The organism is Rhodococcus sp. 05-2255-3B1, assembly GCF_002258545.1.
GTDB lineage: Bacteria > Actinomycetota > Actinomycetes > Mycobacteriales > Mycobacteriaceae > Rhodococcoides.
In genome coordinates, this window is sequence record NZ_NOZC01000042.1 from 1 (window position 1) to 53006 (window position 53006).

Annotated in this window: 80 protein-coding genes and 1 pseudogene (1 of these 81 running past the window's edge); 8 read left to right on the forward strand and 73 right to left on the reverse strand. The window is 62.5% G+C overall.

The window, feature by feature from the left end:
• The 26 genes from CH249_RS25615 to CH249_RS25735 form a co-directional block, all read right to left on the reverse strand.
• A partial coding sequence (locus tag CH249_RS25615; RefSeq protein WP_218830224.1) for a hypothetical protein occupies positions 1–511 on the reverse strand: 511 nt, incomplete at its 3' end.
• A gap of 53 nt (positions 512–564) precedes the next feature.
• Positions 565–867 (reverse strand): hypothetical protein, encoded by a 303-nt coding sequence (locus CH249_RS25620; RefSeq protein ID WP_143544581.1) that lies wholly within the window; start codon positions 865–867, stop codon positions 565–567.
• An 86-nt stretch (positions 868–953) separates the two neighbouring features.
• Positions 954–1334: a hypothetical protein gene (locus tag CH249_RS25625; RefSeq protein ID WP_256988478.1), complete on the reverse strand. Its 381-nt coding sequence runs from the start codon at positions 1332–1334 to the stop codon at positions 954–956.
• A 14-nt stretch (positions 1335–1348) separates the two neighbouring features.
• Positions 1349–1624 carry a hypothetical protein gene (locus CH249_RS25630; protein ID WP_094699042.1) on the reverse strand — a complete coding sequence of 92 codons (276 nt, stop codon included), beginning with the start codon at positions 1622–1624 and terminating at the stop codon, positions 1349–1351.
• A complete protein-coding gene (locus CH249_RS25635; RefSeq protein ID WP_094699044.1) occupies positions 1624–2412 on the reverse strand; it encodes a hypothetical protein in 789 nt (262 codons plus the stop codon). Before CH249_RS25635 ends, CH249_RS25630 begins: the two co-directional genes overlap by 1 nt.
• Complete coding sequence (locus CH249_RS25640) at positions 2412–2954, reverse strand: M15 family metallopeptidase (protein WP_094699046.1); 543 nt, start codon at positions 2952–2954, stop codon at positions 2412–2414. Before CH249_RS25640 ends, CH249_RS25635 begins: the two co-directional genes overlap by 1 nt.
• Positions 2951–3346, reverse strand: coding sequence for a hypothetical protein (locus CH249_RS25645; protein WP_094699048.1), 396 nt, complete (start codon positions 3344–3346; stop codon positions 2951–2953). The genes CH249_RS25640 and CH249_RS25645 overlap by 4 nt, the downstream gene beginning before the upstream one ends.
• Entirely contained in the window at positions 3343–5061 is a 1719-nt protein-coding gene (locus tag CH249_RS25650) for a hypothetical protein (protein ID WP_143544582.1), read from the reverse strand. The genes CH249_RS25645 and CH249_RS25650 overlap by 4 nt, the downstream gene beginning before the upstream one ends.
• Positions 5058–5684: a DUF2744 domain-containing protein gene (locus CH249_RS25655; protein ID WP_094699052.1), complete on the reverse strand. Its 627-nt coding sequence runs from the start codon at positions 5682–5684 to the stop codon at positions 5058–5060. The genes CH249_RS25650 and CH249_RS25655 overlap by 4 nt, the downstream gene beginning before the upstream one ends.
• Positions 5684–7366, reverse strand: a complete 1683-nt coding sequence (locus tag CH249_RS25660; RefSeq protein ID WP_218830225.1) for a hypothetical protein — start codon at positions 7364–7366, stop codon at positions 5684–5686. Before CH249_RS25660 ends, CH249_RS25655 begins: the two co-directional genes overlap by 1 nt.
• Entirely contained in the window at positions 7363–8361 is a 999-nt protein-coding gene (locus tag CH249_RS25665; protein ID WP_143544583.1) for a hypothetical protein, read from the reverse strand. The genes CH249_RS25660 and CH249_RS25665 overlap by 4 nt, the downstream gene beginning before the upstream one ends.
• Entirely contained in the window at positions 8358–12851 is a 4494-nt protein-coding gene (locus CH249_RS28575) for a transglycosylase SLT domain-containing protein (protein ID WP_094699056.1), read from the reverse strand. Before CH249_RS28575 ends, CH249_RS25665 begins: the two co-directional genes overlap by 4 nt.
• A gap of 20 nt (positions 12852–12871) precedes the next feature.
• Positions 12872–13243 (reverse strand): hypothetical protein, encoded by a 372-nt coding sequence (locus tag CH249_RS25675; protein ID WP_094699058.1) that lies wholly within the window; start codon positions 13241–13243, stop codon positions 12872–12874.
• A 65-nt stretch (positions 13244–13308) separates the two neighbouring features.
• Positions 13309–13668: a hypothetical protein gene (locus tag CH249_RS25680; protein ID WP_094699060.1), complete on the reverse strand. Its 360-nt coding sequence runs from the start codon at positions 13666–13668 to the stop codon at positions 13309–13311.
• A gap of 23 nt (positions 13669–13691) precedes the next feature.
• Positions 13692–13859, reverse strand: a complete 168-nt coding sequence (locus tag CH249_RS28110; protein ID WP_179274313.1) for a hypothetical protein — start codon at positions 13857–13859, stop codon at positions 13692–13694.
• Positions 13860–13944: 85 nt separating this feature from the next.
• Entirely contained in the window at positions 13945–14595 is a 651-nt protein-coding gene (locus CH249_RS25685) for a hypothetical protein (RefSeq protein WP_094699062.1), read from the reverse strand.
• 72 nt (positions 14596–14667) lie between these two features.
• Complete coding sequence (locus CH249_RS25690; RefSeq protein WP_094699064.1) at positions 14668–15048, reverse strand: hypothetical protein; 381 nt, start codon at positions 15046–15048, stop codon at positions 14668–14670.
• Positions 15038–15346 carry a hypothetical protein gene (locus CH249_RS25695; RefSeq protein WP_143544584.1) on the reverse strand — a complete coding sequence of 103 codons (309 nt, stop codon included), beginning with the start codon at positions 15344–15346 and terminating at the stop codon, positions 15038–15040. The genes CH249_RS25690 and CH249_RS25695 overlap by 11 nt, the downstream gene beginning before the upstream one ends.
• An 11-nt stretch (positions 15347–15357) precedes the next feature.
• A complete protein-coding gene (locus tag CH249_RS25700; protein WP_094699068.1) occupies positions 15358–15705 on the reverse strand; it encodes a hypothetical protein in 348 nt (115 codons plus the stop codon).
• The gene (locus CH249_RS25705) at positions 15702–16088 is read right to left on the reverse strand and encodes a Gp19/Gp15/Gp42 family protein (protein WP_094699070.1); all 387 of its coding nucleotides are present in this window, start codon (positions 16086–16088) and stop codon (positions 15702–15704) included. The genes CH249_RS25700 and CH249_RS25705 overlap by 4 nt, the downstream gene beginning before the upstream one ends.
• 2 nt (positions 16089–16090) lie before the next feature.
• Positions 16091–16297, reverse strand: coding sequence for a hypothetical protein (locus tag CH249_RS25710; RefSeq protein WP_094699072.1), 207 nt, complete (start codon positions 16295–16297; stop codon positions 16091–16093).
• Positions 16297–17208 carry a major capsid protein gene (locus tag CH249_RS25715; protein WP_143544585.1) on the reverse strand — a complete coding sequence of 304 codons (912 nt, stop codon included), beginning with the start codon at positions 17206–17208 and terminating at the stop codon, positions 16297–16299. The genes CH249_RS25710 and CH249_RS25715 overlap by 1 nt, the downstream gene beginning before the upstream one ends.
• Before the next feature lie 10 nt (positions 17209–17218).
• Complete coding sequence (locus CH249_RS25720; protein WP_094699076.1) at positions 17219–17596, reverse strand: capsid cement protein; 378 nt, start codon at positions 17594–17596, stop codon at positions 17219–17221.
• A gap of 12 nt (positions 17597–17608) precedes the next feature.
• Positions 17609–18181: an OmpH family outer membrane protein gene (locus CH249_RS25725; protein ID WP_094699078.1), complete on the reverse strand. Its 573-nt coding sequence runs from the start codon at positions 18179–18181 to the stop codon at positions 17609–17611.
• Between the two features lie 122 nt (positions 18182–18303).
• Entirely contained in the window at positions 18304–18543 is a 240-nt protein-coding gene (locus CH249_RS25730) for a hypothetical protein (protein WP_094699080.1), read from the reverse strand.
• A complete protein-coding gene (locus CH249_RS25735) occupies positions 18540–20516 on the reverse strand; it encodes a Hint domain-containing protein (RefSeq protein WP_218830226.1) in 1977 nt (658 codons plus the stop codon). The genes CH249_RS25730 and CH249_RS25735 overlap by 4 nt, the downstream gene beginning before the upstream one ends.
• Before the next feature lie 222 nt (positions 20517–20738).
• On the opposite strand from CH249_RS25735, the gene CH249_RS27675 reads away from it, so the two are divergent.
• The gene (locus CH249_RS27675) at positions 20739–21062 is read left to right on the forward strand and encodes a hypothetical protein (protein ID WP_143544587.1); all 324 of its coding nucleotides are present in this window, start codon (positions 20739–20741) and stop codon (positions 21060–21062) included.
• Positions 21063–21194: 132 nt separating this feature from the next.
• Here CH249_RS27675 and CH249_RS25740 read toward each other — a convergent pair whose 3' ends face one another.
• From CH249_RS25740 to CH249_RS25925, 45 genes and pseudogenes are all read right to left on the reverse strand, one after another.
• On the reverse strand, positions 21195–22646 hold the full coding sequence (locus CH249_RS25740; protein ID WP_094699084.1) for a phage portal protein: 1452 nt from the start codon (positions 22644–22646) through the stop codon (positions 21195–21197).
• Positions 22647–22670: 24 nt separating this feature from the next.
• Positions 22671–24497 carry a terminase gene (locus tag CH249_RS25745; RefSeq protein WP_094699086.1) on the reverse strand — a complete coding sequence of 609 codons (1827 nt, stop codon included), beginning with the start codon at positions 24495–24497 and terminating at the stop codon, positions 22671–22673.
• 3 nt (positions 24498–24500) lie between these two features.
• The gene (locus CH249_RS25750) at positions 24501–24878 is read right to left on the reverse strand and encodes a hypothetical protein (protein WP_094699088.1); all 378 of its coding nucleotides are present in this window, start codon (positions 24876–24878) and stop codon (positions 24501–24503) included.
• Between the two features lie 194 nt (positions 24879–25072).
• Positions 25073–25981 carry an HNH endonuclease gene (locus CH249_RS28790; protein WP_094699090.1) on the reverse strand — a complete coding sequence of 303 codons (909 nt, stop codon included), beginning with the start codon at positions 25979–25981 and terminating at the stop codon, positions 25073–25075.
• A gap of 244 nt (positions 25982–26225) precedes the next feature.
• Positions 26226–26534, reverse strand: a complete 309-nt coding sequence (locus tag CH249_RS28795; protein WP_094699092.1) for an HNH endonuclease — start codon at positions 26532–26534, stop codon at positions 26226–26228.
• Position 26535: 1 nt separating this feature from the next.
• Positions 26536–26811 (reverse strand): hypothetical protein, encoded by a 276-nt coding sequence (locus tag CH249_RS25765; protein WP_094699094.1) that lies wholly within the window; start codon positions 26809–26811, stop codon positions 26536–26538.
• A complete protein-coding gene (locus CH249_RS28120) occupies positions 26811–26975 on the reverse strand; it encodes a hypothetical protein (RefSeq protein ID WP_179274315.1) in 165 nt (54 codons plus the stop codon). The genes CH249_RS25765 and CH249_RS28120 overlap by 1 nt, the downstream gene beginning before the upstream one ends.
• Before the next feature lie 443 nt (positions 26976–27418).
• On the reverse strand, positions 27419–28177 hold the full coding sequence (locus CH249_RS25770; RefSeq protein ID WP_094699096.1) for a hypothetical protein: 759 nt from the start codon (positions 28175–28177) through the stop codon (positions 27419–27421).
• Between the two features lie 47 nt (positions 28178–28224).
• Positions 28225–28659: a hypothetical protein gene (locus CH249_RS25775; RefSeq protein ID WP_094699098.1), complete on the reverse strand. Its 435-nt coding sequence runs from the start codon at positions 28657–28659 to the stop codon at positions 28225–28227.
• Positions 28656–29174, reverse strand: a complete 519-nt coding sequence (locus CH249_RS25780; protein WP_256988480.1) for an HAD family acid phosphatase — start codon at positions 29172–29174, stop codon at positions 28656–28658. The genes CH249_RS25775 and CH249_RS25780 overlap by 4 nt, the downstream gene beginning before the upstream one ends.
• A complete protein-coding gene (locus CH249_RS25785) occupies positions 29171–29920 on the reverse strand; it encodes a DNA polymerase beta superfamily protein (RefSeq protein WP_094699100.1) in 750 nt (249 codons plus the stop codon). The genes CH249_RS25780 and CH249_RS25785 overlap by 4 nt, the downstream gene beginning before the upstream one ends.
• A complete protein-coding gene (locus tag CH249_RS25790) occupies positions 29917–30681 on the reverse strand; it encodes a hypothetical protein (RefSeq protein ID WP_094699101.1) in 765 nt (254 codons plus the stop codon). Before CH249_RS25790 ends, CH249_RS25785 begins: the two co-directional genes overlap by 4 nt.
• A complete protein-coding gene (locus tag CH249_RS25795) occupies positions 30678–31070 on the reverse strand; it encodes a hypothetical protein (protein WP_094699103.1) in 393 nt (130 codons plus the stop codon). The genes CH249_RS25790 and CH249_RS25795 overlap by 4 nt, the downstream gene beginning before the upstream one ends.
• Complete coding sequence (locus CH249_RS27680) at positions 31067–31669, reverse strand: hypothetical protein (RefSeq protein ID WP_143544589.1); 603 nt, start codon at positions 31667–31669, stop codon at positions 31067–31069. Before CH249_RS27680 ends, CH249_RS25795 begins: the two co-directional genes overlap by 4 nt.
• Positions 31629–32048 (reverse strand): hypothetical protein, encoded by a 420-nt coding sequence (locus CH249_RS25800; RefSeq protein WP_256988481.1) that lies wholly within the window; start codon positions 32046–32048, stop codon positions 31629–31631. Before CH249_RS25800 ends, CH249_RS27680 begins: the two co-directional genes overlap by 41 nt.
• Before the next feature lie 33 nt (positions 32049–32081).
• Positions 32082–32258 (reverse strand): annotated as a pseudogene (locus tag CH249_RS28800) (HNH endonuclease); the annotation flags it as partial.
• On the reverse strand, positions 32258–32401 hold the full coding sequence (locus CH249_RS28125; protein ID WP_179274317.1) for a hypothetical protein: 144 nt from the start codon (positions 32399–32401) through the stop codon (positions 32258–32260). The pseudogene CH249_RS28800 and the gene CH249_RS28125, both read right to left, overlap by 1 nt.
• Positions 32398–32562, reverse strand: a complete 165-nt coding sequence (locus CH249_RS28130) for a hypothetical protein (RefSeq protein WP_179274318.1) — start codon at positions 32560–32562, stop codon at positions 32398–32400. The genes CH249_RS28125 and CH249_RS28130 overlap by 4 nt, the downstream gene beginning before the upstream one ends.
• Complete coding sequence (locus CH249_RS25805; protein ID WP_094699105.1) at positions 32559–32753, reverse strand: hypothetical protein; 195 nt, start codon at positions 32751–32753, stop codon at positions 32559–32561. The genes CH249_RS28130 and CH249_RS25805 overlap by 4 nt, the downstream gene beginning before the upstream one ends.
• On the reverse strand, positions 32750–33250 hold the full coding sequence (locus tag CH249_RS25810; protein ID WP_094699107.1) for a hypothetical protein: 501 nt from the start codon (positions 33248–33250) through the stop codon (positions 32750–32752). The genes CH249_RS25805 and CH249_RS25810 overlap by 4 nt, the downstream gene beginning before the upstream one ends.
• Before the next feature lie 330 nt (positions 33251–33580).
• On the reverse strand, positions 33581–34087 hold the full coding sequence (locus CH249_RS25815; RefSeq protein ID WP_094699109.1) for a hypothetical protein: 507 nt from the start codon (positions 34085–34087) through the stop codon (positions 33581–33583).
• Between the two features lie 123 nt (positions 34088–34210).
• Entirely contained in the window at positions 34211–34405 is a 195-nt protein-coding gene (locus CH249_RS25820; protein ID WP_094699111.1) for a hypothetical protein, read from the reverse strand.
• Between the two features lie 430 nt (positions 34406–34835).
• A complete protein-coding gene (locus tag CH249_RS25830) occupies positions 34836–35582 on the reverse strand; it encodes a hypothetical protein (RefSeq protein ID WP_143544590.1) in 747 nt (248 codons plus the stop codon).
• The gene (locus CH249_RS25835) at positions 35579–35869 is read right to left on the reverse strand and encodes a hypothetical protein (RefSeq protein WP_179274319.1); all 291 of its coding nucleotides are present in this window, start codon (positions 35867–35869) and stop codon (positions 35579–35581) included. The genes CH249_RS25830 and CH249_RS25835 overlap by 4 nt, the downstream gene beginning before the upstream one ends.
• Complete coding sequence (locus tag CH249_RS25840; RefSeq protein WP_094699119.1) at positions 35866–36090, reverse strand: hypothetical protein; 225 nt, start codon at positions 36088–36090, stop codon at positions 35866–35868. The genes CH249_RS25835 and CH249_RS25840 overlap by 4 nt, the downstream gene beginning before the upstream one ends.
• Positions 36087–36704 carry a hypothetical protein gene (locus CH249_RS25845; protein WP_094699121.1) on the reverse strand — a complete coding sequence of 206 codons (618 nt, stop codon included), beginning with the start codon at positions 36702–36704 and terminating at the stop codon, positions 36087–36089. Before CH249_RS25845 ends, CH249_RS25840 begins: the two co-directional genes overlap by 4 nt.
• On the reverse strand, positions 36691–37155 hold the full coding sequence (locus CH249_RS25850; protein ID WP_094699123.1) for an HNH endonuclease signature motif containing protein: 465 nt from the start codon (positions 37153–37155) through the stop codon (positions 36691–36693). The genes CH249_RS25845 and CH249_RS25850 overlap by 14 nt, the downstream gene beginning before the upstream one ends.
• A 1-nt stretch (position 37156) precedes the next feature.
• The gene (locus tag CH249_RS25855; protein WP_094699125.1) at positions 37157–37996 is read right to left on the reverse strand and encodes a YqaJ viral recombinase family protein; all 840 of its coding nucleotides are present in this window, start codon (positions 37994–37996) and stop codon (positions 37157–37159) included.
• The gene (locus CH249_RS28135; RefSeq protein WP_179274320.1) at positions 37993–38157 is read right to left on the reverse strand and encodes a hypothetical protein; all 165 of its coding nucleotides are present in this window, start codon (positions 38155–38157) and stop codon (positions 37993–37995) included. Before CH249_RS28135 ends, CH249_RS25855 begins: the two co-directional genes overlap by 4 nt.
• The gene (locus CH249_RS25860) at positions 38154–39494 is read right to left on the reverse strand and encodes a site-specific DNA-methyltransferase (RefSeq protein WP_094699127.1); all 1341 of its coding nucleotides are present in this window, start codon (positions 39492–39494) and stop codon (positions 38154–38156) included. The genes CH249_RS28135 and CH249_RS25860 overlap by 4 nt, the downstream gene beginning before the upstream one ends.
• A complete protein-coding gene (locus CH249_RS28140; protein WP_179274321.1) occupies positions 39491–39661 on the reverse strand; it encodes a hypothetical protein in 171 nt (56 codons plus the stop codon). Before CH249_RS28140 ends, CH249_RS25860 begins: the two co-directional genes overlap by 4 nt.
• Positions 39658–40068 carry a hypothetical protein gene (locus tag CH249_RS25865; RefSeq protein WP_094699129.1) on the reverse strand — a complete coding sequence of 137 codons (411 nt, stop codon included), beginning with the start codon at positions 40066–40068 and terminating at the stop codon, positions 39658–39660. Before CH249_RS25865 ends, CH249_RS28140 begins: the two co-directional genes overlap by 4 nt.
• A gap of 72 nt (positions 40069–40140) precedes the next feature.
• Entirely contained in the window at positions 40141–40476 is a 336-nt protein-coding gene (locus tag CH249_RS25870; protein WP_094699191.1) for a DUF3310 domain-containing protein, read from the reverse strand.
• Positions 40476–40670 (reverse strand): hypothetical protein, encoded by a 195-nt coding sequence (locus CH249_RS25875; RefSeq protein ID WP_094699131.1) that lies wholly within the window; start codon positions 40668–40670, stop codon positions 40476–40478. Before CH249_RS25875 ends, CH249_RS25870 begins: the two co-directional genes overlap by 1 nt.
• 163 nt (positions 40671–40833) lie before the next feature.
• Entirely contained in the window at positions 40834–41046 is a 213-nt protein-coding gene (locus CH249_RS25880) for a hypothetical protein (RefSeq protein ID WP_094699133.1), read from the reverse strand.
• Positions 41043–41255 carry a hypothetical protein gene (locus CH249_RS25885; protein ID WP_094699135.1) on the reverse strand — a complete coding sequence of 71 codons (213 nt, stop codon included), beginning with the start codon at positions 41253–41255 and terminating at the stop codon, positions 41043–41045. Before CH249_RS25885 ends, CH249_RS25880 begins: the two co-directional genes overlap by 4 nt.
• A complete protein-coding gene (locus tag CH249_RS25890) occupies positions 41252–41530 on the reverse strand; it encodes a hypothetical protein (RefSeq protein WP_094699137.1) in 279 nt (92 codons plus the stop codon). The genes CH249_RS25885 and CH249_RS25890 overlap by 4 nt, the downstream gene beginning before the upstream one ends.
• Positions 41527–42018, reverse strand: a complete 492-nt coding sequence (locus CH249_RS25895) for a DNA N-6-adenine-methyltransferase (RefSeq protein WP_094699139.1) — start codon at positions 42016–42018, stop codon at positions 41527–41529. Before CH249_RS25895 ends, CH249_RS25890 begins: the two co-directional genes overlap by 4 nt.
• A gap of 288 nt (positions 42019–42306) precedes the next feature.
• Positions 42307–42861 carry a hypothetical protein gene (locus CH249_RS25900; RefSeq protein ID WP_094699141.1) on the reverse strand — a complete coding sequence of 185 codons (555 nt, stop codon included), beginning with the start codon at positions 42859–42861 and terminating at the stop codon, positions 42307–42309.
• Complete coding sequence (locus CH249_RS28145; RefSeq protein ID WP_179274322.1) at positions 42858–43025, reverse strand: hypothetical protein; 168 nt, start codon at positions 43023–43025, stop codon at positions 42858–42860. Before CH249_RS28145 ends, CH249_RS25900 begins: the two co-directional genes overlap by 4 nt.
• Positions 43022–43297 carry a hypothetical protein gene (locus CH249_RS25905; RefSeq protein WP_143544591.1) on the reverse strand — a complete coding sequence of 92 codons (276 nt, stop codon included), beginning with the start codon at positions 43295–43297 and terminating at the stop codon, positions 43022–43024. The genes CH249_RS28145 and CH249_RS25905 overlap by 4 nt, the downstream gene beginning before the upstream one ends.
• 217 nt (positions 43298–43514) lie before the next feature.
• Positions 43515–43673, reverse strand: a complete 159-nt coding sequence (locus CH249_RS28150) for a hypothetical protein (protein WP_179274323.1) — start codon at positions 43671–43673, stop codon at positions 43515–43517.
• The gene (locus CH249_RS25915) at positions 43670–44116 is read right to left on the reverse strand and encodes a hypothetical protein (RefSeq protein WP_143544592.1); all 447 of its coding nucleotides are present in this window, start codon (positions 44114–44116) and stop codon (positions 43670–43672) included. Before CH249_RS25915 ends, CH249_RS28150 begins: the two co-directional genes overlap by 4 nt.
• Positions 44089–44787, reverse strand: a complete 699-nt coding sequence (locus CH249_RS25920; protein ID WP_094699177.1) for a phage antirepressor N-terminal domain-containing protein — start codon at positions 44785–44787, stop codon at positions 44089–44091. The genes CH249_RS25915 and CH249_RS25920 overlap by 28 nt, the downstream gene beginning before the upstream one ends.
• 70 nt (positions 44788–44857) lie before the next feature.
• Positions 44858–45130 carry a helix-turn-helix transcriptional regulator gene (locus CH249_RS25925; protein ID WP_094699179.1) on the reverse strand — a complete coding sequence of 91 codons (273 nt, stop codon included), beginning with the start codon at positions 45128–45130 and terminating at the stop codon, positions 44858–44860.
• A gap of 178 nt (positions 45131–45308) precedes the next feature.
• On the opposite strand from CH249_RS25925, the gene CH249_RS25930 reads away from it, so the two are divergent.
• The 3 genes from CH249_RS25930 (at position 45309) to CH249_RS25940 (ending at position 46790) form a co-directional block, all read left to right on the forward strand.
• Positions 45309–46073, forward strand: coding sequence for a hypothetical protein (locus CH249_RS25930; RefSeq protein ID WP_143544593.1), 765 nt, complete (start codon positions 45309–45311; stop codon positions 46071–46073).
• 232 nt (positions 46074–46305) lie between these two features.
• A complete protein-coding gene (locus CH249_RS28580; protein ID WP_256988483.1) occupies positions 46306–46566 on the forward strand; it encodes a hypothetical protein in 261 nt (86 codons plus the stop codon).
• Complete coding sequence (locus CH249_RS25940; RefSeq protein WP_306436901.1) at positions 46563–46790, forward strand: DUF3263 domain-containing protein; 228 nt, start codon at positions 46563–46565, stop codon at positions 46788–46790. The genes CH249_RS28580 and CH249_RS25940 overlap by 4 nt, the downstream gene beginning before the upstream one ends.
• Here the strand turns inward: CH249_RS25940 and CH249_RS25945 are convergent.
• Complete coding sequence (locus CH249_RS25945; protein WP_094699185.1) at positions 46753–48153, reverse strand: recombinase family protein; 1401 nt, start codon at positions 48151–48153, stop codon at positions 46753–46755. The genes CH249_RS25940 and CH249_RS25945 overlap by 38 nt on opposite strands.
• 136 nt (positions 48154–48289) lie before the next feature.
• On the opposite strand from CH249_RS25945, the gene CH249_RS25950 reads away from it, so the two are divergent.
• Genes CH249_RS25950 through CH249_RS25955 form a run of 3 tightly spaced genes read left to right on the forward strand, consistent with a single transcriptional unit; the run spans position 48290 to position 50223 of the window.
• Positions 48290–48628 (forward strand): hypothetical protein, encoded by a 339-nt coding sequence (locus tag CH249_RS25950; RefSeq protein ID WP_032397453.1) that lies wholly within the window; start codon positions 48290–48292, stop codon positions 48626–48628.
• On the forward strand, positions 48625–48939 hold the full coding sequence (locus CH249_RS28155) for a YbaB/EbfC family nucleoid-associated protein (protein ID WP_045195821.1): 315 nt from the start codon (positions 48625–48627) through the stop codon (positions 48937–48939). Before CH249_RS25950 ends, CH249_RS28155 begins: the two co-directional genes overlap by 4 nt.
• Before the next feature lie 15 nt (positions 48940–48954).
• Positions 48955–50223, forward strand: a complete 1269-nt coding sequence (locus CH249_RS25955; protein WP_179273185.1) for a primosomal protein — start codon at positions 48955–48957, stop codon at positions 50221–50223.
• 21 nt (positions 50224–50244) lie between these two features.
• Here the strand turns inward: CH249_RS25955 and CH249_RS25960 are convergent, their stop codons facing one another.
• Positions 50245–51369 carry an adenosine deaminase gene (locus CH249_RS25960; protein ID WP_045200020.1) on the reverse strand — a complete coding sequence of 375 codons (1125 nt, stop codon included), beginning with the start codon at positions 51367–51369 and terminating at the stop codon, positions 50245–50247.
• Positions 51370–51615: 246 nt separating this feature from the next.
• Between CH249_RS25960 and CH249_RS25965 the strand changes: the two genes are divergently transcribed.
• Positions 51616–53006, forward strand: the 5' portion of a protein-coding gene (locus tag CH249_RS25965; protein ID WP_094628530.1) for an APC family permease. Its footprint extends 112 nt past the window's final position; 1391 of the gene's 1503 nt are visible here — the first part of the coding sequence; it begins with the start codon at positions 51616–51618; the stop codon falls past the right edge of the window.

Genomic DNA, 53006 nt, shown 5'->3' on the forward strand with positions numbered 1-53006 from the left:
GTGAGGTTCCGTTATCGATGCGGGAGATCGAGACACCGTTCGCGGTGACGACCTGCCCTGCGAGGTACGCAGTCGAGGGTGCCCAGAGGGGAACATAACTTGCGTCGAGTGCTGCTTTCAGCGGCGTCGATGTGGTCGCTGCCGTAGCGACCTGATCGACCGTCAGTCCGCCACCCTCGATCGGGTTTTCCTCGAGCCACGCCGTGATGGCTGCATCGACCTGAGTCGGTGTGGTCGTCGGCGGAAGATACTGCGCGATGAGAGTCCCCATGCGGGCGGTGCCGGACGCGGGGACCACGAACGGGGATCGACCCGAACCTATCTGTGCGTACACGAGACCGGGATCCAGCGTCACCGAGAATGCTCCGTTGACCGGAGTGATCGGCACTCGCTTCATCGTGACCGTCGCGGTCCCTGCCGCGTCGGGTCGCATCTCCGGAACGAAGAACACGACCTCCGAATTGTCGGGGTCGCCGGCGACCGTCCTCATGGTGTCGGTAATCGTCGTCATCTAGATCCACGCCTCTCTGAACTGGATTGATGGCAGAACTCGGTGTGCGGAATTCATGCGTCCAACTCCGCGGGCCGGGGCGGTGGCTCTTCGTCACGGTCGGCGAACACTCGCAGAAGGCGTGAGATGTAGGTGCGCAACGCCAGGACGACGCGGTCGAGGCGGTTGATCGCCTTATCCCGCTCCTCGATCTGCGCCGTCAGCATCGCTACTCGGCGTTCGAGGGATGCGATCTCGCCGTCGTGACGAGTCTGCATATCGGCACGATCTTCGGCGCGTGCCTTTCGTTCGGTGTCCAGCTTCTCGTTGGCTGTGTCGAGTTTCGTTTGCAGCGAAGCGATATCGTCGAGCTTCACCTTCGAGCGAGTCGACAAAAATCCAGTCGCCACGACACCGGAAGCAGTGATCACGCCACCGATCGCAGCTAGCAGATTTGGGTCCATCAACGCATCCCCCGTTCGGCACAGCCTCGAGCGACCGCCAGATGAACGAGCGCAGTGAATGACGCGATGGCACCAGCTACGACAGGCACCGGTGGTTGAGTGAGGAAGGCGGAGAAAAGGATCGCGGCCCCGTAGAACGCCCACACGAATACGGCACCGAGATGAGCAGGGATGAATCCGCGCCGGCGCATGGCAGCCATGATCAGTACGACGCCCGTGATGATGAACATGACCGACCACAGTGGGCCAATGTTCTCGATGTACACCACCGCCGACACCTGCCCCGGCTGTAGCGGTCGACGCACCAATTCCTCAGGCATCGACGGGAGGTACAGGGCACCGACCGTGACGTTCATGATTCCGGCGGTCGCGGCAGTCAACCGCGCACCGAGCATCAATCCGCCTGACGGTGGCGTCCGACGTATTCATCCAACTCCTGCGCCTGCTGCGCGGTGATGGCGTTCGGGACCAGCCAGGCAGCGACCGTGAACAGTCCCTGAATGGCGATGGCCACGCCGACTTGCCATGCCCCCGACAGTGGCAATCCCACTAGGAGGAGGAGTCCGTTGGTGACCAGGCCGACGAGGTTGGCGATGGTCTTCCGGTTCTGCTTCACGAACGGAATGTTCTGGACGTAGCCCTTGGCCAGGCCGTCGAATGGAGAGGTCATCACTTAGCCTCCGTTCCGTTGAGCTTGGCCTCGATACGGGCCAAGGATTTCTCGATGCGATCGTTCTGCTCGACCGCGAAGTTCCCGATCTGGATCAGGCGCGCAATACCATCGACAAGGCTCCGACCCTTGTTGCCGTTGAACTCGTCCCCGAGCTGCGGCCAACCCTTGCCGCCGGGACCGAGTAGCTGCTCCTGAACATCTGCTGCATTGGCCATGTCATCCTCCTGAGGAAGTAGCGCGTCGCCGAGTGCGAGCGCGCGGTAGTAGAACTTGCGCCGGTCGTCGATGCCGTTCTGCCCGCCGTTGACGGCTTGCGTTGCGCCGACTAAGTTCTCGGCGTCGGCGAACGCGTTCATATTTCGGGCGGCAGTCCAGTACCAGACCGCACCCAGGAATCCGTAGTCCGGCCGAGACAGTAGGGTCGGCTCGTCGACGAACTTCGAGGGGCTGTCGACGTAGCCCTTGCTGTGCGCCCACTGCGACAGCCGCGCGTAGTTGAAGCGGCCGGTGACCTGAATCGGGCCGCGGCCTTTGAACCGTCGACCGTCCCCTGGCTGAGTGTTCCCGAGATCCTTGCGCCATTCGTACGCCGAGCCGTCCGCTATCTCTTCCATCCACTTCAGACCGCCGGACTCGTGCCCGATCTGGCTGCACCACATCGTGACCCGCAGCACCGTCGTGCATCCGGCCTGAATGAGCGCTCGATTGAAGGCCGGTGCGAGCTCCTCGTAGCGAGCCATCGAGACGCGGTTGTCCATCGCCCGTGCGAGTGTTGCCGCGTCCATCAGCGCGGGCCCGTGAACTGCTCGAGTACCGCATCCCACTCGGCCGAATCGTCGGCCGCAGCGTAAATGCCAAGGTGCCCGGCGAGGAGCTTCGCCGCGAAGGCTTCGTTGCGCTGATCGCCTTCGCGCCAGGACATCTGGTAGTGCATCTCGTCGGCACGAGACCAGTCGGCACCCCAGAACACCGAGCCCTCGAATAGCGCCAGGCCCTGACGGATCTTCGCGATCCGATCTGCCGGCATTACGCGGCGGCCCCACGGGTACTTCGGCGCGTTCACGTCGACGCCGGTGCCGGACAGGTGGTTCGAGGTGGACACGTCATTGTCACGGGACCATCCCCACACTGCCGAACTGATCTCCTCGACGTTGAGGTCGTACCACTTCAGCCATGCGCCGAGGATGGTCAGCGGCGCACCCTTGCGGAGTGGTGCCGTATCGACGAGGTAGAGATCCTTGATCCGTGGGATGTCGCATTCGTCGCGGTTGCACATGCGCCAACCGTTCTCCGAGTGCGTGTTCCCGTATGCGGTGCGAAAGCTCACGTCGTCGCCTCCTGTTTCATGCCTGCTCGAATCGCCTTGTACCTCGTGACGACCGCCGACCGCAGCGCGCTCGCCGGCGATGAGGGTGCGACCGTCAGGCTGATCGCCCAATTGAGGTGATCGAGTGCCGCGTACAGGCCGTCGACTGCCGCACTCGGGTTGCTGGGGTTCGCGGCTTTCGCGGTGTCGTAGCCGACGTGGTCGTTGACTGCCGCGGCACGGCAGATGTACCGCGGCCATGTCTGCGGCGACTGCAACTCCGCAAGCGGCTGGTCGGGCACGATCTCCGTTGTTCCATCCTCATGGAGGATCCAGATGTCGGAGTCGTGCCGGTTGTCGGCGTTGTGGGCGAGCACTTCCATGAACTGCTCGAGAGTGACGTGCTCGGTCATGCTGCCTCCACGTCTGAGATGTCGGACTCGAACCAGTCCTGGATTCGGGGTGAGTTCTGGAACGGTGTGCGCTCCTGGCCGAGGCCGCCGTAGCGCCGCTGCGGGCCGTACGGGACGGTCGAGCTGGTGACGTCTGTGCGGATGATTTCGATGCCGTTGTGGAACACGAGGACACGGTCAGGAAAGAATGTGGTGCCGACCCACTCGCCCTGCTGTGCCTGAATCGAATCGCCCACGGCGAGAGTGCGCGACGTCGACACAAGGTTCGTGAAATTCGTCCGGTTGGCGATTGACTGCAGAATGATCGCGCCGCGTCGGAACGCGACACGTAGTCCTGTCGAACGGTTCTGAGTGCAGCGAAACAGCAGGGCCGCAAACGCCACCTGGCTCTGCGCGGAGTCCGGCAGGAGACCGACCCTGCACCCGTGCAGCTGATAGTCAGTCGTCAACGGCTTCGTGTACAGCGCGTACCCGAGACCGTCGCTGGTGCTGATGAACGCCAAGTCATTCGACCGGATGCCCACGCTGGTGGTCGTCGACCAACTGCCACCGATGCCGAACAGTCCGCCCGCATCCTCGCGGTCGAAGTTGTCCTCGAAGAATCGTTTCGGTTGCGCGACAACGATGTTGTTGCCGACCGCGACGTACGCCACAAACCCCGACGGGTACGCCGGCCATGACACTGCCGACTCGGCGATCGAGTCAGGTGAGGTCGTCGCGGACGAGATAGCGGTCGTCGCGCTGATCTGCCGAGGATAGAAGCCTGCTGGGCGCTCCGGAGTGAACTTCTCTTTCCCTGCGATGTAAACCGTTCCGACCGCGCGGAACCGGACTGCCACCCAGGTACCCGCCTCGACGATGGCGTCGTCGAAGTTCGTCGGCGTCGATGTGTGTGAGGTGTTGACAAGAAGGCTGGCGAGATTGGGAGATTCGGCAGTCAGCGCGGTCATATCGCCCGTCGGTGACACCGAGTAGACCCGTGTGTAGAGATCGGTCGGCGTCCCTCGGGCGTAGAAGTTCAGCCCCGAGAGTGCGGTATCGACGGGGACTCGGATGAACGCGAACCACTGCTGATTCGCCGGCATCAACTTCTCGGGAAGCCTGGTCAAGGGAATGTTGTGACTATGGTTGCCCAGGGTGTGACTGTGACTGCCGAGGTCCTCGGAGTTGGTGCGAGTACCCGTGGTGCCACGGACATGACTGTGGCTACCCAGATCCGTCGAACCAGTGCTGCCCGTTGAGTTCGCCGTGCTGTCGGCCGCGAGCATCTCCAGGTCCGAGTGCGGGATCGACGGCCATTCAGTGCCGTTGATCGCCACGTAACCCGGAGTTGGAGAACGGATATCGAAGACGGCGATCTTCTGAATGATCTCCTTCTTCACGTTCACCACGGTCTGCGCGGCACCGGTAGCGGTGTTGATCGCAGTGTCGGCCTTGGTATCCGTGGCCTTCAGTGCGCCAGTCAGGTCGATCAGGCCACCGGTGATGCCCTTGAGTCCGAACACGAGTGCTGAGATCAGGCCGAGAACGCCGTTGAAGAATCCGCCGAAGAGGTTGGAGATCCAGGAATCGAAGAAGTTGTTCTCGTACTTGTTCGCGAACGCATTCGTCTGCTCGTTCTTCCATTGATCACCAGTCTTGGCGGCCCATGACGCAAGACCCAAGCCGTTCTGTGAAGCTGACCCCGATGGGATCCGACCGTCGGGTGAAGTCATCCACGCACCCGCGCAATCACGCGATCAGCCAGCTCGGAGCTGATCATTGACCTCACCTGCAGGTCGGGCGCGCCACAGGCATCGGCGACCTCGATCACCTGATCTGCCGTGATACCCAGCTTCTTGGCCAGTGCCGAAACACGCACCCGCTTGACTGGCTTCTGTAGACCGAACGTCTCGAGCACCACGTCGGCCACCTGAGCCTGGTCGTGCTGCGGCAACTGAGCGAACAACGTCCGTGCGTCAGGGACTTCGGGATCCGGATCAGAAGCATCCACCCACAGGCCGGCCGCCTGGGCGCGGTTCAACATGCTGCCGCCCACCACGTACTTGCGGGTCGGCTCGTCCGGAAGGGGATCACCGGGCATGCGCACCCCATCGACTGTGACCATCAGCCGCTTCACGCCGTCGATGATCTCCATGTCCAGCCCGAGGCATTCGCACAGGTGCTCGGACTGCGCCTCGAAGAACTCGGTGGGCAACGGCAAGGGAGCGCCCCTGACCGCGAATCCCGTAAACATCCACAAGAAGCGCTGCCGAGCCGAAGTCAGGTCGCAGTTCCCGCGAGTCGGCAGACCGATCCCATCCCACGTCTTCTCGAAACTGTTCTTCACGGGAGGCATCAGAACGCTCCTAGGTCTTTCACCGCGGCGAGTAGTTGTTCGATCCGTTCCCACGCCCGCTGAGCGGGGTCCTGTAGCGCACGGTCGTCGCCGATCGTGATGCCCCACTCCGGACCCGCCTCGCGTGACCAGGACAGGACGAGCTTCGATACGCGGTCCATGTAGATTCGGCCGGACACATCGTGCTGACGGGTGGCACCGACACGATCGCCGAGGAAGAAGTCACCGGATCCGTTGTCGCCGATCAGGAATGGCGCACCGTCTCGGACGTTGATCTCGTGAGATGTCCACGTTCTGGTTGTCCAGAACCCGGTACGCAGCACCATCAATGACGACAGCGTGTATGCCTTGCCCGAGCCCTCTTGGAAGTACTCGAAATACCTCGACCATCCAGAGTTCTGCGCTCGTGCAAAGCTTTTCACTGACATCCACGCGGCCAGCGTGTCCTCGTAAAATGGGCGCAGCAGGGTGTCGATAGATCCGCCGATCGAACCGATCTGTGCCAGGTTGCCGAGAATGTCTGCGAGGGCTTGGATTCCGGCTGAGATCGCCTCGTTTATGCCGGGTGCGGAATGGCCTCCAGTGTTGACCTGAATCGCCGTCGAAGGCGTTTCCATCCACCGCGCGGACTGGATCCCCGACCGTTCGCCCGCGAGGTACACCGCATATGGAAGCCGCTTGTCGGTGCCCTTCCTGCCGGGCATGTAGTAGTCGCTCGGGATGGTTGTGTCGGTGACGAGCGACGATGTTGTATCGATAAAGTCGGATGCGAAGGTCTCGACGGTGCGGACCAGACCGTCGAAAATGGATCCGCCGTTCGAAGTACCCGAGTAGACGCCGGACTTGTCGACGAAGTCCACGACCAGCGCGCCATGACGGAGGTTTGCTCCTGCCCACGGTGCGGGATCCCCGGTCAGCCAGCGGCGCAACACCGGAGTGATCTGCGCGTCCTGGTAGATCGGCTTTGCCATGTCGTGGAAGTTCTTCCACCGCGACGTCGCAACGGTCCAGATGGTCCCGGCCGCCATGTCCTGCACGAACGACGTCGGTTTGACGACGATGTTCCAGTTCGACTGATTCAGCGAACTGCCCCAGGATGCGAAGTTCATCGGATCGTCGGGGAATGTGATGAGCGGGTTGTGCTCACGGAAGATCTGCATGAACAGGGTCGTCTTGAGAACCCAGATGGCAGGACCGGGAAGGATGAACACGCGGGGGAACTGCACGATTGCGGGCAGGAAGGGGTTCGACCAGACGTCGTAGAACTTCAGTTCTTCGTAGTCCGAAGCGAACGCCAGCGTCGTCACCGACGATCCGTCGTTCATGTCTTCCTGGACGACGTTCTTGAGTCGGCCACTCCATCGCGCGCCGACGTAATCGACGGTGACATGGATGTTTCGCTTCTCGCCGCGCGCGATCCTGGCCTGAGAGTTCAGCGCCCACTGTGCAACTCGTGAGTCGGTGGGGATCGGCAATTCGCCGGCTCCGGTATCGCCGTCGACGAGTTCGAAGTTGCCCGAGTACTCGCTCGTGACGAGATGGATGAGATTCCATTCGCCATCCCACAGGCGCACAACCGGAGTGACCTCGCGAAGGTTGCGTTCCGCCCGGCGCTGACGTTCGGTCTCGGCGAGGATCGCATTGCACTGATCGAGCAGCGATGCGCCGAGGTCGACACTCACTCCAGACCCCAGGGCCACTGTGAGTAGCGGCGCTGGACCAGCTGCACCATCGCCCCGCCTGATGGGGCAGACGTGACCGACACCGGCAACGGCGTCGGCGGGGTGTACGGCGGCATCCAGTGTGTGAAGTACTTACCGGGCACAGGCATCCTTCCCAGCAGGTTGGTCCCGTTGGCGGAGCGGATCATGATCTCCGTCGAGGTATCCGTCGTGACGACAGCGCCGACGTCGGTGGACGTGATCAACGGGCACAGGATCGTTCGGGTTGTGTGATCGAGACCGGACTGCACATCCACGCCGGGGACGCGCGCATAGGCCGGTCCTCGCCAGGAGAAGTCCGGAAGGGTCCACTGGCCGCGAGTCAACACCCACCGCATCGGCATCGGCTGATCCGTCGGGTTCGACGGGAGCGGACCTTCTGCGCCGGTCGTAGTCCCGCCGACGAACCCCGATCCCGAAGTAGCCGTCGTCGACCACGCCGATATGACGTCGTCCCAGTACCACATCGGCTGGCCGGATCTCAGTGGGAAGATCGGATTGCCGCGACCGAGGAGCAGAACGTCCATGCCAGGGTCGAAGTCCGCGGCCTCGTAGAGTTGGACGTCGATGGACCGCGTTCCTGACATCTCCGTCGTGTAGGCAATACGCGCCAGCTTGGCGTCCGGATCCCAGACGTCCTTGCGTGAGGTGAACGCCTTCCTGAACTTCGAGATGACGACGTCGACCTGGACGTCGTCGACCACCTGGAAGCCCAGGGAGATGTCTCGGACGTCGACCCACTCGCCATTCAGAGTGCCGCCCTGTTGCCTGGCACCCGATTTCCATGCCTGCCGGAGCGGGGCGTCCATTAAGCCCTTGACCTGGTCTTGGCCGAGATAGACGCCCTGCTCCCCCATGCCTGGGCCCGACACGCACCAGTACGACCCATCGGCTCCGAATACTTCGATCCGGGATGTCGTCGTCAGGTAGGAGTTCGGGGTGAGGGGGTTGATCACGAGCGGCCTCCGTATCGCATCATCTGCCGCTGCTGCATTCCGTTGATCTGACGAATCACGTCATCCGGGTTCATTCCGGTGATCTGCCCGATCGTGATCGAGAAGTCCGGACCCACAGGCGATCCCGTAGCTGAAGGCATTGGGGCGGCTGGTGCGCCGTAGTTCGCCTGTGCCGCCATCTGTGAGGACGCCACCGACTGGCCGATATCCATCGCCGCCTTGTAGTAGCGGTGATTCGGATCGAGGATCGAACCCTCAAGCCCCAGGTACTCGGGCGCTGCACTTCGTGCAATTCCGCCCAGTTCCCCACCCAGTTGCGCAAGACGCTGCAGCGCATACGCATTCGGGTCGACGATGCCACCGGCTGCAAAGTTCCCGAGGTTCTGATTGAACCCCTTGAACAACTCCCACTGCGTATTCGTCAGCACCGCTTCCGGCTTCCCGGACGTGTTCCATCCGATCGACCCGTTCGGGAAGATCCCGCCCGAGTCGTAGCCCGCACCCGTCAATGCACCCACGCCGCGGCCGCCGAACTTCGGATCCCTCAGCAGGTAGTTGAGCGATGCACGGATGTTGTCTTCCGGATTCCAGATGTCGTCGTGCCCGGGGTCCTTGTACGACTGGAACGTCGGGTCGATGACCTGAGCGATACCTTTCGACGGTGTCCCGTTCTGCGCGTTGACATCCCAGGTGTTGATCGCGTTCGGATTGAACGTCGACTCGCGCTGCAGCTGGTACAGGTACTTGTCGACGTACCCGCGGTCGATGCCCTTCTCGTCGAACAAGCGCTCCACGAGGGGGCGGTACTGGTCGGCCGTTCCGATCAGTGCGCCCCCGGGTGCGGTGGATCCCGAGTCGGATGTGCCGGCGATCTTCGAGCGCACGAAGTCGACGGCCTTGGTCTTGAGCTCGTCGTACGCGGCCTTGGGAAGCTGGCCCATCTTCGAGTTGCCGAAGTCCGGGATCTGGTCGCCCAGAGCGGACAGGGGCTTCTCGAACAGGCTCGACACTTGATCGGCAACCTTCGACCGCAGCGTGTTGAACAGACCGCCGGTGGTCGAGCCCGCATCCGAGACGACCCCACCACCGGTGCCGTCGACAGCTTGATCGGCCGCGATGTGCACATGGTCGTAGTGGCCGGGAATGTCGCCCGCATACACCGAGTTCCGCAGCTGCGCCTGGTCGGTGATCGAGTTGCCGCCGACGTTGTACAGTAGCGGTCCCGGTCCCCAGATCACCTGGGCGAGCTTGTTACCCAGCGTATTGACGGCCCAGTCCGCGACCTGCTGCATCGGGCCGCCGACGTCGATGGCTTGACCCTTGCCGTGGTACCCGGATGCACCCGGACGGTATGCCGAGTTGAGGGTCGCGTTCGGGAATGCACCCGACACCGCGGTCCACAGTGACTCGTCGACCACGCCGCCGAATGCGAAGTTCGCATCCCGCTGCATCTTCCGGACGCCCTCGACGCCCTGAGTGCGGGCGACCTTGTTGGCGGCGTTGATGTAGTTCGGGCCCATCGCACGCTGCCACTCGGGCCGCATGATCGCCTCACCACCGGACACACCGATGGTGTACGGATCACGACCAGGCGTGTAGCCCGGGATGATGCCGCCGGTCGCGTAACCCGACTTGACCGCGTTGCCTGCATCCTTGTTGGCCTGCGGGTTCTCGATACGAGCCACGCCATCCCACGGAGACAGTCCGGGGATGACATCGGCGACGGCATTCCAGGCGTTCTTCAGGGTGCCGTTGATGACGGTGTCGATGATCCAGTTGATCGGTGCTGCAGCGAGATCCTTCAGTTCGCCCCACTTGCGACCTATGCCGTCTACCACGTTGCCGAAGAACGTCTGCACACTCGACAGGCCGTTCGTCAATCCGGGGAACGCAGTCTCGACGATCGTCGTGATGGTCGACCCGATCTTGTCACCGAGACCGCCCCATAGTTCCCCGATGTTGGCGAGCCATTCGACTGCATTGTCCTTGAGCTCGATGACTTTGGTCTTCGCCGAGTCGATCTTCTCGGACACCCATGTGACTACCCCACTGACTTTGTCGCTCAGAGTGTTCCATGCTTCGACAGCTGTGCCACCCAGGTCTCTGAGGAACCCGAGAGCCATCTCGGTAACTCGCTCTTTGAGTCCGGCGACAGCGTCACCGGCCTGTCGTAGTGCCGCAGCGAACGGTGATTCGCCGTCCTTGGGGTTGAGCCAGTTCCATGCATCGCCGCCGAAGAAGTCGGACAGGCCGCCGAGCCAGTTCCATGCCTTGCCGCCCGGGCTGGCATCGAATCCGCCCGGCTGCATCGGGATTTCCAGGCCAGGAATGTCGGTCGGGATACTGTAGCCGTCTTTGTTGGGATCGTTCGCATCGTTTGGGTTGTCCGGCGGGATCGGGGTGCCGTAACCGGTCTTGCCGCCGTCGTTTCCGCGAGGGTCGAGGGTGGGAGGCTCGGGCGGGTTCAGTCCGAGTAGCGCTGCAACTTTGTCGACGAAGATGATGCTGTCCTTGACGAGAGACAGCAGCGAGACCGCAGTATCCTTTGCGCTGGCCCAGAAGTCGCTCATCTGGAGCTTGCCCTCGTCGGTGTTCAGCCAGTCCGCGAACTTCTTCAGCTCGGACGTCATCCCGGAGATCATCGATTCACCGGTCTTGTCCGAAGTCGAGAACAGTCCACCGATCACACGGCCGATCTCCCAGAACAAATCCTTGATGTCACCGAGGGCCTCGATCGAGTCCTGCATGAAGGTGCGGATCTTGTTCTGGCCCTCTTCGGATTCCGTGAACTCCCGGAACTCCTTCATCACGTTCGAGAAGGAATCACCGAAGCCGGGAAGGAACTCGGAGCCGATGGCTGCGATGTTGGTCAGCGAGCCGGAGAGGTCCGAGAGGCCGTCCATGAGTGGGCCGATGGCCTGGCGTGTGTTCTCGAAGATCTTGGTCCAGTCGAGCTGTGACGACTCGGAACCCAGATCATCGAGCGCCCGCCGCAATCCGCCGTTGATCTCGGTAGCGATGTCACCGAGGCCGGTGCGCAACACCGGGAAGTAGCGTTCGGCAAGTTCGGTTATGGATGTGCCGAGACCGTCGAACAGGTTGTCCTGCACTTCGAGTCGGAGGTCTTTCCATGCACCGCCGAGGTTGCGGACGTCCTCGATGAACGTGCGCGCGTTCGGGGACAGGTTCGCCAGCGCCTCGGCATACTTGTCGGCCGACGTCGCAGCCGAAGTAGCGGCGGCGTTCTGGACCTCGGCAAGGTTGCTCTGAGCGTCCGCGACAGCGGTCTGTGCATCGACGAGCGCCTGCTTGGAATCGGCCACCCGGAGATCGGCGTCGGCGACAGACTCCTGCGCGTCCACGACCTGCTTCGAGCCTTCGACGCCGGCCTTGTTCGCCGCGTCCGTCTCGGTACGGAGATCGGCGTTGCGCTCACGAACCTCATCGATCCGCTGCTTCGCCTGATCAACGCCGAGGATCGCTTCCTCGAAGTCCAGCGCGGTGACCGGTTGGCCATCCTTGCCGAGCTCCTGAAGCCGCTGTTGTGCGCGACGGAGAGACAACTCCGCATCGCGCTCGTCGAGCGAGGAGCCCTTCAGTGCGAGGTTGAGATCCTCGATCTGCTCGACCGCATCCTTGCGGGCATCGGTGAGCTTCTCCTGCGCACGCTCGGACGCCTTCTGCGCGTCGGCGACACCACGCTCAGCGCGGACCACACCGGCCTGAGCTGTTGCGACACCGCGGGCCGCGGACTCGACCTGCTTCTGAGCGGTCGCCTGCGCCTTCGATGCTGCTGCAGCATCCTTCGACGCATCCTCGGCAGCCTTCGAGCCGGCCTTGAACGCATCGAAGATACCGGTCGAGCCGACAACGATGGTCGCAATCGATGCCGCAGCCGCCGCAGCCGCCGCAGGGAGCAGTGAGATGACACCCGCCGCCTGAGCCAACTGGCCGACCAGCGGAATGACGTTGACCGCGGCCAGCGCTGCCAGGGCGTACGTCGCCAACTGGACCGGGTTGATCATCCCGGATGCGGCAGAACCGATCGACCCAATACCACCCGCCGATCCACCGATGCCCGCAGATGCCGCGCGCAACGCGGCGATCTGCGCCAGTGCCGCAGTGATGTCGAGATCGAAGTTCGCGGTGACCGCCCGGCCCGCCTCGGCGCGGAATGCAGACAACTGCGCACGCGCGGCAGTGAAGTCGAGATCCACCGGGATGGTGATGTTCCCACCGGCACCCGCGGTCGCAGCATCAACAGCCGCACGGAAGCCTGTCAGGTCCGGGCGTACCTCGACGTCGATCTCGGCACGGAATCGACCCAGGCCGGTCTCGAGCTCGCGCGCGAACCGCGAGAAGTCCGGCACGACAACGACCGGGGCCTCGACACGCTCCGCACGTAGCAGTTGCTTGACCTTGCGATGAAAGCCCGTCAGATCAGGAACGATGGGGAGTTTCGCACTGCTGACGGAGTAGGTCACAGCCACGCCGGATCACCCCACTGTTCTCATGTCACGCCGAGGTCCGCCAGAACGGAATCGACCACCAATTTCTTGCGATATGACAGCTCGAGCTCCAACGCTGTCTTCGGGATCGGCCACAGATCGGGCGAGGGCACCTTGTTTCCGTTGACGCGCAACAGGTGCCAGTCGAGGATCTTCATCATGTTGAAGTTCGCGACCAGAAGCCGCGTTTGAAGGTCGTAGCCCTCGAGGGACGCCATCCCGCCCGATGCCTGTGGCTGATCAGCCATGACTTTCGCCAACTCCGGGTCGGCGGCCTGAGCGGCCTTGAACTTCGACTCTGGTGGCAGGTTTTTCGTGAACCGGTAGAACTGGCCCCATGGCCGCAGCCCCCGAAAGAAATCAAGCAGGTCCACAGAGCAACGCACCTGCAGATCCCACTCGATTTCGTCGGCGTACTTCTCGAGGAGCTGGACGAGCCCTACTCTTTTCCCGGGACACCCTCGGCGTCATCGGGTGCGGCACGGAAATGCGCGTTCAAGTCGTTGATGAACGGCATCAGCACACCGACCGGTTCGTCGGCAAGAACTGCCCACACGGCCGGAAACGCCTTGCCGCAGATCGTTTCCAGCAGCGATTTGAAGTCCCGCTCCGAGATCGCGCCGGAGTTGTCGAGCAGTGACGCCAGGGCGAGAGTCTGCTCGATCGAATCGGGGGCCTTGATCTCGATGGGCGGATCGACGGCATCGAACAGGTACGGCGGCGTCGGGTCGTAGTCCTTGAGCGCTTCCGCCTTCAGGGTGGCCCAACGCGACTTCTTCGGTGTTGCTTTCGTGACCATTTCCGTGCTCCCAGGGTGAGGTGTTACTTGGACGACTTGTCGGCCTCGGCAGCTTTCGCCAGGACCGTCTCGGGCTTGATGTTCTGCTTCGGCGTGTAGCCCTTGCAGACGAGGTTGTTGAACTCCACCGCGGACCCGCAGGTGTACTCGACGCCCTCGGGGGATAGCAGTTTGATCGGCTCGAAGGCCATGTGAACTCCCGTGATTCGGATCTCCCAGGGTGGTGAAGTCGGTCCGCGCCGGGGCCCTGGGAGATCACCCGGCGCGGACCGACAATCAGGCGGTAGCGAAGCCCATCTTGACGTTCAAGGCCTTCCAGCCCGGGCCGCCGTACAGGTGCTTGACTGCGTAGCCGAGAGTGGAGTCGATCTTCGCGGTGACGGTCATCTGGTATGCCAGAGCGTCTTCGGTGGACCAACTCTGCTCCGAAACTTCCGAGATGGTGGCACGCGGAAGGAAGCGCGCGATGTAGATCGCGTTCGCGCCCTCGCCGTCGATGCCGAGCAGGATCATGCGGCGGTGACGGGTATCGGGCTTTGTCGCCTCGGTGAACGCAACCTCGCCGGTCGTCGCATCGGCCGTGACCGCAGACAGGTCCTGGTTGGTGTACAGCGCCAGAACGTTCTTCTTCGTCTCGAGGCACGAGAAGCTGAATGTCGATGTGCGGCGGATGATGTCGGTGCGCACATCCTCGAGCGCGCCCCATCCGGGAACACCCGACGACTCGGTGTCGGCGGACGCAGACAGGCCGGCGTCGGAAATGCGGCCGAGAGACGAGAAGCCTGTCGTGGCGACCAGTTCGGAAGATGCTCCCGACGTCAGGGTGGCAGGCAGTGATGCAGTGAGGGGGGCGTCGAGTACCGCGCCGGCCAAGACCTTCCGGACAAGATCGTCCTTGAAATCGGCAATGGAATCGAAAGCGACCATGGGTACTTCTCCTTCATGTGGGCATGCGAATTGACCGCCCACGTTGGGAGCGGTATTGAACGAATGGAACGGTCAGGCGAAAATGCGCCTGAACGACAGTTGGAACGTGGCAGCGACGAACTTGTTGTCCGGGTTCAGATCCGGGAACTGCTGCACACCTTGGGCTTCGCGAACCGAGTCGATGAGAGCGCCGTCGACAGCGGTACCGCCTGCGCCGAGAAGACGGTCGCGGACTTGACCGGCGACCGACCACGCTCGTGTGCGGGAGTCTTTCGCGTACACCCCCACCTGAAGCAGGGGTCGGTCGGTGATGCCATCGCTGCCACCGCCGACGCGGTTGACGACGATGACGGCGTCCATATCCCGCCACTCCTTCTCGTCAGGAAGGAATGTGCACGTGTACGCGAGATCCTCGAGGAGGGCCAGCAGGACAGCTTCGGCGTCAGGGAACATCGCTGCGTCCGAACATGTCCCGGACCTGCGAGAGATTGTTCTCTGCCGAGTTCTGCGACGAACCGAACTCACGGGAGACGCCGTAAGGGCCGTAGGACAGTACGACGCCTGTCCAGCGATCCAACCGCGCGCCACCCATTTCGGTGTACGATCGCGACGACCGGGCGTTGAGACCCGACCGTTTGACGGCGTTCTCGCGGAACACCGCCAGTCCGAGCTCGGCCATCTCCCCCATCAGAGACCGCAACTCCGGGCCCTTCAGGAAGTCGGACAGAACGTTCTGGCCTGGACGTGGCATCCGGTAGTCCATCAGCCCTCGATTCGTTGCAGCTTCACGGTCACACCCGGAGTCGATCCCGTGAATGGGTTCTTCCACCGCGCGGGTTTTCCGATGACCGAATACACATCGCCGTCCGGCAGTTCGATTCGATCCGACGAGAGGACGTCGACACCCCAGGGGCAGTAGAGAACGACGTCGACGATGACGGCCTCACGGTTGTCATCGCGCGAAGAATTCGCCGAAGCGGATTCCTCGGTCGCCGCCCAGTCGATTCCCACGCCGTCGATGACGTGATGCTCATCGAATGCTGTGTCACCGAACTTGCTACGAGCCGGCCGCCGCAGAACGGTGACCGACTCGCCGTGCGGGAACGTCATAACCCCAGAGCTGTCATCGACACCGCACCCGACGCCCGGCCGGTAATTCGGTCGAGCAACTCCGATTCCTTCTTGGTCAGAAAAAGGCTGCCATCGGGATTGGAGTACTTCATCGACGTCGAGTTCGACCACGGGCCTGTGGTTTCACTTCTCGTGGACGTCTCCACACCCTCCGACGAAGAGTTGAGAAGCGCGCGGCGAACCATGGCCCGGACGATCATCTTGGGCCCGTACTCGTCACCGGTGGAGTCGATCGACGGGTACCACGACCTCAGCCAGTAGGAGGCATCGGCCAGCAATGTGTCGGCCGCTTGGAACTCGGATTCGGTCAGCGGTCGCCAGCCGGTCGCGAGCTCCTCTTTCGTGGCAAAGGAAGTGGCCATCGTTAGTCCGCCTTGCGCCGAGTGGTGGTCTTCTTCGGCTCAGGCTTGGCCTCTTCCGGCTCCGGGTCGCCCATGAGGCGGTTGAGTCGGTCGAAGCGAGCAAGAGCGTCCGAGTGAACGTCGACCACAGCGCCAGCCGTGGCGTACCGATGAGTTCCGTCCACGTCGCGGTACGCCATCATTGCGACGCGAACGGCCCTCTCGGCCATCAGGCAGCCAAACCTGTCAGGCGAATCGCGTTGTACGGGTTGGTTACCGCGAAGACGCTTCGCACCGAGGACTGCACCCAGGACGACTCTGTCGACTCGTCGCGGTAGGTGGTCGTACGGAGCGGCTGCTCGTAGCGGACCTGACCCACCAGACCTTCCTGTACCGCATACGCTGTACCGGCCGGGATGACATTGCTGGTGAGCATCGTCATTGCGTTCGCGGAGAGCAACGCCTGCGCGTTGGCCATGCCGCCGCTGGCGATCTCGAAGTTCGCGCGCTCCTGAGGGCTCACGATCAGCAGGTTGAACTGGGTACCGAACTCACGTTCGTCGGCGAGCCGTCGCAGGTTGGCAAAGTCCGCCAGGGGCAGCACGGAATTGCTGGTGGTGTTGAACGTCAACGCCGCAGCATCCGACCACGAACTTCCGACCATGGTTCCGGCCGAGCCGATTGCAGTCAGTGATGCATCGAGCTCAGCGATGGCGCGGACGTGCAGCTGGCGCTGAATGTCGTTGCCGAGCTTGACGCCCTCACCCTGGATTGAAGAGAGGTCGTTTCGGTCACGAGCCTCATCGGTGACGCGAAACTTGCCGCCGAGCTTCTCGACCTGAGCCGTCTTGGGCTCCGGGCGATCGAAGGTCACCTCGGGGAACTCCTGCCCCGGTGCCACCTTCTGGGCGGCGCGGGTTGGGAACAGATCGTTCGAGGTGAGCTGCGAGTACAGCAGCGCGCCGCCGGAGACTCCGCCGCCGTTGGTGAAGATGCGCTCTGCGAAGTAGCCTTTGAGGGCAATGTTCGAAAGGTAGTTGTTGATCCGAGTCGGCTCCTTGAGCATGAGATCGACGGTGACGCTGTTGCCGACCACGCTCGGTGTGCCGAGGGGGTATTCCTGAGAGTAAGCAGTTGCCATCGGAATCTCCTCAGATGTCCAGTGCGATCAGCACGTCGTTGTTCGTGGTGCCGGTCTCGAGGGCGAGTCCGACTGCGACACCCGATGCGAGGGTCACAACCTTGCCGCCGGTTCCGATCTCGACCTGGGCTCCGGCTGCGATTGCTCCGCCGGCAGTCACGGGGATGATTCCGCCGCGGTGAACGCCGACCGTTGCGCCGGATGCGGCGTCAGCATTGGCGACACCGAAGGGCTTGACGGCAGCTGTTGCCACAGCGACCTTGACTAGTCCGGAAGATGCATCGCGGGTCGCAGATACGCCCACGAAGGTCTTTCCGGTGACCGCCGCTGTGGTCTGTACCGTCACGTCTTGGCCGGGACGGAACAATGGCTTGGTTTCGTTTGCCATGCGTGTTCCTTTCTAGGAATCCCGCCCGGGCATGAAGCCCCAGTTGGCGGGGTAGGAATGGTCCTCCGTGAGTGGAGGTGTGGGTGAGGCCCCGGATCGAAGATTTTCGATCGGGCGGTTCGTCGGAGGGCTCGGTGCACGACCGGACTCCAGTGCCGACTGCGCAAGGAGGCCCATCTTGACGGCGCGCGCTTCGCGTTCTTCGTATGTCCCTGTGGCCCCGATGAACTCGACATAGTCCTCGCCGAGTCCGTATCTCGTAGCGAGCAGCTCGTTCTCCCGCTGAAGGAGGCTTTGCTGCAGCGCTTCCGATCGCTCGGTCGCCCGCTGGAGTTCGGTCTTGTTCGCCTCTTCGGCCTCCCGGGCCTGTTGGACGAGCGGTTCCGCTTCCTTGAGTCGATCGCGCAGGTTCTGTGCTTCCCGGTTCTTCTTCGACAACTGGTCACGTGCCCATGCGGGCAGTGACTCGATGTCGTTCACCGGTGGCGTCTCCTCTGCAGGCGTGGCCTCCAGGGCCCGTGCTGCGGGCTCGACCGGTTCTGCCGGGGTTGCTGCGGGATCAGTGGGCTGTACAGGGGTGGTCATTGCTGGTGGCCTCCTGGGCCTCGTGGGGGATTTACTGCAACCCCACCTCCAGGGCAGGGAAACTTGGTAACGACAAAGGCCCCGGAGCAGCGCTCACGGGGCCTGTCGAGGTGTGGTGCGGTTTACGGTTCGAGTAGTCGATCCAGAACGTGACCGCCGGCTGCGGCGACCTCGGCCCAGTAGGACCGATTGGCCGCCGTCAGCCGTTCGGGATCACCCGGGCATGCCTCGACGTCGGGGTCGAAGTCCGGGACGATGCGCCGATACGCCTCGATCTCGTCGGGGCTGTATCGGCGCTCGACGACCTTGCCGTCCATGTCGAGATAGCGGCCATTGCCGAGTACTAGGTACGGCAGGATCACAGCATCCCCAATCTGCGCATCGTCCAGCGGAAGATGTCGGCACCGCGCGAGCCTCCGGAGATGCGCTCGAGCAATGCGTCGTCACCTTCCACCATGGCAGCAAATCCTTCTGCTACCCACTCCTGCCGACCCGACGACACGAGACCTCGCGAGCCGGTGCGGAAGTAGTCGTCGATGTCAGTGTTCGGGTACACGAACTCGTTGTGCGCCCACATCAGGTAGGGATCCTCGTGCACGTACCGCGGTCGGTACCGGGCCTCGCTCTCGCCCGGCGATTGCCAGGCGACGGTGACCGGATTGAGTCGCAGCACGTTGTAGTCGAGTGCGTGGCCGCTCTCGTGAGCGACCACATTGGCCGACCCGGACCCGAGACGGCCGACGTTCTCCGAGGCAATGTAAACCGCGTTGTCGTCCGGGCTGTAGTACGACGTCGTACCCAGCGCGCGGCCGTCTGCGGTGTACCTGCGGCGGTTGCCGTCACCACGCCCCGACAGCGTGTCGGTGTTCGGGGCGACGCCGACTCGGACGCCTGCCTCGCGAAGTGTGTTGCGTGCCGTCTCGGGGATGGAAAGGTACTGCCCTTGCGCCCGCCGCGCCGTTGCGGCAGGAGTCGAGTCGTCGATGCTCAGCTCCGCAGGCTTGGGCTGTAGCCCTAGTTCACGGAAGCGTGTCTCTCGCTCCCGTTCCAATGCGGCGCGTGCCGCGAAAGCATCCAGTGGTGCGGCTTCCTTCGGTTTGCGGGCCGCGGTGGCGCGGCGTTCGTCCGCCTTGAGCTCGACCACGCGCTGTTGCGACACGACGTCGACAGCAGCGGCATTGTCGTTCTCAGCGTCCGGCAGCTTGGTCAGGTTCGTCTTCTTCAGCGCCTCTGCGAACGCCTTCGTCGAATCCGATGCCGAGAGTCCGCGGGTCGATTCGATCCACAACTCTTCGAGGAGCTCGTAGTGCTCCTGGCCGTACCAAGGCTCGCCGTCGAACACCGGGACGACGATGCAGTCGCAGTTACTTACCGTGATATTATTGGCACTGTACCAACCCTCCTGTGTTCCGAGATTGAGGACATCACCGTGGTATACGCCGACTCGTTTATCGACCAGATCGTCGAGATGTACAGATCCGGAAAGTCTTTCGCGCAAATCGGTGCCGAGCTCGGCAAAGACCCTGAGAGTCTTCGTGACGCTCTGAAGCTCCGGGGGATTGAACTTCCTCGAAACTCCTACCGGTCGCCGCGAGCTGTCCCAATTCCCGGCGATTTCCCCAGTCGTTACCAGACCGGAGACAGCGTTCTTGCGCTGGCCGAGCAGTACGGAGTCAGTCGACCCGTCGTGACCCGCTGGGTACGAGAGGCCGGATTGCCGCCCCGTGACCGCAGCCAGGCGGGAAAGAACAGAGCTTCCAGACTCACCGCGCAACAGCGTGTCGAGCAAGCTGCTGCGGCGCATGCGGCCGTCAGTGGTCGCACCCGCAGCGATGCGGAGTTCATCAAGTTCGCCAATACCAGAGCAGCGCGAGCAAAGGCTGGCACTTGGAACCGAAGTCCCATGGAACAGCAGCTCGGCATCTGGCTCAACGAGCGAGGTGTCGCGTTCACGCCGGAGCAGGTAGTCGGCCATTACAACGTCGACTTCGGATGCGAACCCGTCGCCGTGGAATTGCTCGGCGGATCCTGGCACGCTGCGCCGAACCGACGAGCCCACCATGCCAAGCGCACTCACGACATTCTCAATCGCGGATGGCACATGGTCTACATCTGGTCCACTCACCACGTTCCTGTCAGCCCGTACGGCGCTGACGAGCTTGTCGCCCACATTGAGTTCGCCCGCGCGAACCCAGCCCCGGTTGGTCAATACTGGGTGCTTCGGGGTGATGGTCAACTCGTTGCCACTGGCGGTGACGAGGGTGACGATTTCACCCTCGTAGTGCCGTCGGTAACCGGTGTGCGAGTCTGGCCCTGAGACCATCGTTCCGGGCACGACGCAGTTGTCGTGGTACGCCTTCGCCTCGCGCGAGTCGTAGCGACCCGATCGCTGCGTGACGAAACCGGCCGCTTCGGCCGAGTTGTACGCGGGACCGCGACTGGCGAGCATGGCGCAGAACGTGCAGGACTCCGCGCCGGACAGCACACGGGCCCAGCCGACCTCGGAGCCGGCGACCTCGGCCGCATCACTAATCGCCTCGCGAGCAGCGTTGCGAACGTGGCGTTCGACCGTGGCGGCCGCGCGATCGCCGACGACCTTCTTGACGACCGCGTCGTCGCGGTTCTCTTCGGTGACGGTGACGCGCTTGCGGACGTCGCTGCGAGTCTTCGGATCGGCCATCGTGACCGACACTCGGCGGCGCTCGGTCGTACCGTCGTCCGGTACGCCGGTGACCCGCTCGAGCACCTTCACGAGCGCCTGCTGCTCGTAGTCGCGGATCGGCTGCGGCTCCAAGCTCTCGCCGACGTTCTCGGCCTGCGACTGCATGAACTCGACACCGAGATCGCGGACACGCACCCGAGAGCGCTTCACGACCGGTAGTAGCGCGGACGCCATTGCCTCACGCTGTGCCGGAGTTAACGGTGCGCCATCACGGGCAACTACCTGACGAACCCGGACGGTGACTTGTCGAGCTTCGCGGTCCTGTGCCGCCGCGAACTCTCGAGGATCCACTTACGCTCCGTTGGTCGATTCGAGGTCGAACTCGGGGTCGTCCTTCATCCGCCGCGCGCGCTGCACCTTCTCGCGCGTCCAGCCGGGAATGTCCTCCCAGAGAATCTCCTCCGGGATACCGAGGCCGGCACCGAGTTTCACTAGGCCGTCGACGGTCTGAGCGAACGAACGGGCCGTCTGCTCGCGCCACTTCACCTCGGAGGCGTAGTCCTGAGCGGACTCGGTATCGCCGGTGATGTGCGCGCACGTACGCAATGTCTGCTCGTGCGACTCCCCCAGTGATGTCCCGATCTCCGCGGTGTTGCGGTCCTTGCTCGCCTCGAGGCCAGCAAGAGTGGCCTCGGAGATGTTCGAGATGCCGTCGATGCCGAGGTTCTGCGCCGGGATCTGACCGATCGCGGCGAGGTCTCGGACTGCCGAGGACTTCGACTCGAGGTAGCCCCTGTTGTCCGCCGCATCGAACTCGCCGACCTTGACCTGAGGATCCTTGAAGAACCATGTGTCCGAGGCCGATTGACGCAGCGCCTCCGACTGATCCTTCGGCATCCAGCCCATGACATACCGCTGCTTGAAGGCGGTGTAGTACTGCGAGACCATCATCTCGAACGTCGTCTCGTCGATCCGGGACTGGATCGCGAGCAACGGCTCGATGATGCCGTACTGCTCCTCGCCGTCGAGCTGAATGCGGTCCTGATAGCGCACGATCGGGCAGACCCCGACACCGTGCGACCGACCCTCGATGTACTCGAAGTTGGCAACTCCGCTGTACGCCGGGTCTTTCCAGTCCAAAGCGGACCCGGGAACGTTCTTGACGCCGAGAAAGTGGACTTTCTCCTCGTCGTAGAACCGGACCGCGCCGAACTCGTTCATCTCCATCGCGTACATCGGCCAGTCGTCGTCGACCGAACCTCCCACGCGCGGATCCCATTCCATGCGCTCGCCGTAGATCGCCGTCATCTGGCGAGGCGAGACGCCGCGGAGATACGCGGCCGGTGTGCGCAGTGCGGGCTCGACACCGGGAGTCATCGACGGTAGAACGGTGACGTACGAGACGCCGTACTTCAGTGCGCCGTAATGGATGCCGGTCTGACGGGCGTCGAACTTGTTCCGCTGCCACCATTCCCACGGCTTGGCCTGCTCTCGGACCCTCTTGTTTGTTCTCGGGTCCATCTCCCCGCCTGCAAGGTAATTGTCTACCTTGAGGCCTTGCGAGTACTGCTGCAGGATCAGCGGCAGGAAGTTGGTCTGCGACTTCGTTGCCAGGCCGAGGATGGCTGCCATCGGGCCATCGAGGTTCGAGGGAGTAACGCCCTTGACTTCGAGATGCGACAACGCATTCTCCGCGGTCCACGGCAGGGTTGCTGCGTGGATCTTGTCCAGCCGCGCCGATTCGTACGCCCGGGCGTTCATCAGGATGTTCCGGACGGTGCTGATCACGGCGTCAGGCTTCATGCACGTGCCCTCCGCTCTCGATCGTTAAAGGAAGAATGCTTCCCCGGTCATCTGGTCTTTCTTCGGTGCCATCAGCCAGGTTCGCCACATCAGGCGAGCCCCGACTGCACATACCGCGGCGTCGACCTTCTTGGCCGACTCGCGGTTTGCCTTGCCCAGGCTGATTCCGTACTTGCTCGTACGACGGCGTGCGTTCTTGACGTGGCTCGCGGTGAGCCGGTGTCCGTCATGCACGAACGCAGGCGGTAGGCCCTCGGTAGCGGCCTCGGCAGCGGTCTTGACATCGGTGACGAACCGCTCGGCCGCTTCGACAAACTGCTTCTGATGCCGCGGTGAGCGCATATCCCAGATCACCGCATGCTTCGAGTCGCCTTCTCGGACAGCTGGAAGTTGCCAGTTCTGCAACCCTGCCCATGTATCGAGCAGGTCTTCCCAGTAGCGCTCGCCAGTTTCATCGTCACGGGCATCGGATGGGTCCGCCCAGAGCCCGAGGACGTTCCAGTCCTTGAGCGCTTTGCGGACGGTGAAGTCGACGTCGCTCCGGTCGACCAGCCACGACCCGACCTTCTTCTCATCCCACTGCGATGGTCGCTGCCAGATCTTCACAGTGAAGACAGCGCCGGTATCGATCACGCAGCCGACCAGTGCGGTGGCATCGTCGGATTTCGACCCATCGAAGAACAGGACGACTTCCGCGTCAGGCGCTGGCGTAATACCTTCTCGCGCCAGTGAGTCCCACCATTGCGGCCGCAACCATGCATCCGCCGTAGCGGTGATCTGGTTGTACCACTTGCGCCGAGACTCGCTCGGCGAGTTCGCGGTGTTCAGGATCGACTTGACGATGCGGCCGTTTGGCTTCGTATCCAGCCATGTCGAGTCGCCGGCAATCGACTTCACAACATCCGGGGCGGCCTCTGCAGTGAGCGGCGCTTCCGGTGGTGCCTCAAGAGAGTCGTACAGCAGACCGAAGTCGGCCGCGAGACTGTCACCCTCGCGGTCGGGGTCGAGCTGCGTTGCCTCCCATGCTTCGCGTACACGCTGGCCGACCGAATCTTCATCCGGCCGGAAGGCGTTGCAGATGTCGAGCATTCGGGCGACGCCATCCTCTGACTTCGCCGCGTTGCCCTCGATCGCGCCGGCCATCTCGTGACCGGAGTTCGATGTGTTCCAGTTCTGCGTCTCAGAGCGGATGACCTGCGTCGGCCGGCCACCCTCGATCGAGAGGAACGAGCTCGTGACTGCCTCGATCTGACGGGTATCGCCGAGTCCGTAGACGTTCAGCTTGCCGATCTGGATGCCGTACTTCTTGATCGTCTCCTGTGGCACCAGTGACGGGAACAGCTTCATCGTGTTCTTCGTCTGTTGCTGCGACACCGCAATGATCTGAACCCATGCATTTGGCTCGTCACGTCCCACCGGAACGTCGCCGTCCCAATGGTCGAACGTCACGTCGGCGAAGCATGCTGCCATCGCCAGGCATGCCGCGATCGGATCCTTACCCCAGCCCTTGAGGCGCTGTAGCACCGCCGAGTGATAGAGGAAATCGCCCTCTTCATTGAGCGCGAAGTACCACAGGATGAACCGGGTCTGCTCGGGCGTAAACTGCCAGTCCTGACCACGTTTGTCGCGCAGCCACTTTCCGCACCACGCGAGAACACGCCACCCGAGGGTGATCTCGGGAAGCACCCAGCCGTTGTCCCATTGCCAGGTGGGGCCGACGATGATCGGTTCCCACACGAGATCGGTGGGCGGCGTGGCGTTCGCGAGCTGGTTCTCGTACCACTCGATGATCTCTGCGAACTCGGAGTCCGCTGTGGCGATCGCAGCGACTGCGCCCAGTGAGCGCGCCACAGGTTACGCGCCGCGCTTGGACCAGCGCGCGTTCGCTGCAGAACGCGCAGCAGTCGACCGAGCCTCGGCCGTATCTGCGGGGTCTGGAAGTTTGAGCTGCCGCAACAGGCTGGCCAACGTCGACCGATGCTGGCGAAGCTCGGAGATCAACGGGTTAATGACCGGCTGACCTTGCGATCCGGTCACAACAGTGTCGGCATTCTTCGCCTCGGCCTGCAGGGCGTCGATCAAGTCGCCCTCACGGCACGCATCTTCGAGGATGCGGTACTCATCGATGCGGAGCTGATACGACGTTGCGACCTCACGCCACATGGTTTGCCCCTTGGCGCTCAAACCCTCCGGGGCGGCCTTGGCGCGCTTCTTCGGCTCAGCAGCAGTCATGCGAGGTGACCTCCTGGGTCGAGGGCCACCTCCAGGGTTGCCCTTACAGCCTGGCCTCGGACGAGCCAGTGAGTCGAGATGTCGAGCAAGTGCATGCCCCAAAACCTAGGGGCGCTGCACGCATGCAGGGAGCTGCTATGTGTCCCGGCTGGGGGTTGCCATGGGACTCGAGTGCGCCCCCTGGGTAGGGTGTCCTAACCTAGGAGCGCGAGCTGCTCTCCACCACCACGATCGCCCTTGAGTGCGTTGCAGATGAAGTGTGCGGCTGCGCAGTTGGCTCGCTCATGCTTGCCACCTTGCGCGAGCGGGATAATGTGGTCGACGGTCGGCGCGAGTGGATGCGGCACGACTTTCGTCCTCTTGATCGCCTTGCCGCACAAATGACAACGCCATCCATCTCGAGCGTATATCTTCGCGGGCGAAACGTTCTCTACGAACGCAAGCTTCTTCCGTGCTCGCCTTCGGTCGTGACCCAATCGGCGACGAGGACTTAAGACGGCTACCCGGTAGCACTCGGCTGAGCAGGTTGTCGCCTGTCGTTGTCGCGGCGTCAGGATCATCGCCTTGCCGCAGTGAACGCAATGAGCTGCGACGAACAGTCTCGGCTCGTGCACGGCCTGGCGAGACGGGTGACGCTTCGGCACAGGGCAGCTGGGCCATTGGTAGTTCGCGGCCTCGGTCAGTAACTCGGCCTGACATGGCCGACAGTGCATGACGTCGGGCCGCGTTCTTTCAATCCCACATCGATCACACGGCTTGCTTGTTGACAGTGCTATCGCAGCCTTGCTGCATTGATGTGAGCAGTACTTCGGTCGCTGTCCTCGTACCGCTTGACGTGAGGCCCGCTTGCCGCAGTGCTGGCATATCCATTTCTGAATCCTTCTTGCGTCCGCCTCTTGTTGACGACGGGCTGCAGTAGAAGCTTTTTTGGATGCCGCCCTGCGAGATGCAGCTACCTTGCGAGCACGGTACTCATCGCTGGTTTCACGGTATGTCGAGACCCGACACGCCTCGCTACACCACTTACGAGGGTTGCGGCTGCTGGGTTGTAGCTCGGCTTTACATCCGGCGCAGTGTCGCGTCGTCATAGTTACCGTCCTCATGAATGCGAGAAGCCCGACGCATGAGGACGTCGGGCTTCTCTACCCCGGGGATCAATCCGAGGGTGCTTAATCGGTGATATTCAGTTGGTAGTCGTCATTGTTCGGAGTAAGGAGTCCAGCTCGATGTCGAGCATCCGCCGCAGAACTTTCAACTGCTCAACGCAAAGGCTGTAGGTCAGGTTTGGGTCGGCCTCGATACGTCGAATGTTCCAGCGAAGGCAAACTAACCACTTCTCAGATTGCTTCATCTCAGTCCTGGGTGTCTCTCGTCAGGTAGCCGGCCGCGTGCTCGGTATCGCTTGTAGCCTCGCAACGCTTCGGCCTGCGCCTTCCACTGATTGCATGGCGCGCAGGCTGCTTGGCCGTTGCTGTCGCTCTCGTCTCCACCGTCAGCCACTCCGATGATGTGGTCCTTGACGGTGGCTGTGCCGATGCAGTGCGGTCCTCGGATCCGGCATTGGTAGCCATCGCGTTCGAGTACTCGCTTGCGGCTTGCTCGATGCTCGGGGCTGCTCGTGCGTGTGCGTGACCGGTTGCCGTAGCGGTTGGCCATGTCAGCTGCCAGTGTTGCCGCTGTAGTGCGAGAGCGCTTGCTGCAGCAGCCCTGCCGTGATGAAGGCTGGCTGTGATCCGTGTCGAGGTAGCACTGACACGACACCAGCCCGATCGCCGTCGTCGTCGAAGAACTGGGAGCCAGTGATGACGACCCAGTCGGTCACTGTCTCGGGGAACTCAGCGATGTCGTCGTCGTCATCCCGCAGGCCGGCAACCTTTGCGACGGCGGCGTCGAGTTCTTCGTACGCACGCTTTCGCTCTTCACTGTCGGCCACTAGAACCTCGTTCGTCTCGGTACACGTTCCAATAGCGCGTTCACTCGGCCCATGTACGCCTGCTCGGCCTGCTCTTCACCATTGCGCCGTGCTGCCTTCATGAGGTTGTAGGCGTTGGTGATTCGTTGCTCGAGGGTCACATCGGATGGCTTGGTGTCAGCCATGACTGAGCGCCCACAGTGCGATCTTGCGCAGGACGGCAGCGAGTGCGTCGTGCAGCAGGTTGATCATGGCGTCAGCTGAAGAGGGGTAGCAGTTCGACGATGATGCGGCCGACGGCGATGAGTGCTGATCCGACTGCGAGGTACGTGGCGAACGGGATTCCGAACAGCATAACGTTCTCCTTCAGTCGGGAAGTAGGTTGGCCCCGCTCAGTGATGGCACTGACACCGCCGTGCCCACTAGCAGGAGGCACGGATGCGCTGGGGAAGTCGGGGCCAAGTGGTGCCTCGACGCAGCACGGGATCAGCTCACGAAGCGAGGATGTGTAGTGAGTGTGCGCGGTGCTGCGTCGAGGGGATTATGAGAACGCCGGGAATTGTCACCTCGCGTACTAGCGCCAGCGTATCACGCGGCGATTACCTAAGCATGTCAAGTCGAGCGGGTGTCACGCTGACACCTTCCTGTGCCTCGCCGGGTAGGCCAAGTGTGCATCGAACACGTCGCCACATCGGAACACGTCCTCGTCCACATCCAAGGCGCGTTTGGCGATCTTGCCCGCATTGCTCAACGTGTACACCCGTCGTGCCGTGAGCTTCTCGTAGGGTGCTCCGAGTTGCCTGGCCAACGCTGCAATGCCGGCGGCCGAGAGCAGGGCGTCACGGGCGTCTCGCTCGGCTTCAGCCACGCGGGCGGGGTCGACATACTTGATCGGCTCCGGTCTCCTGTCGAGGGTACGCAGGACGAACTTCACCGCGTGTTTGATCTCGTCAGGCGCTTCCTCGCAGCCTTCGGTCATGGCGAGCGAGATCAGGTTGCGGTCGAGCCATCGCGAGAGGGCGGCTGGAGTGTCGGCGTTGTAGCCGGGTGGCATTCGTCGCTGACCCTCGCGCAATGGGCCCACGAACTCACCGTGACGATGGGTGTACCCGATCGGCAGGTACGGGATCAGCCTGACCTCGCAGACGTGGCGCACCCACGTTCCGAGCGTGTTGTGCAGCACCTCCATCGCTTCACTGCCCCGCTCGCTGTACGGCAGCGGGTACACGCGATCCCGACGTGTCCCGCCGCCGATGGACGAGCATCCGATAGTGGCCTGCCGAGTGGTGAGTAGTTCCAGATCGACTGCGAGGCCGGGGATTCGACGCAGTGTTTCACTGAGCGACTTCAGCTCGAATCGAGGAATCAGGAGATGGTCATCGCCCATGGTCACACCTTCCGAACGGCCGTCGATACTACCGGATTCTACCACAATTACTCACCAGTTACGTTGTGCCGCAACTGTTCTCGGCTGACGTCACAATGCCCGCAGGTGTCGATCATCAACGCCCGATGCTCTCCGTGGATCGTCACATCGCTGTAGTACGTGCGAGTGGTGCTGTTGCCGCATCTCGAGCATGATCCGCCGTGGGTGCGCTCCATTCTTGAGTGTGGCGTCACGGTGATGTCGTAACGCTCGACTCCCTCACTCATTGCCCCTGCTCCTGGTCCGTGATCGGCTGGCCTTCCTTTGGCCCCCCGCGTGTGGATGAATCCCTGATAGCCGCCTGCTTGCCGTTCCGCCTCGAAGCATTCGGCCAGGTCTCGCCTGGCCCGGTTCTGCTCGGCCACTGCAGCGAGCCTGCGTCCGACGGCGACCAACTCCCGCAGCTCGGCCAGGAGTTCGGCGCGGTAAGCACGCTTCTTCATCGCCGGGCTCCGTCCGTGTTGGCCTGCTGGACAAGTAACGACGTGTCCCAGTCGGGCCGAGCCACCACTTCGGTCAGGATGTCGAGGGATCGCCACAGTTCGATGACGTTGGGGTTGTCGTCGATCGCACCGACAATGTCGTGATGTTCGGTGAGCGCGGCGTGGATCTCGGTCTTGATGTCGACGTCTCGTCGGTAATCGCGGTCTCGGCGCATGAATGGCCCGAGGTACGGCACCGTCAACTCTGCGTTGAGCCACTTGGTCGTGACTTCTCGCCATTGCTCCATGCGTGCGGTGACAATCAGGAGTTCGTGCCCTGCGGCGTGCATGCGTTCGCAGTATTCGATGGCTTGTCGATTGGGTGGGCAGAATGCGGAGGCTGCGTGAAACTTGTCGAAGTTCTTGATCGGCCGTCCCGATTTGGTCTGGCCGAGGGATCCATCGACGTAGTGCAGGATTCCGGAAACGTCGACGAGCGTTCCGTCGACGTCCACGATGACCGCGGTGGTTTTCACGATGCGATCTCCTCGAGGTAGTGACGGCGGACGCGTTGCAGGAAGTCTTCGAGCGGTGGCTCGTTCGGCTGTTCAGGTAGCGCCGACGTTGCGGCGTCGAACTTCAGGGCGTGCTCGGTGATCAGCGCCGATGCTGCTTTTGCTTCGGGATCTTTCGAGATGGAGTCGCCGAAGTCGAAGAACGGCTGAGGGTCCGGAACTCGGATCGGGAGGTTGCCAGTGGTGTACAGCTCGTAGCCTTGCCACAGCAGTCTCATCGTGTGGCGGGCATGTTTCTCCCGCCGCGTCTCCAGCGAGCCTTGGAATCGGCCGCGGTGCACGAGTCGATGGAACTGGCTTGTGGCGTAACCGAAGTAGGCATCACGGACCCGTTTGCTGGACAGGAAATGCGTTCGGAGTGAGATCAGTTCCTCACCGAGTTCGCTCTTGCGGGTGTGATGTCCGAGCCACAGGATCTCCGATGCCGTGGGGTTGCAGGACAACATGAGTCCCATGGCTTTGCCAACCTCGTGAAACGTGACGTCGGGATCTGTTCGTTTCCACGTTGCTCGCTCACGCAGTGGCGGGTGCAACCCGAGTAGCGCTTCGGTCGGTTCGGCATAGACGCCCGTGTAGTCGACGTCGGAGTCGGGCGTGTTCAGCCCGTACGCGACAGAACCGACGACTCCCTCGAGGAGGATGTGAGAGATCCTGGTCTCTGGATTGAATTTCGGGTGCGGTCGTACCAGCTTCGCTCCTGCGCTCATGCGATCCCCTGCCTGTTCGGTTGGTTCCGGTTCCGCCTGGGCCGCCGTGATCGGGTGACGTCGTTGGCCCACATCGGCGGGGTGGTGGATGGACGCGGAAGTGCGCGCTGTTGAGGCGTGCGGGTATCGGGCTCCAGTTCGAGATGAGAGGCGATGCCGCTGAATGTCGCACTCATGGATTCCATGGCGGCGGTGATCGATTCCGAGAACGCCGTCATGTGCGCTCTGATCGACACGACGGCTTCGCCCAGAATGGGGCTGGGATCGATGCGGTCAATGGTCCCGATCTGCGTCCACCCGTTGCTGCTACTGATGCTCACGACGCCACCCTCGGCAAAGTTGACACCAGATCTATTGGGCGGAGCTGGCATCCGGTAATCGGAGTCCATGCGCTCCCGGAGTCGGTCCATGTAGCTCGAGACGGCTCGTTGTGATCTCACAGCCATCGCCTCGGTGTCCAGCCACTGCAAGAGCGGACTATCCGGCAATTGCCACATGCCAATTTGCCGCCACGGTCCCGGCGTATTCGAGCCGACGCACATGACCGGCGAATCGTCTTCGGCGAACACGTAGTCGGGGTCGAACTCGCCGCACCAACGCATGGAGTCGATGCGTTGTGTGATCGGTAGTCCGTGCCAGTCTCGGCCGCACCTGCAGCGTTCTTGGTTGATGTTGTGGTCGTAGCCGGATCGGTTGTTGTAGTTCGCGAGCTGTTCGTCCACGAGTGCGTCGATCTGGTCGATTATGTCGGTGTCGCTCATGCCGGTAGCTCCCTCGGCTGATCGGAGACGCTGATTTCGAGCCACATGCTCGGTACGCCTTTCTGGTGAATGACAGGTTCGAGCTTGGCCATGAACTCAGGAGTGTCGTCCTGGACGAGCCCGAAGTCGATGAGCCCGTCGTAGATCGGCTTCGCTGTGGCCGTGAGGTTGTCTGTATCGCGCCTACGGGCATCTTTGGGCCGGTAGTGCAGTTCGACTGCCACATGCCCGCATTCGCGCGGGAGATGGGCCGAGATGGCAAGGATCCGGATGGTCTCGCGGATCGATTTGATCTCGCGATTCTTGGCGAACACCGCGCCGGTCGATGCGCCGCGATCGTTCATCGACAGGGGTGGTGCAGTCCACGGGAGCTTGATCGTGATTGTCATATTGCACCTCGCTGGGATGGGCGAATGAATGTGGGTTTCGACTCTTTCGGTTTCTTCGGATTGAGCTGTTTCAGGTTCGGCTTCGCCGGGTTTGCGCCCTGAACTGAATTAATCTGAACTGAACTACACTGTGAGGTAGTCACTACGGGAGCGACTACGGTAGTCACTACGGGATCCCCTTTATCGCCTTGAGCAGCCTTTTCTCGTTTTCTCCACCGATTTGTGGCCGTGTCGTCGTCTTTCCACCACATTGCGTATTCGGCGGGCTGATGAGTGGGGCAAGGCGGTAATTTTGACGGCGTCGGATGGTTGATCGACTGGTGTTCGTCCCATGAAATGACGTGCAAGAATCGGCCGCCACCGATCACGTATCGGCAGAGTTGTTCGCCGTCGACGAGAGCGTCGATGTGACACCGGACGTCGTCCGCCCGCACCTGGTCTCTGCGCAGCGGCCATACCTTCATCCAGATCACGTCAGCGTCGTCTTCGATGCGGCCGCGGTCGTCACCGAACACCCAGATGCCTTGGAATGTGACGAGTGCGCAGACGTCCTCGATCTCAGCCAATGGGTGGGACTCGAAGAATTTGGGATGGATCATCCGCTTCCTTGGCATCGCGCACCTCACCTTCGAGCTTTCCGATCAATTCCGCAGCATCAGCGTGCGTCTGCCGAACCAATGCCCAGCAGCATCCGCAGAAGTACTTCCATTTCTGCGTCACTCTCGACGCCATAGCCACTTTGACCATTTCGCCGATATCACGGTCGGTCAGGCCGGCTTTAAGGAACCGATCGAGAGCGGTCTGCCATTCGCTGTATGCGATATCGCACGAGGCGAACTGATGCGGCCGATACTTCTCCCACATGAACAGGAATTGATCCTCACTCAGACGTCGGCGGTCTAGATCGGCCGCGCGCTGCTCGCCCACTGCCTCGATTGCAGCGGCCCATACGAGGGCCTTGTCGCGAACGTCGTCCACGTGTGCAGCACCCGGAGGTGTTGCCGACTTCCCCGAATTGCAATCAGCACATGCGGTCACCAGATTGCTCGGTTCGTCACTCCCACCGAGCGCGGTCGGCACGACATGATCGACTGTCAGCTTCACGTCGGGAGCTGTTGCGCCGCAGTAGCGGCACAGATGGTTGTCGCGTCGAAGGATCTCGAAGCGCAACCGTTTCGTCAGGGCCATCAGTGTCCTCCTTCCAGAATCTGCCGCTCAGGACTCCCGAGCGGATATGCGAGCGCGCGATCGGTATCGGACTCCTGCAGCGCTCGGTACAGGCCGTAGCAGGCGACTGCGATGGCGGCGGCGGAGATGAGATAGAGGGTCATGACCGCACCCCCTCGACTTCTCGCACGTGAATCTCGTGCTCCCGAACCGCATGCGGCGTATGCCAGATCGGGGTGCTCCACTTCCCGCAGGTGCACCACCATCGACTGTCGCCGCGGGAGAGTTGCGCGGAGAAGTCCTCCTCGAGGTCGTGGGTGGTCACGGCTTCTCCTCGGGGTCGACGATGTGATGGAAGAACTGGTCGATCGGCCCCGGCAAATGCAGCTTCGTTTGGAACCGTTGACGATGGACGAATCGCAGCCATTGCCAACCGCGGTCACCGGTCTTGACGGGATGCCATGCGAACCAGCGATACCGCTTGCCAATCGGTGTCGCGAACAGTGGTGAGGTCACGGCTTCTCCCCCTCAGCGGCAGCAGCGGGAAGGAACTCGGCAATGACAGCTCGGACCTCTTCAGTCGTTGTGGCCGCTTCGATGCGCCGAGCCGCCTCGTATTGCTGGCCCTTCTCGACCAATTCACCGAGCCGTTCCCAGACGCCCATCCAGTCGCCGTCACCGTCTTCGTCGATTAGGTTGTGTGCGCCTGTGAGGGTGAGGACGTCTTGCAGTTGTCGGCCCAGTCGGCGTCCGAGTTCGTTCGCGCCGCGCTGCAATCGCTCGTAGCGTTCGGTTTCGACGATGCTGTAGCCGGCGTCCGTCAGCTTCGACACCACATGCGCAGCGTGGAGGGCGTACATCTCGTCGACCGAGTACGGTCCTGCTGTTGCGAAACCCCCGCATAGACATTCGAGGTTCATCGTGGCCCCGACGCTGGTCAGCGAGTGGGCGTGAGCATGGACTAGTTGCGCGCGGTGTTCCGCGATGATGTGTGTGGGGTTCACTGTGCTCACGACACCACCCCCGAGGCAGCTAGGCGGCGCTGTCGGAACATGAACCACCGCACCTTTTTCCACGTCGAGGTTGGGCCGAAGTGCTCGTAGCACGGCGCGGAATACCACCACTGTCCACATTCGGTACATTGCGTGACTGAGTAGTCGGCGAAACCTGTCGACCCGTAGCCGCCTCTCATAAGCGGTAGGTCGCACTGATGTCCGTCGTTGTGGGGTTCGATCACTTTCGCAGTCACTTCGACTCCTCAGCGGCGGTAGCGCGTAGGACGCGGTCAGCCTCGATTGCTTGGCAGGTACCGCAATTGCATACGGGCTCTGGCTGTTCGGTGCTCATGGTGTCTCCTGTGGGTCGAGGGCAGCGCGGAGGCCGGGTGCCGGTAATCCGTCGATGATCTGCACTGTTGGACACGGCCAGACGATGATGGCGTTCTCGTCGTCGGGATCTGAGTTCGAGCAGTACGAGCAGATGGGGCCGTGATGGCCGTATCCAAGCTGGCACTTGTCGCAGTCAGCGTCGTGGCACTGCCACTCGCCGTCCTGGTTCCGCACGTGCAGCGCCCGTACTCGTGCGATGGTGTTGTCCCGTTCCCGCAGCACAGCCAACAACGCCGGCACATCCTCGCGGGCATGAGCAATGAACTCAGCGTCCTCGTCGATGTAGACGTGCGCTGTCGGTTCGGCTTCTTCCGTGATGCCGTTGGCCAGGATCTTGGCGTACGACTCTGCGTCGCCTACCGTTCGGAATCCCTGGTGGTCCAGGTCATGCCATACCGCCCACGGTCCCCGACTGGCTGCTTTGGCTCGGGCTTCGATCGCCGCCAACTCCACGCCGTTCACGACAGTTCCTCGGTGGAGTGTTCGGGGCAGTCTGGGTTGTACTGGCCAGGTTCGATATGACCGCCGTAGCTGTAGAGAGGCCCGCAAGTGCACGTTGCACCGCCACGTAAGAAACCCTCAGGGTCAATAGCATTCATGGTCGGCGTCCTTCTCGGCTGGTTCTGCGACGGTTGTGCGGCACTCGCGATAGGCGGCGAACATGTCGTGCCCGCCAACCGGATACTTGTCACCGTGTGGTCCGCCGCCGTGCATCCATTCCGGGCCGAGGGCATAGTTGACGCGGCTGATCGGACGGCCGCAGTTCTTGCAGGTGTTCATGCTTGGCCTCCCGCGGCGCGAGCAGCAGCGAGGACAGCGGACGCCAGCTCACCCGCGAGGCGAACCGGGACCATTGTGTACCTGCCGGGATGCCCGATATGGAGAAGCGGTGACGTGCCGAACGTGCTGTTTGCGTCCTCGGTCCACACCTGCGTTGCCAGGTTCCCTACCTGATAGCGGCCTGTCCTGGTCGGCTCAGTGCTGGGCACGATCTCGATGTCGGGGAGGGCAGCAACCACAGACGCCTGATGGGCGAGGTGCAGCGAACGACGCTCCGAGAACACAAACGACTCAGGCCCATAACCACACGAGCACTCCTCGAAACCATCCGACGCACGATGCTCTGCAAGCACCGCGGCAATGCGTTCCACCACACACGCAGACGCGGATACAAGCCGGTCAGAGTCGGTTTTCGGGGTTTCCGGGTTGCTCATGCGAGACCACCCACCAACTGTGCGAGACGTGCTGTGTACGTGACGTTCTCGCCCACCATGTTCTCGACCGAGTACCGGATGTGTCGCTGCCGAACGAGGTAGTTTTGGGCCCAGTAGATCGCGCCACCCCATGACTGCCAGTTCCGGACGTCCCACCACCGCTGCCATTGGCGCTTGCGGGCGCGGTCGGCGAGCTCCTGCATCCAGCGGCCCTGATCCGGACCCCAGAACTCCGTCAAGTCAGCGAACGTTCGCAGCGGATTGCCTACGGGGAGTTCGGAGATCGGGTCGCCGGGTGCGCTGAACTGCCACACCGGAAATCGCTTCGGGTCGATCCGGCGGTTGCCAGTGATGCCGTACCCACCGCGGTTGTTGCCGACGATCTGCCCGGAATGTCGTGCGGGGTCAGCAATGAGTCCGACCTCGTCGACGACGAGACCGAGACTGTCGTGCATTCCCGCCGCGATCTCAGCTGCCACGTCACCGACGAGTTTCGCGCCGGCACTGAAGCCGAGAAGAACGACGGGATATGGGTCTTGGTGGATCATCGTCAGCAGTGCGTTGCGGCCCTGCGTTTGCGACACCGCGAACGCCTCGTTACCGCCGACAGTCCCGTATGCCGCTGAATACGGCAGCTCCTTGATGCGGAAACGTGTCGGGTCCAAGCGGCGAGTGACGTCGGTGAGCATCGTTGTGGTGCCCGGTCGTTCGCCTATCCCTCTGGCGCAAATGACGGTTCTCATGCGCCCGCCCCCTTCGCTTGAACGCGCACGACGTCACCCGAGCGCAGGGTCGCTGATGTCGACCACTTCCCGTTGCGTCCGTGCACGGTGAATCGGTCGCCGGTCTCGTCGGGGTCGTAGGTGAGGCCGGTGAAGGTGAAGTGCTCACCGGTGCCGCAGTCGACGGTCCGCCCGCGATACTTCGGGGTGGAAAGGTTCTCGATCGGGACTTCGGTCCACTCGGGGACGTTCGGGGCGTCAGCGCATCCGCATTCACCGCGTACGTCAGGCATTAATGATCCGCTCACGGCGCTCTCCATCTCCTGATCGTTTGCTCGAATCGGATCGAGCACACGCGATTCATGGCCGCGGTCTGCTCCTGTAGCGCCAACGTCTGCGCGTGCATGGCCTCGACGAGCGCGAGTTGCGCCTGGATCGCGGCCCGCATCGGATCGGTGGGGTCCATCGAGAGGGTGGCGTCAGTGACGCGGCCCTCAGAGAACAGGAGATGGTCGTCGATGGCGCTCATGCTGGCTCACCTGCCGCGGCTGGCTCGGTTGCCTTGGCGAGTTCGGCCAGCACCTTCGCGGCCTCGTCCTCGGTGAGTTCCTTCGACGACTTCACCGGGTGGCCGACGGTCTTCTCCAAGAACTCGAGCACCTGATCGCGGCTCGTCAGGCCCTTGTCCTCGTACTCGGTTGCGAGCGCGGACAGTTGAGCCTTGGTGACCATGCCGTCCGGCTGTTCGGGTGGCGGTGTGGCGAGAGGTTTGACGGTGTAGTCGGCCCTTTGGCCGCGCGTGGTTGTGACAGGAAAGGTGGCCTCCTTCTCGATATGGGAAAGGTGGCTGACCCTGATGCCGCCCACGGTTTTACCGCCGAACCTTACGGTTGGATCGCCGTACAAAGTCATACGTCGGCCGGCGTAATTGTTCGTTTCCGGTCCCCACATTTTGCCCAGAACCCGTCGCACCGTCTTGCTCGGCTTGAACGGTCGACCCGGAAACTCCACCAGATGAATCTCGACCGGCTGCTCGGAGGTGCCCTTGCGTACCTCCGAGACGGTGACCGTCCGTGAAGTCGTTGTAAAGTCGTCGAAGTTCAGCTGGTCCGAACGGGGTGCTGTTGTCTCAGTGATGTCCACGTTGCATCATCTTCTTTCTGTAATTTCTGTCGGAAGTGGCCTTTTTGCATATCTTGCAGACTCGATATCCGTTGGTAACCGGATAAATGTTGTCGCCGGAAAGCGGATGGCCATTGACGCAATGCGTCTTACGGGCATTGAGTGCACTCGGCGAGTTGCTCCGCAAGGTGTTCTCCTGCGGCGTGACAGGTTCAAGGTGTAATGGATTGACGCACCGTCGGTTACGGCAAAGGTGATCAATCTGCAGACCGGTCTGGATTGGTCCTACGAAGTGTTCATATGCCCATCGGTGCGCGCCCATGTTTGGGCCGTTTCGACCGCCTCGCCCGAACTGTCCGTAGCCGTATCTGTCTATTCGCCCAATCCACTCAATGCATCCCGACTCACTCTGCTTGGTCTTTGGAATGAACCGATCGATCGGGCGCTGGCGGGGTCTGCCCATCTTCGCCATGTCAGATCACCAACTCTTGCTCGACTATGCGCTCGGTCATCGGAAAGCCCTCAGCGCCCTCGGTAAACAGGCGAATCATCTCTGCCGCATTGGACTCGAATGCCCGGCCGGCCGCAATGATTGCGTCGAACCAGCGATGGTCGGGGTAGACGCGATGTACCCACATCGGCAATCCACCGGCGTACGAGATGTAGTCCAGCCACTTCCGTCCGGAAACCAGGAGTCCGCATTGGATTTGAGCCATCGTCTCGACCGGCGGGTGGCCTGAGATGATGGTGCTCACTTGCTTCTTTGGACGACGCGATTTGATTTCAATTAAGCCCTCGTCACCAACGAGACCGTCCGGTGAAAACCCCAGCTTGAGGCCCGGTTCTTCGTACGTCATGAACCCAACCTGGGTAACGGGCGCATAGCATTCGCTGTACTTGTCTCGCGCCCGTGGCTCGTCGAAAACGCCCCTCCACATGTCATCATTCATGTGCATCTCTTCGGTCCAACCAGTGATGCGTTCGGCGACGAGAAGCATTGTCAGGCCGCGTGAGACGTCGTTGCTCGCCGTCTCGAACACGGTGCCCGATGTACTGCGTCGAGCGACGTCCGCACGTTCTGGGTGCATCGTCTTCACTGGGGCGTGCGGCGGCCTCTTGCCCACGCACGGTGCCTCTTTCGCAGCGCCACAGTCGGGGCACTCGTAGTCCTTCGCTGCCAGCTTCCGAGTCGTAATGAGATTGCCGATGACGGACGCGGTGACGATGCCGCGGCGTTGATCGTGCCATTCCGGCGAACCTTGCTCGAGGTCCGGGAGTGTCGTGCGCGTTGGTCGGGTGAGGGTGTCGCTCATGATGGGACTCCGTTTGACTGAGGGATGGCGGCGAGAAATGCGGCCATCGGAAACGTTGGGGTGGCCAGGGTTTCGCCGTCACGGGTGAGCGTGAGGCGGATGCGGCCATTGGGTTCGGGGGTGATGTCGACGGCATCGAAGCCGGAGTGGAGGGTGGTCATGCGACACCTCCGAAGTCGAAGCCGACCTCGATCGGCTTCGAGAGCCGAGCCACGATCAGAGGCAGGTAGTCCGCCTCCCGCTCGACAGCGATGCATTTCATGTGTTCGTGAACGCACGCCTCCGCAGTTGTGCCGGATCCCGCGAATGGCTCCAGGACAACGCCGTTGGGTGGCGTGACGAGTCGAACGAGCCACCGCATCAGGTCGAGTGGCTTCACTGTCGGATGCTGAACGCCGTCGACGGACGGACGCTCGCTCGTGGGTGCCTTGGCCTCGTAGCGGAATGTGGGGAAGAATCGCGATGCGCCGCCGGTATCACTGTGACCGGCGGCGGCGTCGGGTCTGCCTTTGAAGTCGCCCAGGGCACTCGTGCCGTGCTTGGCTGTCTGCTTCCCCGTGGACGCGCGGCTCGTGCTCACTCCGCTCTGCGCGTCGAGCGCGCCGGCCTGTGATTCGTCGAGCAGGACGTTGGTCGGCCACCGACCTTTGCTGGAGTCGAAGTCTGCGGCCGCTGAGGGTGCACCGTAGGTCGTCCCGTACGACCGGGTAGCAGATGACAGTCCGTATTCGGTGCGCTCGCGGCCATCGATCCGGCATCCATCGATGTTCAGTGCTCCGGTGCCGTGCGCGAGTACGTTCGCCGGCACGGTGCCGCTCAATGGCTTACGGCCGACAACGATTGGCTCGAAGCCTGGTTTGAGCGCCGTTCCCCAGCCCTCCCACGGCACCGCGTCAGAGGTCAGTTCGAGCTCCTGGTCCAACAACCCCGTGTCCCGTCGTCCTGCGCCGTCCCGGTTGCCCTGGCGTCCGGATTCGACGTAGTCCGAACCCATGGTGGCGCGGCGGATAGCGCCCGAGTTCGAGCCGTAGCCGAGCTGTGTGCCGGTGATTGCCTTCGCGACGTCGACCGACTTCGGGAAGCCGGATCCGTACAGCCACGCGATCGAATCACGGATCTCGAACCCTGAGTCCTCAATCGCGGCCGCGAGTCGATGCCAGGTGCGTGAGCCTCCGAATGCGACCATGTGTCCGCCAGGCTTGAGCACACGAAGGCACTCACTAGCCCACGCTTCGCACCATTGCTGAAACAACGGCCCCGCCTTGTACTCTGGCGATGTCTTAGATGCCCGCCCGAATGCGTTGTCGCGGCCTGCGTCCTCGGGGTTCAGGCTGCGGCGAAACCCATCTGCGCCATCCCATTCGCGGCCCATGAACTCGAGACCGTATGGCGGATCTGTGACGACTGAGTCGACGCTGCAGTCAGGCAGCGTGCGGAGGACTTCGATGCAGTCGCCGTGATGCAGGGTTGTCGAGTCGTCGCTGTAGTGAATCGTCATGCCGACACCCGTTTCCGTGCCCGCTCGGCTGCTTGCGCGCGCAATCGTTCGGCTTTCGCGTCGGCGGCATCCTTCTCGGCGAGGGTCTTCGGCCAGTCCCGATGCTTGGACTCGTACTGGTCGTCGGTGGTGTCGTGGTGGACGTGTTCGTCGAATCGGCGGGTCATGACGCCGCCGCCAATGGCTCAGTCCATGCGAGCAGTTGGCCCACGGTTCGGTCGTCGGGAACCATCGCAGCGAGCGTGAACACCAGACTCAGCAGGCAATTGGGTGTCATCCGCGAGAGGTCAGCCCACAGGCCGTGCGTGTCTTCTTCGCGTATACGGCAGATGACCTCGGCCGCAACTTCGATCGACTGCTCGGCCAGTGCGGACTCGCTGCCAGGCTCCGGGTATTCGACCGGCTCGGGCTCAGCGACCAACTGCGATGGTCGGTTGTTCATGCGGGCAAACCTCCGTGAAAGTCCGTCGAGGGTGATGCCGAGACGGGCGGCGATGGCTTCGTCGCTGAAGCCCATTTCGCGGAAGTGTGAGTACTCCTGGAGCCAGTGGTCTCCGAGTGGTCGTCTGCTCATGGTGTGATTCCTAGGATTCGGTCGAGCTCGAGGTCGTAGGCGTGGTCGATGAGTTGCCCGTCGTCGTGCTCGTTATCCATCGAATCGACCTCCCCCGGGCGCAGCGCACGTCTCGTCGAACGTGTGCATCTCGGAGCACTTCGCAGTGCACTTCGGTGGCGCGGATAATGTTTCGAGGCGGGTGATTTCGCGGTCGAGGTACCAGCGCGCTTTGCGTAGGTCCTCCATGCGGTCGCCCTTCTCTCCCGCGCGCCAGACATACTTGACCGCGTTGCCGAGGTTGAAGTTCATGTGCTCAGTGATCTGAATGCACTCGATGCCAGACGGATGGCTGGTGTAATGCGCGGGATGTTCGACTGGGTCGGCGGCGAATTTGTCGACGGCCGCGCCCCACTTCTTGGGATCCATCAGAGCACCGCCGCCCACGTCACAACGCCGATGAAGATCGACATCAGCGCGCACCACAGCGCAACGGTCACGGGATTGGAGCCGCGTTCGTACACGTCCTCGTCACGCTCGGTCGGCCACGGATTCGACACGACGAGGGTGAGGTGGCGGGGTTCGACGAGTTCGCCCCGGTCGACGGTGAAGTGAGTGCTCATGCCGACGCCTCCGCACTGATGGTGATCTCATCGGCGAACGCGAAAACCATGCAGCCGCAGGACATTAGGCACTCGAAACTCCCGCCAAAGAACGACGATTCAACCGACGTCAACCGATCGCACGCGACGACATGATGGCCTGAGTGCTTCCATAACTTCGCGATCACCAGTCCGCCCCTTCCTCGAGGTTCTGCTCCAACGAGTCCGCGATCGCCAGATGCTCGTGGCCGATCTCGCGGACCTGATCGATGAGGGTGTTCGTCAGCTGATTGCAGTTGATCCAGGTGCCGTTGCCGAGGCCGTCTTTCGTGTCGGCGCGGACCATGCGATTGCCGCCGGCGCGGGTCTTGGTGATGAGGATCTGCTTGTCGGTCATGGCTTCTCACCCGCTGGCTTCTTCTTCTCGACGTGCAGCGTGACCGTGAGTCCCATTGCGGTGGCGAGGTTGTCGATTTCCGTGAGGGTCGACGACGGTGCCTTGGTGACAACAGTCAGGAACGCCCTCTCGGGGCTATCCGTTCCGCCGAATACGCCCAGCCATGTGTCGGGCTTCGGCAGCCAGATGCCGCTGGTCTTTTCGCTCATTCGTTTCTCGTTTCGTTTGGGGTGCCGGGAGCGAGACTGCTCACCGGCACCGGGGAACCCGCGCCACCCAGCCCAGCGGCAGCAGGAAGAAGAACGCGCTCCACTTCGGAACGCGGCATGTCGAATCCGAACGTCTGCGCGAGGAGAAGCACAGCCGCGATAGCCGACTCGACAACCAGATTTGGCAGCATCACACCGACGATCAGGGCGTCCAAGTCGCAGTCCGCGCCCATCGGGTAGCCGTCGTAGACCTCGCCACGGGAGATGAAGGTCATGACGCCACGTCCATCGTCCAGCCGTTGACGAACGAACCGTCGAGACTGCACTCCGCCAGTAGCTCGGCGCACTCTTGCCCGTATGCCACGAGGCAGGATGGCGCTCCCGAGTTCGCCTTGGCTCGTTCACCGTTCGGATAGTGGAAATGCAGGCGGCCGTGGAGAAATAGGATCCCCGACGCCTTCTTCCATACCTGCTCGACGAATCCGGCAGTCTCGGTACGGGCGAAGATGAGAGCGATCCCATTACCGTGCGATGCGAGTTTGTCGAGCCATGTCCAGGCTTCGTTGCCGTATGGCGGGTTGAGCCACACGCGGCCGGACCACTCCGCCGCAAGTCCATCCTCGGGAAGGATGATGCTGCTTTCTGCGGTGTGCGAGTTCGGATGTCCGCACGGATCGAGATCGAAATGCCCGAGCGCTTCGATCACGTGCGGCGGAGTCAGCCAGGTCGTCGTCTCGGCGCGAGCTGAATGGTGCGAACCCATCGACCGGCTCATCCCGTCACCTGCCAGAGTGGTGACGCGGCCAGACCGCCGACGAGGATGCCCGCGAGGATCAAGTGGGGACGGAGACGGCGGATCATGAGGCACGCCCGCCGTCACCAGCGCAGAAGCACGCGCACTTGGACGATGAAGGATCCGGCTGTCCGGTGGCTAGGGCGTGTGCGATGTCATCGTCGTCAGCCCAGCTATGCCAGTGTGCGGGCTCGAAGTGGCAGTTGAATTTGCATGACCAGCACTGCGAGTAGCAGACGATTGCGCCTTCGATGCCGCTCATGCGATCACCTCGATGGGCGTCTCATCGCGGGCGATGGTTTCGGAGCGGAGAAGCAGGCCGCTGCCGGTGGCGTCCCAGCGTCCGTTGCCCAGGACGTTCGTGTACTTGATGGCCAGCGCGACATGGACCGGATCACCTGTCGTCCAACGGATCTGCGCACCTTCCGGCAGTGCGTCCAGTGCATCCCGGACCGTCTCCCAATCCCCCTCGAGCACGCGGGGAGTCAGCTCTCGGACGCGAGCAGCCTCGGCCTCAGCGAGCTCGCATCGCTCCTTCCATCCGATCGTCGTCTCCCGCCACGCTTCGATAGCGGTGGGGTCATCTGGGTCGATGTCAGCCTTCATCCGCGAGAGCGTGTTGATCACCTTGCGACGCACAATCTCGGCTTCCAATTCCCTGATCCGAGCGACGAGAGTAGGGACTTCAGCGAACGCATACTGCGCGAATACTCTGCATCCAGCCTCGGTGTAGTCGTCGGCGCTGCGTGGGTTGCCCGTGCCGCCGTCCGCAGACCATCGGCGTTCGATCGTGTCGAGATCAAGTTCACTCATGGCCACATCACCGCCACCGCAGTCACAACCACGATCAGCACGGCCATCACAGTCGCGAAACCCAACGCCAGAATCCGGTGATCCGACTCATGCCGCGGCCACGGATCGTTGCGAATCTCACGACGATGACGAGTGCGGACATCGGAGTAATCGGTGGAGTTCATGCGGACCTCCGAAGTCGATCGTTATCGGCTGCGAGCAGGGCGTTCTCGACTTCGAGTTCCGATGCGTACGCCTGCATCCCCGCGTTCAATGCGATGAACCCTGCGATGAGGAGGCAGAAGAACGCAGTCGAGTAATGGCCGACCAGCAACTGCAGCAGCGACCCTGCAAGCATCACGAACAGGAAGGCCTTGGTGACGCGGTCAGTTGATCGCCAGCACCACGCGATGACCGCGCGGTACTCGGATATGTGCGACGACATTGAGGGGTTCATGCGGACGCCTCCAATTCGAAGTTCATTGCGATCGCATCCCAATGCGCCTTGTACGTCGCCGCCAACGGGGAATGCGAACGACCTAGACGAGTCGCAATCTCACGCGCTCGCACAGTCGGATTCGGGTACAGGCTTGGGCGAAACTCGGTACGGCGACCGTCATCCGTCGACGCGATGATCGTGGTATCGGTCCGGGTCAGGTGGACCTTGAGTGCGGTCATGATGCCCGCCGATCATCGGACTGAACGACGCGTCGAATCGCGTTGGCAAGATGCGGACTCACCTGAATGTCGGCTTCGTCCCACATCTTTCGCGCAGCAGCCTTCATCTCGGCGCGCAACTCGTCTCGGGTCTGAACAGGCTCACGAGTGGTCATGCCGCACCGCCATTGATAGAACGCAACCGAGGCGCGGGGTCAGTCAGTTCGATCCGCAACGTGCACGCGGACGGGTTGACGTAGACCGAGTACGACCCGTTGTCCTGGCCTGGGTCGGCGGGTCGCTTCGAGGTGTAGAGCAAGGACTCGCCCTTGGCGCTGGGCCGGTAGTCCCACAGGTGGCTGACGAGGATCTCCTGGTCGCCGACCCATGCCTGCGACTTGATCGGTCGTCCATCCGAGTAGGTATTGACTGTTCGCGCTGCAGATTCCAGATGCCGGCGTGATGCATCCATTGCGTTGAACTCATCCCGTTCGGTGTCAACGCCGTTCCCGCCAAGAGAATCCAACGCCCAGTTCAGCGTCTGCGATGCCTCATGTGCAGACCACGCCAGAATGTCGCGATCGGTGTAAGTCATGCCGCCACCAAGTCCCAGATCCACTTCGGGAAGCTGTTCACTGTGCCGTAGAGAGCATGCTGCGTGGGGACCGGATCCACGCCGTAGGTCTTCGCGATCTTCGATGCCTGCCCGCCCATCTTTCGCAAATGCCACGTCGACGTAGGAAGGTTGTGCAGTTTTGCGTATCCCAGAGCTGCGAAGTAGTCGTGCTGCCCTTCGATCGCGTCGAGCCGAGCCTCGGTCGTGGCAGCGATAGCCTTCGCTTCAGCCGCATCTCGCTGCGTCGCCTCAAGTTGGTCGATCATCGAGCGCATGACGTCGAAGGAGTTGGAGGCGGGAGCGACCGACACGCCTTGATAGAAGTGATCACGGAGTGCGCGGGTTGCTTCACGTTGAAACGTGATCAGTGCCTGCCGGATGGACTGGTCAACTCGGGAAGGTTGAATGGATGCGAGCCACATTGGGAGGTGGTCCGCGTCGATCATGACCATCTGCTGCGTCCGACCGCTGGCGTCGTGCACAGCCTTCAACGCTGTGCACGCCCATTCCGCCTGGTCAAGCTTGCGCTGCTGCGCCTGGACGTCGATACCTAGGCGTTCGCACATCGGTCGGATAGCGATCCATTTCGAGTCACCTTCATCGAGGGCAAGGATCGTCCCCGCCCCTGGAACTTCCACCGGCACTAGCTGTGCCGTATTCTGCAAGTCAGACATTGGTTCTCCAATCAGTTGTCGATGAAGCCGTCCCACTGGCATGGGGCGGCTTCTTTGCGTTCTGGGTGAGTTACGCGGCCCGTCCCGGTTTGCCCGGCACTACGGCCGGGCGGAGGGGTCCGTGCCACACATTGAGCGGCTCGACACCGAGGGCCTTGGCCCACGCGGTCAGTAGGCGGTCGCTGGCCTTCTTGTTGCCGTTCTCGACATTCGAGATTCCGGCTTCCGTGATGGCCACGCCTTGCTCGCCGATTCGTTCGACCAACTGCGCCTGGCTCAAGCCGTGTGCAAGTCGGAAGTCTTTGATCCGGACCATTGGTCCTAGCGGTTCTGTCGCTGGCATAGCGACAACTCTAGACAACCATCGCCAGTTTGGCAATGTTCTTTCGGAAAGTTAGCGCTTAACCTGCGGAACGACAACCATGTCATTAGTTGTCAGGCCACTGAACTGGCGCGAATCTGGCGCTAACTTGTCGTGTTGTCACTGGACCTGTCATGGGTTGTTCTGACAGTCTTTTGCCATGCCCAACGAGACGAACCAACAGCGGCTAGCACGGCTTGTCCGAGACAGGCGTAAGCAACTTCGACTGACTCAGGTAGAGGTGCAGCAATTGGGCGGCCCATCAACCGCCACACTCCGAGGCATCGAAGGAGGTAAGGGTGGTGAGTACAGAGCTGGCACGCTTGAGCCGCTTGAGAAGATCCTGCGGTGGCAGATCGGGAGCATCTCCGAAATCCTTAATGGAGAAGACCCGATTGAGCTCTCACACCAGGACGCCTACCTGCAGGCGCAAGGACTGACGTACGAAGAGGCCTACGCAAACAAGGTCGCTATCCCACCAGACCCGCGTGCGGGTGCTGGAGGAAGCCGGAAGCAGTATCGACCCGGACCTGTCGAGACATACCGGGATGAACCCGAACTCGACTTCATCGTCACGACGATGCAAGCCGCGCTAGGGATGCTGCAGAAGCGGGAGCTGTGGATAGCGATCCAACTCATCAACCAGGCAAGTTCAGACCTGTCCGACTACCTAGACGAACAGAACCAAACTAACGAGGGAGATCAGAATGAAGACATCACGCAATCGCGGGAGAGCTCGCCGAGCACGGTCGTCGGCAGCGCAGGCAGCGGCGCGGAAGGCCGAACGCCCCCCATGAATGCGTCCGACAAGGACGCTGAATTGACTGAGCCGAATCAAGGCTCACAGGCTGACCATGAACTCGCTGCACGCAAGGGCGAGACCGAGGACGAGGCGCGCGAACGCCTCGGAATCGCATACGATTAACGGCATTTCCGCAGGTCGAAGAATTACATCTGCGTAGTTTGTCGGAGTCATACCGCATGGTGTGTATATGACATGGCACCCCTGGAGGCACCTCCGAGACGAGCATCCGCACGTCCACGTCGCGTATCCAGACGGGGGTTCCGGGTGCCTTGGAAAGTGGACGTCCGACGGGATCGAGATCAACCGGCGCTCAAACCAACGCGAGCGGCGCTGCACCCTCACTCACGAGATCGTGCACGTCGAACGCGGCCCGGTGCCGGCCGATCTGCGACTCGCGATGCGCGAAGAAGAGACCGTCGATCGGATCACCGCCGAGCGACTGATCGAACTCGACGCACTGATCGACGTCATTGCATGGAACCGCAACCGCATCGACGACGAGGCGGCCGAGGAACTATGGGTCGACCTACCCACCCTGCTCACCCGCGTCCGCAATCTCACCGACGACGAGCGCGCATTCATCGACGAAGAACTAGAGAGGAGACAGCCGTGACACCACAACAGGCAGAGATCCTGCAGTTCGAGCGCCGTTGGTATTCGGCGGCAGGAAACAAGGAAGCCGACATCCGCGAGCAACTCGGACTCTCTGCGGTGCGTTACTACCAGCTTTTGAACGCCATCCTGGATCGACCAGATGCTCTCGCAGCCGAGCCGGTCTTGGTAAAGCGACTACTGCGAATCAGGAGCTCGCGGCAGGCCGCACGTCGAGCGTCTTGATTGCCTCGAGCCTGATGTCGTCGATCGTGAACCTGCGAGTCCCCACGGTCGACGGGAGGATAGTCACCGCTAGGTGCTCGCGCACTGCTTGACGTTGGTCGATAATGCTCAAGTCCTTCCACCGGGCAGCGGCGTCGCTACCCGCCAGTCGAGACGTCAGCGGCGATGGGGCGACCGCCTTTAACTCCTGGGCGGCGTCGGCGATCTTCCGGTGGATCGCCTTGTCGATCCGCTGGAAAGCATCCGGCGTGATCTGCTCATCAGCCAGTTGTTGAACGAACATCTCCAACCGCTGCCTCTGACGAGCGATCTCAGCACTCAGCCTCGCGGCCTCGCCCTCATCGAACTCAAGCTCCTTGCGCTCGAGCAATTCGATCATCGATACCTCGACGTAGTCCTCGACCAAGTCCGCTCGACGCACGACACAGCTCTTCGCGCTGCACACGTACCTCGGTGACTTCGACGACTTCGGGTGGAAGTACCGCATCCCTTCCCCGCACACCCCACACTTGGCGATCCCAGAGAGGAGGTGCTTCACATCGCTACCCCGATATGTCACCCGGGTCGGATCTGCCAACGTCTCGACAATCCGATCGTGCTCCTCCTTCGTGATCAGAGGATCCCAGTTTCCAGTGCCGACCACCTTGCCCTGATGCACCAGCAATCCGGCATATGTGGGAGTGGAGATCATCGTGCGGATCCGCTGAGCCTTCCAGGGCACACCCTCATTGGGTGGCGGCACCGACCGGGCTGTCAGATCCCGGGCGACGGCCCACAAGGATTCGCCGCCCAGGAATCGGCTGACGATCTCCCGCACGATGGGCGCTGTGGCCGGATCGTGCGTCCAACATGTCGTCCGGCCACTGTCCGGGTCGAACTGCCGCCGATAGCCATACGGCAGACGACCCCCGTTGCGCCCGTCACGAGCTGCCGCACGCTTACCTCGCAGAACGCGCTCTCGAATCATCTCGGCTTCACGCTCTGCCAGTAGAGCATCCAGGCCGGTACCGAACCGGTCGTCCCCCTGCGAAAGGTCGTAGACTCTGCCAGAGACACACCAAAGAACTCCACGATCCGCGCACAGGTCCCGCAGTGTCACGTACGCCGCAAGGTCACGTTGGGCGCGAGACGCCTCCCACACGACTAGAACGTCACCGCGTTGGAGACTGTCCGCGAGTTGTCGGTATGCCGGTCTACGCTTCGTCGACCACCGCGATGCCCCGATGTCGTTATCGGTGAGCACCTCCGCCACCGTCCACCCTTCGCGGTCGCACACAGCTCGGCACTCCCGCTCTTGATCGCGGACTGACTTGGCTCGGCCGCTGCTATCCGAGCTGACGCGGGTGTAAATGATCGCCCTCATAGGGCACAAGCTATCGGCACCCCCAGACACTATTTGGCGAGGCCGGCGACCCCGTGCAGGTGGGACCGATCAGAACGACCAACAGCGGTATGGGCTTCAAGGGCTTCTACCGTCCGACCGAATGAGGGGTCAGACGATGACGGACTCGGATACCACCGTCGTCAGCGCGGTGTCGGGTACTCGATCGGGATCGGTGACGGTGCGTGCCACCGAGCACGGACTGCCGATCGGAATCGTCATCGACGAGCGCGAACTGCGCTACGGCGGAGGCGCATTGGCGTCGACGATTCTCCAGCACTGCGAACGGGCGAGCGCGGCTGCCCGCGCTCGGCGCCGCACGCTTCTCGCCGAGGACGGCGTTCCCACCGAGGTTCTCGATCGCCTCGGTCTGCCCACCCTGGCCCGAGTCGCTGCCGAGGCGAACGAGAATCTCGCAGAGGACTCCGCACCCACGAGTTGGTTGAAGCAGGTATGACCCACGCCCGCACCACCGACCTCGACACTCTGGTCGGCAGCGCCCAGGACCGGCTCGATGCGCTCCGCGAAACGCACGAGCGCCTGGACCGCATCAGGATTCGACTCACCTCGCCGGACAACCTGGTCACTGTCGTCGCCGACGGATCCGGAGCCCTGGTCGAGCTCGAGCTCGCCGAGAACCTCGGATCGGTTGCCGCCCACGCACTCGCGTCGACGATCACCGCAGCGGCCGCAGAGGCCGCCGCTGCGGCGCTCGAGCAGCGCGAGACGATCCTGCAAAGTCTGCGGGGTTCGTTCACAGACTCCTGAGATAGGCTTCGCGCCATGGCTGGAGACATCATCCCGATCGAACTCGGTCTCACCGCAGGTGACTTCTCGACGCTGTGGGCACCGGAGTGGCGAGAAGGCGACGACGAGTGGGAGGCATTTCTCGGACACGAGGAAGACCTGTACGGCTTCTCGAGCGTCGCAGAGCTCGCGGCATTCGTCAGATCCGACGACGACAACGATCTGGTCGACCATCCGTCGTGGAAGGTGGTCTCCGCACTCGCCGCACACGAACTCGAGCCCGACGATCTGCACCGCTTCGATCTGGTGGCGGTACCGGAGCTGGTGGCCTCCGACCCCGAGGCCGACGTTCTCGCCGAACTGCAGGCCACCTTCGATATCGTCTCCTCCATCGGCGATGTCTGCGAATTGCGCCCCGTCACAAGCTTTTTCGGCTCCAACCCATTCGTCGGGGCCGTCGGCGGAGGCGTCGAGAACTTCCTCGGTCGCGAGGGCGGAGAACTCTGGGACCGCATCGGAGCGGCTGTCGCCAAGCACTGGGACGACGTGCTCGACGCAGTCGACTCCATCGTCACCTCCCCCGCTGTCGACTCCGCTGCTGTTGCCGTAGCGGAAGCCGAGATCACCGCCGCGGCGGAGAACGCCGTCGACGCCGACGACGTCACGGACGACATCGACTCCGATTCGGACGACGACGACGACGAAGACGACTCTGCCGAGGTGGACCGTGATCCGATCGCCGCGGCGGCCGCCGAGGAGACCTTCTGGACCACCGTGGGCATCGACCCGATTCGCATCATCACCTCGGACGACACCCTGTACACCCTGCGGTGCTACCTCGGTGACAAGCCGGTGTTCCTCGGTCGCGGCGGAGCCATCAGCGTCTTCGGTTCCGAGCGGTCGCTGGCCCGGTATCTCGCCGACGACCACGATCACGACCTGGCGCAGGTCAGTACCTACTCCGACGTTCAGACCGCGGCCATCGACGGATCCCTCGACATCACCGTCACCGACGACAACGTGTACGTGCTGCCAGGTCTGGCCGACGACCTCGCCGAAGGCCCCACTGCAGTCGACGTCGACCAACTCGACCTCGCTGTCGAGTTGTTCACCGACGCAGCCGATTTCGCCGGCGACGACTCCGTGGACGAGGCTCTCGCCACGTCCACGCCGCTGGGCTGGTACGTCTCGTACACCCTCGAACCCAGCCCCGATCGGCTCGCCCCGAGCGCACCGTTCGACGTCGAGGCCGAGGCGTGGCGCGTACTCGAGCGTGAGTTCGAGAGCCGGCTGCGCAAGAAGTAGCAGCCGGCTCGGTCCGCGGCATCAGCCGATGAGCACTGCGTAACCGGGCTTGATGACGTCGTCGATGAGGGCCAGCCGCTCGTCGAACGGCAGGAACGCCGACTTCATCGCGTTGATGGTGAATCTCTCGAGATCGCTCCAGCCGTAGCCGAAGGTCTCGACCAGCTTGGCCATCTCGCGACTCATCGAGGTATCGCTCATCAACCGGTTGTCGGTGTTGACGGTGACCCGGAATCGCGCTCGGGCCAGCAGATCGAACGGGTGCGTCGCCAACGATTCGACGGCACCGGTCTGGACGTTGGAGCTGGGGCACAGCTCCAGGGGCATTCTGGTGTCGCGGACGTAGGCGGCCAGCAGACCGAGTTGCGGTGTGCCGTCGTCACCGGTGGTGATGTCGTCGGTGATTCGTACTCCGTGACCGAGCCTGTCGGTGCCGCAGAACGCCACTGCTTCCTGGATCGACGGCAGACCGAACGCCTCCCCCGCGTGAATGGTGAAGTGCGCGTTGCTCGCTCGCATGTACTCGAAGGCGTCGAGGTGGCGGCTGGGAGGAAAGCCCGCTTCGGCACCGGCGATGTCGAAGCCGACGACGCCGCGGTCGCGGAAGCGAACCGTCAGTTCGGCGATCTCCCGCGAACGCGCCGCATGCCGCATGGCAGTGAGCAAGGTGCCGATCGTGATGTTCTTGCCGCGCACCTTGGCGGCGGAAATACCCGCCTCGAAACCGGCGAGAGTGTGGGTGACGACCTCGTCGAGAGTCAGGCCACGCTCGAGGTGCTGTTCCGGAGCGAAGCGCACCTCGGCGTACACGACCCCGTCGTCGGCAAGATCCTCGGCACATTCGCGCGCCACTCGGAACAGCCCTTCGGGGGTCTGCATCACGGCGACGGTGTGCGCGAACGTCTCGAGATACCGCACGAGGGAGCCGCTGTCCGCGGCGTCGCGGAACCACTCGCCCAATGCTGCACCGTCGGTGGCGGGAAGATCGTCGTAACCACATTCCTCGGCCAGCTCCAACACGGTCTGCGGGCGGAGTCCGCCGTCGAGGTGATCGTGCAGCAACGCCTTGGGAGCGGTCCTGATCGACGCGAGATCGAGTGGCGCACTGCCACCGATCGAGGACTGAGTGTTCTCCGCGGTGCTCATGTGACGACGGTAGCGTGCGGCCCTCGCGCACGCGCGTCCGCCGAAGCCCATCGGCGAGTCCACGGATTTCGGCGAACCTCGCCGCTTGCGCGACCTATTCCGTTGCAGTGTTACTCCGATGAAAACAATTCCGTCGATACACAGCGAATCGGCGACGGAAATCGTAGTGTTCATCCCACACACGCGGCCGATTCTGTCGGGTCCCCCCTCCGACGTGCTCGGTCGACTCGAACTTCGGAGAGACCTATGTCCACTGTGGAACCGCCGAACACCCTTCCGGGTAAAGGACTCAACACCGGCGCTCTCGGGTTGGTCGGCAACATCGTCATCGGGCTGTCGGCGGTGGCTCCGGCATACAGTCTGGCCGCCACCCTCGGCTACGTCGTTCTGGCCGTCGGCGACAAAGCGCCGTCCATGTTCCTCATCGCATTCGTCCCGATGTTGCTCACGGCCTTCGCCTACCGAGAGCTGGGACGCGACACCCCGGACTGCGGAACGTCGTTCACCTGGGGTACCAAGGCGTTCGGCCCGTGGGTGGGCTGGATGGCGGGATGGGGGCTGGCGGTCTCGGCGATCATCGTGCTCGCCAACGTTGCCGAGATCGCCGCCATCTACCTGTTCGAGTTCCTCGGCCTGTCGGACCTGGCGGAGTCGACCGCGGCCAAGGTCGCCCTCGGTTCGTTCTTCATCGTCTCGATGACCTACGTCAGTTTTCGCGGCATCCTCATCAGCGAACGGATGCAGAACGTGCTGCTCGTCGTGCAGTTCGGTGTGCTCATCGGAGTGTCGGTGACGGCATTGGTCAAGGTGGGCACGGGCACCGCGGGACCACAGGCCATCACCCCTGAGTGGAGTTGGTTGGTCCCCACCGGGGTGACGATGTCCGACGCGGCCCAGGCCATCATTCTGTGCATCTTCATCTACTGGGGATGGGATGCGTGCCTGGCCGTCGGCGAGGAAACCAAGGATTCGGAGAAGACCCCGGGCCGGGCCGCAGTGATCACCACACTGATTCTCGTCGCGACGTACGTGCTGGTCGGATACGCCGTGCAGTCGTTCGCCGGGTTCGGCGACACCGGAATCGGCCTGAACAATCCGGACAACGTCGACGATGTGCTCACCATTCTCGGCGATCCGGTCGCCGGCTCGATCGTGGCGTCGCTGCTGCTGTTGACGGTCTCCATCTCGGCACTGTCCTCGACGCAGACGACCATCCTGCCCACGGCCCGCGGAACACTGTCGATGGCCGTGTACGAGGCGATTCCCAAGCGGTTCGCCAGCGTGCACCCCAAGTACATGACGCCCGGCTTCGGCACGCTCGTGATGGGGGCCGCGGCCCTGATGTTCTACCTGGTGCTGACCTTCGTCAGCGCCAACGCGCTGCAGGATTCGGTGGCTTCGCTGGGACTGGCCGTCGCGTTCTACTACGGCATCACCGCGTACGCGTGCACCTGGTATTTCCGTCGGACCCTGTTCTCGTCCGTCCGAAACCTGTTCATGCGCGGCATCTTTCCACTTCTCGGCGGATTGTCGATGACATGGGCGTTCGTCCAGAGCGCGGTCGACATGATCAAGCCCGACTACGGTTACACCGTCTACGGTCCGATCGGCGGAGTGTTCGTTCTCGGCGTCGGCAT

Coding starts and splice junctions, on each gene's coding strand:
- CH249_RS25630 (WP_094699042.1), bottom strand. CDS start 1,624: ATGACCTCTCCATTCGACGGCCTGGCCAAGGGCTACGTCCAGAACATT.
- CH249_RS25635 (WP_094699044.1), bottom strand. CDS start 2,412: ATGGACGCGGCAACACTCGCACGGGCGATGGACAACCGCGTCTCGATG.
- CH249_RS25645 (WP_094699048.1), bottom strand. CDS start 3,346: ATGACCGAGCACGTCACTCTCGAGCAGTTCATGGAAGTGCTCGCCCAC.
- CH249_RS25650 (WP_143544582.1), bottom strand. CDS start 5,061: ATGACTTCACCCGACGGTCGGATCCCATCGGGGTCAGCTTCACAGAAC.
- CH249_RS25655 (WP_094699052.1), bottom strand. CDS start 5,684: ATGCCTCCCGTGAAGAACAGTTTCGAGAAGACGTGGGATGGGATCGGT.
- CH249_RS25680 (WP_094699060.1), bottom strand. CDS start 13,668: ATGGTCACGAAAGCAACACCGAAGAAGTCGCGTTGGGCCACCCTGAAG.
- CH249_RS28110 (WP_179274313.1), bottom strand. CDS start 13,859: ATGGCCTTCGAGCCGATCAAACTGCTATCCCCCGAGGGCGTCGAGTAC.
- CH249_RS25685 (WP_094699062.1), bottom strand. CDS start 14,595: ATGGTCGCTTTCGATTCCATTGCCGATTTCAAGGACGATCTTGTCCGG.
- CH249_RS25690 (WP_094699064.1), bottom strand. CDS start 15,048: ATGTTCCCTGACGCCGAAGCTGTCCTGCTGGCCCTCCTCGAGGATCTC.
- CH249_RS25695 (WP_143544584.1), bottom strand. CDS start 15,346: ATGCCACGTCCAGGCCAGAACGTTCTGTCCGACTTCCTGAAGGGCCCG.
- CH249_RS25700 (WP_094699068.1), bottom strand. CDS start 15,705: ATGACGTTCCCGCACGGCGAGTCGGTCACCGTTCTGCGGCGGCCGGCT.
- CH249_RS25705 (WP_094699070.1), bottom strand. CDS start 16,088: ATGGCCACTTCCTTTGCCACGAAAGAGGAGCTCGCGACCGGCTGGCGA.
- CH249_RS25710 (WP_094699072.1), bottom strand. CDS start 16,297: ATGGCCGAGAGGGCCGTTCGCGTCGCAATGATGGCGTACCGCGACGTG.
- CH249_RS25715 (WP_143544585.1), bottom strand. CDS start 17,208: ATGGCAACTGCTTACTCTCAGGAATACCCCCTCGGCACACCGAGCGTG.
- CH249_RS25720 (WP_094699076.1), bottom strand. CDS start 17,596: ATGGCAAACGAAACCAAGCCATTGTTCCGTCCCGGCCAAGACGTGACG.
- CH249_RS25725 (WP_094699078.1), bottom strand. CDS start 18,181: ATGACCACCCCTGTACAGCCCACTGATCCCGCAGCAACCCCGGCAGAA.
- CH249_RS25740 (WP_094699084.1), bottom strand. CDS start 22,646: ATGAAGCCTGACGCCGTGATCAGCACCGTCCGGAACATCCTGATGAAC.
- CH249_RS25750 (WP_094699088.1), bottom strand. CDS start 24,878: ATGACTGCTGCTGAGCCGAAGAAGCGCGCCAAGGCCGCCCCGGAGGGT.
- CH249_RS28790 (WP_094699090.1), bottom strand. CDS start 25,981: ATGAGGACGGTAACTATGACGACGCGACACTGCGCCGGATGTAAAGCC.
- CH249_RS28795 (WP_094699092.1), bottom strand. CDS start 26,534: ATGGCCAACCGCTACGGCAACCGGTCACGCACACGCACGAGCAGCCCC.
- CH249_RS28120 (WP_179274315.1), bottom strand. CDS start 26,975: ATGGCTGACACCAAGCCATCCGATGTGACCCTCGAGCAACGAATCACC.
- CH249_RS25770 (WP_094699096.1), bottom strand. CDS start 28,177: ATGGGCGATGACCATCTCCTGATTCCTCGATTCGAGCTGAAGTCGCTC.
- CH249_RS25775 (WP_094699098.1), bottom strand. CDS start 28,659: ATGAAGAAGCGTGCTTACCGCGCCGAACTCCTGGCCGAGCTGCGGGAG.
- CH249_RS25785 (WP_094699100.1), bottom strand. CDS start 29,920: ATGAGCGCAGGAGCGAAGCTGGTACGACCGCACCCGAAATTCAATCCA.
- CH249_RS25790 (WP_094699101.1), bottom strand. CDS start 30,681: ATGAGCGACACCGACATAATCGACCAGATCGACGCACTCGTGGACGAA.
- CH249_RS25795 (WP_094699103.1), bottom strand. CDS start 31,070: ATGACAATCACGATCAAGCTCCCGTGGACTGCACCACCCCTGTCGATG.
- CH249_RS27680 (WP_143544589.1), bottom strand. CDS start 31,669: ATGATCCATCCCAAATTCTTCGAGTCCCACCCATTGGCTGAGATCGAG.
- CH249_RS28125 (WP_179274317.1), bottom strand. CDS start 32,401: ATGACCCTCTATCTCATCTCCGCCGCCGCCATCGCAGTCGCCTGCTAC.
- CH249_RS25820 (WP_094699111.1), bottom strand. CDS start 34,405: ATGAACACCTGCAAGAACTGCGGCCGTCCGATCAGCCGCGTCAACTAT.
- CH249_RS25830 (WP_143544590.1), bottom strand. CDS start 35,582: ATGAGAACCGTCATTTGCGCCAGAGGGATAGGCGAACGACCGGGCACC.
- CH249_RS25840 (WP_094699119.1), bottom strand. CDS start 36,090: ATGAGCGCCATCGACGACCATCTCCTGTTCTCTGAGGGCCGCGTCACT.
- CH249_RS25850 (WP_094699123.1), bottom strand. CDS start 37,155: ATGGCGAAGATGGGCAGACCCCGCCAGCGCCCGATCGATCGGTTCATT.
- CH249_RS25855 (WP_094699125.1), bottom strand. CDS start 37,996: ATGAGCGACACCCTCACCCGACCAACGCGCACGACACTCCCGGACCTC.
- CH249_RS28135 (WP_179274320.1), bottom strand. CDS start 38,157: ATGACCACCCTCCACTCCGGCTTCGATGCCGTCGACATCACCCCCGAA.
- CH249_RS25860 (WP_094699127.1), bottom strand. CDS start 39,494: ATGACGATTCACTACAGCGACGACTCGACAACCCTGCATCACGGCGAC.
- CH249_RS28140 (WP_179274321.1), bottom strand. CDS start 39,661: ATGACCCGCCGATTCGACGAACACGTCCACCACGACACCACCGACGAC.
- CH249_RS25865 (WP_094699129.1), bottom strand. CDS start 40,068: ATGAGCAGACGACCACTCGGAGACCACTGGCTCCAGGAGTACTCACAC.
- CH249_RS25870 (WP_094699191.1), bottom strand. CDS start 40,476: ATGGATCCCAAGAAGTGGGGCGCGGCCGTCGACAAATTCGCCGCCGAC.
- CH249_RS25875 (WP_094699131.1), bottom strand. CDS start 40,670: ATGAGCACTCACTTCACCGTCGACCGGGGCGAACTCGTCGAACCCCGC.
- CH249_RS25880 (WP_094699133.1), bottom strand. CDS start 41,046: ATGACCGACAAGCAGATCCTCATCACCAAGACCCGCGCCGGCGGCAAT.
- CH249_RS25885 (WP_094699135.1), bottom strand. CDS start 41,255: ATGAGCGAAAAGACCAGCGGCATCTGGCTGCCGAAGCCCGACACATGG.
- CH249_RS25890 (WP_094699137.1), bottom strand. CDS start 41,530: ATGACCTTCATCTCCCGTGGCGAGGTCTACGACGGCTACCCGATGGGC.
- CH249_RS25895 (WP_094699139.1), bottom strand. CDS start 42,018: ATGGGTTCGCACCATTCAGCTCGCGCCGAGACGACGACCTGGCTGACT.
- CH249_RS25900 (WP_094699141.1), bottom strand. CDS start 42,861: ATGAGTGAACTTGATCTCGACACGATCGAACGCCGATGGTCTGCGGAC.
- CH249_RS28145 (WP_179274322.1), bottom strand. CDS start 43,025: ATGAACTCCACCGATTACTCCGATGTCCGCACTCGTCATCGTCGTGAG.
- CH249_RS25905 (WP_143544591.1), bottom strand. CDS start 43,297: ATGAACCCCTCAATGTCGTCGCACATATCCGAGTACCGCGCGGTCATC.
- CH249_RS28150 (WP_179274323.1), bottom strand. CDS start 43,673: ATGACCACTCGTGAGCCTGTTCAGACCCGAGACGAGTTGCGCGCCGAG.
- CH249_RS25920 (WP_094699177.1), bottom strand. CDS start 44,787: ATGTCTGACTTGCAGAATACGGCACAGCTAGTGCCGGTGGAAGTTCCA.
- CH249_RS25925 (WP_094699179.1), bottom strand. CDS start 45,130: ATGCCAGCGACAGAACCGCTAGGACCAATGGTCCGGATCAAAGACTTC.
- CH249_RS25930 (WP_143544593.1), top strand. CDS start 45,309: ATGCCCAACGAGACGAACCAACAGCGGCTAGCACGGCTTGTCCGAGAC.
- CH249_RS25945 (WP_094699185.1), bottom strand. CDS start 48,153: ATGAGGGCGATCATTTACACCCGCGTCAGCTCGGATAGCAGCGGCCGA.
- CH249_RS25950 (WP_032397453.1), top strand. CDS start 48,290: ATGACGGACTCGGATACCACCGTCGTCAGCGCGGTGTCGGGTACTCGA.
- CH249_RS28155 (WP_045195821.1), top strand. CDS start 48,625: ATGACCCACGCCCGCACCACCGACCTCGACACTCTGGTCGGCAGCGCC.
- CH249_RS25955 (WP_179273185.1), top strand. CDS start 48,955: ATGGCTGGAGACATCATCCCGATCGAACTCGGTCTCACCGCAGGTGAC.
- CH249_RS25960 (WP_045200020.1), bottom strand. CDS start 51,369: ATGAGCACCGCGGAGAACACTCAGTCCTCGATCGGTGGCAGTGCGCCA.